Genomic DNA, 56,477 nt, shown 5'->3' with positions numbered 1-56,477 from the left:
CACGCGCATTGGCTCTGCTCATGGGTAAGATATGTGCGTATTTTTAACGAAGGTCGTCTTCGTCGCTTTAGGAATTTACTTAAGTCAATGTTCCTGCTGCAGAACCTTTAGTGCTGCCGATGCCAGAAAGCCGGAACGGCTTTTTTCTTCAGGATGATGCAACACGTATTCATCAATTCGATTCAGCAGGTAACCCGGCAGGGTGATATTGAGCTTCTGCGCTTTGCCCAGATATTTAGTGACATCAATATCAACCACGGCCCAAATGCAGCCGGCATATTCCGGGTTGGCCGCGTGCAGGGTGACTTTTTGAGCGGTGGGAATCGGCGCGCCATCCTCTGCAAGGATTTCAAAGTGCCCTTCGATCGCTTCGCGGGCCATGGCCATGGCGTCGTCCAGGTCGTCGCCGGCGGAGTAGCAGCCAGGAATATCCGGCACTTCCACACCCCAGGCGTGGTCCTCGTCACCGGTTGAAATTGCGATGGGGTAAAGCATGTCTATTGCTCTCCAGGGGCGCTCAGCTCAGCAGCGCCTGTTTCAAAATGCTCTTGGCGGTCTTGTCCAACAGGTCTTTCTTTGGATGAGGAATCGTCACCAGCCCCGGTTTGGTCGGGTGTTTGAAGTGGTGGTGACTGCCTCGGGTGCGTACCAGGTACCAGCCATCCGCAACAATGTGACCTATCAAATATCGGCTATCCACAGCACCTCCTTGTGGTGTGTGTTGGTGGTGACTATAACCACTGAAAATAAATTATCAACACTCTACCTACCGACGGCTGACGACCGGCGTTTCGGTAAGTGCTGAATGAAGTGTATGAGCCTTTGAAAACGGCGTCTTAGAGAGGTATTGCGGGGATTTTCGAAGTGTTACTCGTTGTTTAAGACATGGGCGAGAACGGCGAGAAATGCGTCAGCCAACAGGCTTTTTCTGGCCGCAGGCGTCAGCACCAACAGCTGCGCACAGGCATCCACCTCGACCATGGGCTTATAGGTGACACCCTTGTTCATCAAGCTCTGCGTGCATTCGGGCACCAATGCCACGCCTTGCCCGGCGGCCACCAACGCAATGATCGAAGTGATCTGCCGCCCGGTCGGCCCCGCACGCAGGGGCACGCCGTGATGTCGGTACAACTGCTCGATCGACTGGTTCAACCCCGACCCGTAATCGGGCGGAAACAGAATCAGCGGGTAAGCACTGAGCTGCGCCAGGCTCACCTGCGTTTGGCCGGCTAACGGACTTTCACTGGAAACCGCCGCCCACAAGCGCTCCTCACCCAGCGACAGCGCTCGCACGGCCTGGCTTTGCGGCAGCAGACGACTCAGGCCGACATCCAGGCGCCCATCTGCCACCTGTGCGCCCAGGCTGCCGGAAGCGCACTCCACCAAGGTCAACTGCACATCGGGAAAACCCTGGGCGAAGGCCTGGATCGCCTGGCTGAACAGGTCCGACAGCGCGATCGAACTGACGTAACCCAAGGTCAGTTGCCCGGCGGTCCCGGCGGCCAATTTACCGGCGATTACCTGTGCCAGCTCCACCTGTTCCAACACGCTACGCGCATAGGGCAAGAACGAACGGCCCTGGGCGGTGAGGGAAACCGTGCGGCTGGTGCGATCAAACAACTTGAAGCCCAACTCCGTTTCCAGCGCCGAGATCTGCCGGGTCAACGGCGGCTGGGCCAGGTGCAGGCGAAGGGCTGCGCGACCGAAGTGCAGTTCTTCGGCGACCGTCAGAAAGTAACGCAGCTTGCGTAGGTCGAGCATCCTGATCCCTGGGTATTGATCGGTTCGAATTCGGTATTGGTTTAAGACCCGCTGGCCATTCTATAAAGACCTCACAAAATAAAACGAGAGGTTTCATGAAACCGCGCCTGCATTGTGCCCGTCTTGCCCTGTTCCTGTGTGGCTGCGCGGCGTTTCTAAACCTGTATGCCACCCAGAGCATCCTGACCACGTTCGCCGAGCAGTTTCATATCAGCGCCAGGGCGGCGGGCTGGAGTATCACGGTCACCACCCTGGCGGTGGCAGTGACCGCGCCATTTGTCGGCCGGCTGACCGGGCGTTTCCAGCAGCGTACGGTCATCGCTGTGACCGCGCTGTTACTGGCCGTGCCCGCGCTGATGACCGCCTACGCCGGCAGCTTTGTCGAAGTGTTGGTGTGGCGCTTTGTGGAAGGCATGTTGATCCCGGTGGTGTTTGCCACCAGCGTGGCTTACATCGGCGACCGCTGGCACGGCGCCACGGTGACCGAAGTCACCAGCCTCTATGTGGCGGGCACCGTACTGGGCGGGTTCGCCGGGCGCTTCGTCACCGGCGTGATGACCGAATATGTCGGCTGGCGCGAGGCCTTTGAATTGTTGGCCGTATTGAGTCTGATGGTCGGTGGGTTCATTCAGTTTTTGCTGCCCGATAACCCGCCGCGAGTCGCACCGGTCAAGGCTGCTTCGTCAGGCGTTTTTCGCAAGCCATTGGTAGCTGCCTACGCCGTAGGGTTTTGTGTGTTGTTCTCCCAGGTTGCGGCATTTACCTACGCGGGACTCTACCTTGGCCTACCGCCTTTCAACCTCGGGCCTGCGGCCTTGGGCACGCTGTACATGGTGTTTCTGCTGGCCTTGATCGTGATCCCTATCGCCGGCCGCCTCAGCAAAGCGCGGCCCCACGCCGAGCTGCTGGCTGTGGCTGCCGTGCTGGGTATCAGTGGCTCGGCACTGACCCTGGCGCCGTCGCTGGGGTGCATCGTGGCGGGCCTGGCGCTCAGTTCGACCGGTGTCTTTCTCGCCCAGGCCGCCGCCAACGCGTTCATCAGTGCCACCGCGCAGGCCAACAAGGCAGGCGCCGTGGGCGTTTACCTCACCTGTTATTACCTGGGCGGCAGTTGTGGTGCCATCGTCCCCGCCTTGATGTGGGAGCGCTGGGGCTGGGCTGGGTGTGTAGCGCTGATTATCGGCTTTCAACTGCTGACGTTGCTGATCGCCCTGACGGGCTGGAAGCCCCTTAAACCTGAGTTGATCCAAGCATCATGACCGACACCAGCGCTGTGCCTGCCCGCGAAACCTCAAACCGCCGCCGCTCGCTGATCGCCGGGTGCGGCGCCCATGCCGTACACGATGGCCTCACGGATGTGATCTACGTGTTGCTGCCGATCTGGCAGGCACAGTTCGCTCTTTCCTACGCGCAGATCGGGCTGTTGCGCGGTGCCTATTCCGGGATGATGGCCGTGTTTCAGCTGATGGCCAGCCGCGCCGCCCGACGATGGGGGCGCATGCCGATGCTGGTGGGCGGCACGGCGCTTGCTGGCGTCGCTTATTTGTTGGTGGGGCAGGCCACTGGGCTGATCATGCTGCTATTGGCGTTGCTGTTAGGCGGTTTGGGCGCCAGCACCCAACACCCATTAGCCTCTTCGATGATTACTGATGCTTATGAGGACGGCGGCGGGGTCAAGCAAGCCTTGTCCCAATACAACTTTTCCGGCGATATCGGCAAAACCCTGATCCCGGGGTTGGTCGGCTTGCTGCTCACCGTCATCAGTTGGCGCGCCAGTGCCACACTGTTGGGCTTGCTCGGCGTGGCGGCGGCGGGGTTGTTGTGGTGGCTGGTGCCTGCGCAAATGTCCGAAACCGCTTCTGTAAAAAAAGCCAAACCCCTCAGCGGAACCGGTTCCATTACCGGCCTGCGCGCCCTGATGCTTACCGGCACGCTCGACAGCGCCGTGCGCATGGGCTTTCTCACCTTCCTGCCGTTTCTGCTGCAAGCCAAAGGCGCGGGAACTGCCGGCATCGGCCTGGCGTTGACGCTGCTGTTTATCGGTGGCGCGTTCGGCAAATTGCTCTGCGGCTACCTCGGTGCCCGCATCGGCATGATGAAAACCGTATGGCTGACGGAAACCAGCACGGCGCTGCTGATCATTGCCGCCGTGTACCTGCCGCTGAATGGGCTGATGGTGATGCTGCCGCTGCTAGGGTTGGTGCTCAATGGCACCTCCTCAGTGCTGTACGGCGCCGTGCCGGACCTGGCAGCGGCGGGAAAACGCGAGCAGGCGTTTGCTGTGTTCTACACCGGTACGATCGGCGGCGGCGCGCTGGCGCCGGTTCTGTTTGGTGGTGTGGGCGATGCACTGGGCGTGCCGGTGGCGGTGATGGTATTGGCGGGCATGTTGTTGGTGACGTTGCCGCTGGCGTGGGTGGTGCAGCGGGGGTGTGCGCCTCAAACAATCGAATAATTGCTGGTATGCCCAGGCCGAGCCAACAGATCAATGCCCAGTGAGTGAAGCACCTTCAGAACCGTTTCAAAACGAGGTTTTGCGCCCGGGGCAAATGCCTTGTACAAGCTCTCGCGCCCTACGCCCGCATCCGTGGCGATCTTTGTCATGCCACGGGCTTTGGCGACGTAGCCTACGGCGCGAAGGAACTCTTCGTTGTCACCGTCAGCCAGCACCTGAGAAAGGTATTCGCTGATGGCCTCATCACTGTCGAGCAGCTCGGCCATATCAAATGTCGTCAGTGTTTGAGTCATGATCAAACCTCCTTTGCTAATTTTTTTGCTCGCCGGATATCGGCCTCTTGTGAGGACTTGTCGCCACCTGCCAGCAAGATGACAACCTCCCTGCCGCGCAGGGTGAAATAAACGCGATAACCTGCACCTACGTCTATCCGCATCTCTGAAACACCGCCGCCCAGCACCTTGAAATCCCCCAGATTGCCCACACTGGCTCGCTCGATACGTCGAGCAATGGTGATTTTTGCTCGCAGATCGCGAATTGCCGAGCACCATTGAGTGAAGGCTTGGGTTTGCTGGATCGAATAACGCACGGGGCCTCACAGAATCTCACTGTATCTACTTGGATACGGGTTGGCAAGAGACACGTCAGTGTCGAAGGCTGGGGAGAGTGATGCGAGGGCGTGCCGGTTTCAAACGTTCTTCAGGGTTTTCCTATTGCCAGAATTTACAGTCTGAAAGAGAACGGTACAGCGGTCCCGAATGTTGCGTTATTGCCTACACAACACACAGAATCGTCTGAGTTGTACGCCTTGGACGAGCGCTTTAAGGTTCGTCTGCCGCTGCCCATCAGCGGTCGGGTTTAGTAGCCCGATTTGATCAACGGCGTATGGCTGTCCTATCAGTCAGGCATCTCGATGTCTGTCCTCAATGGTGGCTGTACGCAGGGCACTTTCGGGTGCGCCGGTTTCGTTGATCCGCCGGTCTACTAACCTGCATACAGCCGCCACCCATTGTTTAGTAGCTCTGGAAGGTGGTCCTTACCGAGGATCAACAGATGTGTACTGACTCCTGCAACCCAACCGCGACCCTGTTCAGCGTTCGCCCTGAAGCCAACACCGAAGCCTTGCTCGCCAACGCCTACGAAACCATTGCTGGCGCGGGTGCCATGACCAACGAGTTCGCCGAAAGCCTGCCTTCTCAACATCGCTACCTGGCCTTGGCCATTCAGCAAATGATCGAACTGGGGCTGATGCTGGTAGAAGCGGCGCAAGACCGCGTGGACCGCGCCGCGTAGGTTTTTCACGCCCTGCAACAGGCTTGCCTTCCCAGGCCGCACATACCAAGGGGAAGGGGAGCCATCAGAACTGCAGCTGGCCGAGGTCGGTGACCGCGACTGCTTCTTCAACCAGATCATGGGTGTCCGACTGTAAATTTTTTCATGATTTCAGTTTGGCGTTTCTGGGCGTAGGGGAGTATCAGGGCACGGCAAACAGATGAAACGCACTTGTATGAGTCCCATTGTGGGACTAGGATCATTCTATGAGAATCATCGCGATTAGCCAGCTCAAGACTTTTTGGCGGAAACACCCGGATTCAGAGCAACCCCTCCTTGCCTGGATTGACGAGGTCAAGAAAGCGAACTGGCAAACGCCCGCAGACATCAAGGGCCAATTTCGCCATGCGAGCGTTCTCAAGAGCCGTCGGGTCGTGTTCAACATCAAAGGCAATGACTACCGGCTAGTGGTCTCTGTGGCCTACCGCTACGGCGCGCTCTACATCAAATTTGTCGGCACACATAAGCAGTACGACGCCGTTGACGCAGATACTGTTGAAATGGAGTAACCCATGAACATTCGACCCATTCATACCGAACAGGATTACCAGGAAGCGTTGAAGGCTGTCTCGCCGCTGTTCGACAACGAACCAGAGCCAGGGACTTCTGAAGGGGATTACCTTGAGGTAATGATTACGCTGATAGAGGCTTATGAAACGAAACACTTTCCGGTTGACCTGCCCAATCCGGTAGATGCCATACGTTTCAGGATGGAGCAGTCTGGTTTGTCAGCAACAGACCTTGTGCCTGCCATCGGGCGCAAAAATCGGGTTTATGAGGTGCTGAACGGGAAACGAGCTCTCACGCTGCCGATGATTTGGAAACTGCATGAAATGTTTGGGATTCCGGCGGAGAGTTTGATTAAGCCGGTAAAAACTCTGTAGTACTCAGATGGTTTGGCTCGCTGAGAAATCCGGGCTACTTATTAGGGCACCGGATTTTTTTGCCTGCCGTTCCCGGCTGTCAGTCATCCTCGCCCAGCACCCCTTTGCCGGCAACGATGGAGTGCCTGCGCCGCTGGTAACGGCTTCAACGACGGCCAGTGCGGCGTTCATGGCGGGTTTATGGCTGATGGGGTCAATGCCGTCTGCACTCAGCTTCAGTGCTGCGCCTGATCCTTTACCTCTGGTCCCAATGCGGTCAACACCGTTTCGGCGAAGGGCTGGCGCTGGATAGGTGGGGAATGATGCGTAAAACGAGGGAAAAGCAGAAGTGGAGCGGGTAGAGGGAATCGAACCCTTATTGGATATTTCCGGCTTAAAGCGTGTATCCGTGTAGTGATCTCTCGTCCCCAAGCCCCCTCTTCATGGGGGGATAGCCGTTTTCTCCACCGTGCACCACGGTGCACCGTCATACCACAGTATCCCCGGAGCCGATTGCAACGCAACACTCGCCTAGGGTCGTCCGAACCGGAGCTCATGTCGCGTTTTTGGTCGGCGGCTCCAACTGTGAATTCGGCGTAAATTGTCCTTCCAATCAGAGGTGCCAGAGGCACCAAAAGCAGCGCGACGAGGAGATGGCTAATGGCTATAAATGGCGTCTGAATCTGTGGTAGCGTGAGCCCCTCCCGGCGGCTTTGGTATGGCGGCTAGTCTGTGTCCTTGCCTTCAACGTAGTCGAATCGATGTCATGAACTAGGATTTGGGTCAATGGATTTCAACACTCTGGAAGAGCGCCTGGCGGACTATGGATCGGGCGGATATCTTTTCTTAGAAGCATTCATTATCAAACTCCTTCAGGTCGAAGGACAGCAGTTAGGGCAGAAGGTTGAGGGTCAAGACAGCCATGTTTCAGCTTTTGACGCCATTGCTCCAAGTGGTATCGGTGAAATTTCTTCACCGCTGGTTGTGGAAATCGTATTTTCTGTTTCCCGGTCAAAGCTCGATGCTACCGTTGAAAAATTTAGAGGGCATTCTAGTCGCGGTTACAGTTTGCTGATCATTGCTCCAAAAATATCAGATCTGAAGAAAAGTATTTATATCAATGAAGAAAACCCACAAGTGGACAATCTTGTCTACCTATGGGGTGGGAAGGAAGTCAACGAGCTGATGCAGAAGCATAAGGAGGCTGTAGAAACGCTCACCTCTAATTTGTTTTCTCTGCGTTTAAAAATGGCTGCGGAGCGTACTGTCAGGTCGTGGAAGGAAGATCGTGATCAGTTAGTAAAAGCAGTTGCTGAAAAATACCGAGCAGGCAGGTTTTCTTTAATTCTTGGCGCTGGAGTATCCAGTAGCGCTGGATTACCTGATTGGAATACTCTGCTGAATTCCTTATTAGTTTCTATGCTATCGCAGGAAAATTTCGGCGGCCCCCACGGCGATCCGGTTAAGGTATCTGAAATCGTCGCCAGGCTAATGGAAGTAGATGGGCCGTCCACATTGATGTTAGCAAGGTATATCCGAAAAGGGCTTGCTGTGGGATCACCTGTAGAACAGCAAGGGTTTGTTGATGCCATCACCCATCAGCTTTATTCTTTGCGTGACAAAAAATTCGCAGTCGAATCAGAGCTGATTTCTTCCATCGCTAAGCTATGTACCCCGACTCGAACCGGTGCCAACGTAAAATCTATTTTGACCTATAACTTTGATGATTTCATTGAGAGGGCGCTGCTCTCGCGCTCGTTGGTACATAAAAGCGTGTTCGAAGAGTTTGAGACACCAAGCGCTGAAGAACTGCCTGTATACCATGTGCATGGTTTTTTACCGGAGGATAGGCAGCGCTACTCCAATCTGGATCGATGCACCTTAGTTTTCTCTGAGGAAGGCTATCATCAGATTTACCGTGACGCCTATCACTGGTCAAACTTGGTTCAGTTGAACAGCTTCAAGGAAAGCTCGTGCCTTATGATCGGTCTTTCACTGACCGATCCGAATCTGCGCCGGCTATTGGAGATCGCGTCCAAATCGATCGAGGAGCCCAAACACTTCGCTTTCATGCGGCGTTTGACTTCCAAGAAATTCATGGCAGGGGCGAGCGGCAAGCCTCTCAAAATCTCAAATGCTGTTGTTGAGCGCTTCCTTGAAAGACACCATGCCACCAACGAAGAGCTTATGCGTGAGCTAGGGGTGAGCGTCATCTGGTACGAGGAGTATGGCGACATCCCGGAAATTTTGAGCAAGATACACGCCGGGTGAGTGGCCCAAGCTTGTTTAAGACGAGTCGTTCAAAAGCTAGCAGGTGGATTGATCAGTTGCAGGCCTTGCACAGACCGTCCTTACCTCCGCCAGAGACAACCATTCGAGGGATCACTCAACCAACGGCGCAATCCGCTGCAAAGTCCCAGCGCCCGTAACCCTCGGAAACCCCTCAATCTCGTACATGCAGTGTTCAATTCACGCGAACCCCATGCGAATGCAGGTTCCTGACTAAAGCCACCGCGTTCATTTCCCCACCAGAACCATCTTCATCAGATGTGAGCACTAGCATTGGAGGGATGGCCAACCCGCATGCCTCATGAGGGCTAAGAGCGAACCCCGCAGCCCATAAGTAACCCGCGAACTCGTCGGCTTTGATCGTCCGATACATCTGCGAATGCAGCACAAAAAGCTCACCTGGCGTTACGTTCACAACCCGAATCAGGGCGTCATCCTGGCGCCGCACGCCACAAGGTGAGCGCCGGATCGGATCACCCATTTTTGGCACTTTCGTATCTGTTGGAACCGAGCTGTAACGCCGATGCCGTAGCGATACGATCATCGGCGCTGGCGTTATGATTTAGAAAGACATTCTGTGGAGTCGGTTGTCGAGGCGGATTGCCCAGTAGTCGCTGTTGCCCAGTGACAACGTTGTCTCGTGCTCTGTTTCGAAATCCTCATGGGTCTCGCTCGACGCGGTGTCGATAAACTTTTTCAGCACACGAAGAGGCTTAAACATCTTTTTGACTAATGGATGCGAGGAATTCAGCGTGCAGAATCCGCTGTCATCAATCTCGATTAATTGCTGGCCTGCTGCTCTCTCAAGGCCCTCAGCTAAATCCGCGTCTTTGAAGTTATCAATTTTCACGCGCTGTTGGAGACCGATTTCCTTGCAGGCCACGTAAGACACGTGCTTGGGCAGATTCTCCAGTTGGAGGCCAAGGTCAGTTTCGAGTTGATCAAGCTGATCCGCCTCAACCGCGTACGCACGCTTGATCGCGGCCACTTCGTTTTTGTCTTTGGCTTTCTCAAGTTTTGTAATCAGATCCTTCTTCTCCTCCAGATCCGCTTCCTGGTCGGCTATGTACTGCCTGGCGTCATCCAGGTCACTCACAACTTTCGCATGAGCGGCGGCGGACACCTGTTGATGGCTGGGCAGCTTTTTGAGGATTTTCGGGAGGCCTTTGAGGAATACATCGCGTTTGGACTCCCAGCGGGCAGTGTTCTTTCCAGTGAGCCCAAGCGTCGAGTTGAGCTGATCTCGAAGTTCGGAAAGTCGTGTAGCGCTATTGATCTCAGTGAGTTGCGCGCCGGTGAGCACACCTTTGACATCTTCGAAGGTCAGAGGCTTCACGAGCAAAGGGAATAGGCTGTGGGACATCGCCCAAGTCGCGCCCAGCTCACAGAGACAAAACTGGGAAGCAAGATAGTTGGGTGTGATAAGGGCCACAACAGCTTTTGGGGATTGGATCGCCGCTTTGATGTGGTCTACGAAATCGGCACCACTGGGGATGCCCATACCTTCCAGCGAGGAGCAAAAGATATCGTCCGCGCTGATGCCCATAGCCGTAACCATCAAATCCACGAAAGCATCCGCGAGGGCTTTATCCTTTACGGCGTGACTGATGAAAATTTCCTTCGACAATTGCTTCTCCTTGAACACCCATGGTGATGGTTTCGGCTCGATATGAGCGTCGGTATGGCGAATCTAGCAAAATCAAATCTACCGATGTAGCCGTCTTCGCAGGAAGTCGGCTATCTGAGCTCTCAACCACCTTTTTGATCGCGTTGATATAGGATTGATGTACCGATTTCGCTGGCTTCCTTAGCAGCCTTGTTCTATTGAACGATATTGTCGGCACTGGCACTGGCACTGGTACCTGAACGGGGGCCGGGCAGGTGTAATTGGGTATTTGGGTTGCCGGACACTCATCATTCACAGGGCCGGTGTGGTCGCTCGTGAGATCGAGTTTGAAGTGTTTTATTGGTGAGCCGGCTTTTTTGTACACGGAGAGCGCGTTCAAGGGGAGGGTGTCGACGAAGCGATCCATAGAAGTACACGGTACGGAGGTGTCGTTGCTTTGGTTCAAAACCGAGGATATTTCAGCTGCTATGCGCGCGCGTACTTTGGCCTCAGGGGGAGGCGTTTTAGGATGGCAGGTGAGGGATGTACTTCTGACTTGGTAGTAACTGAGATACCCCAACCCTTTGGACAGAATTTCGTTGACCAATGCTTGCTGGATTGGGAGATGGCCTGGCCATTTTTTTTGAGGACTTCGGCGAGCCTCTTGAAGGATCCACGGGGCTGCAAATCATTTGGATAGATCGGAACGCGCATGGCAATTCTCCAATACCTCAGGGCGTCGGCTTCCCGCTGACTATCGTCGAAGTGCATGCGAAAAGGGGGGGAAGCATCTGTGCGCAAGGGCTTTGCTGGCCGACCGCTCGATCCAGATAAATCGATGCGGTGAACCTATCGCGGGGCTTGCCCCTGGGCAACTGGTGGCTCCCGAGCTCGGAACAATGGGGAGGGCTCTAACGGGCTTGGCTGTAAAAATCTGAAAAGGTTGAGTAGGATGAGGGAGATCGGCGGATCATTCGTTGCAGGCTGACTGTCCACAGGCCGTGTAACTGTAGCGCGGCACTATGGTGCGAGAGCTGATCTCCTTGGAGATGGCGCGTGGTTTAGGGCTAAAGCCATTTGGGATGTTAAGAAAACGAACAGGTAAATATGGATATGATCCAGACGACCGCGCAGAGTATGTTTGACGTTTTTGATGATGAAATTGGTGTTGACGGATATTATGAAATGTTCCGCGCCAAACTTTTTCCGAATTCTTCGCCTAACAGTATTGATGTCGCCGCCTTTCGATTGGAAGGCAAGATTTTCAGAAAGGGAAGTTCTTTCTCCAGGGTGAGACGTGTTTCAGTCGAACAAGCTGAGAAGTTTGTCGCAGGGCAAATAACCCTCGATGATTTTTATCCTCCTAAACCACATAAGATGTCAATTCCGCAAGGGCGATTCAACGAAGGGAATCGTCGTGTGCTCTACGTAGCGCAGCACCCTCTGCTTGCTATGAAAGAATGTGAGTTACAGACGGGCGAGTATTTCCTTCTAAGCTACATTGAGTTGTCCATCGACATGTGTTTTTTCTACGCAGTTCCCGGTGTAGATGCTTTTACCGACATGGTGTATCAGCTTCTGATGTCTAAGGATAAGAAGTTTTATCCTGTTATTAATCGGGTCAGCAACGACATGCTCAGGTTTGAAGGTTTTCACGGGATTGCTTATGACTCGGTGAAAATGCCCAAAGGGTATATTGACGAGAAATGGGGAGCGATTGCCGAGCCGATGAATATAGCCGTGTCGGGAGAGTTTATTCGTAAAACAAAACTTGACGTCGCATGGCTTTCTTACTGTGGCGAGGGGTTTGTACCATTTCAACACGCAATGTTTAAGTCGCTAAGTAATAAAAAGAAAAACAAAATTACCCATATAAGCTATTGGGATGACAAGGCGCGCTTTATTGCCGAAGTCACGAAGGAACAAAGAAGGCAAAACTTAAACATTGGCAAAATTTCGCGATTGCTCGATCGAGGCTCTTACCAAGATTTTGGCCATCCGCCAGTCAAGATGCTGTTTAAGTGATTGAAATTGGCGGCTCTGGACAGTGCTAGCTTAGGAGCACAAGGCTCGCTCTTCCTCGGCGTCGTACAGGGTTTTCGTAACACTGTACTGGGGAGGGGCTTCTGCTATGACCGTAACCCTTGTGGTTGCATAGGGCACTGATATTGCTTAGTCGCTGCGACCTAGGCCTTGTTGATAGACGCCCGCGCTATCCTAGCTCCGGCATTGCACCCATGGTTTTCAGATGGCGGTAAGGTTCTGTCGAATGAGGTCAGGCGCGGATCTGTCGTCTTAAAACTGTCTTACAATAGCTTCTGCAAGACGGTCAGTTCTGCTTTAGAGTCAGAGGTAATGTCGGCCTTGCGAGTACCGCCGGAAACCTTGCGTTTGACCCCTCTGATTGGAGCTAACTGGCGTAGCATGCAGAGCGCAGGGGCATTTGCCACCGATTGATCCCGCGCGCAGCCCCCCGTCGGTTGTAAAGTACCCCGTTAACAAACCAACCGGTGTGCTGGTCGTTCCAGCCGTAAAAATTTTCTTCAACAACGTATGCCACGGCATGGCCCGACCAAAGATAAATAGACATCTCATTGCGTCGGAGATGTACGCTATTGGTCGACCCTTACCGTCGTATAGTGTTTCTTCCATATCACTCCCTACATATCATGTGTAGCGCTAATGGTTGTATTCGCTAAAGGTTCGGTAGAGGGAATTCCAGAATAGGCGTTTTACTAGAGATCGTGAGGGAGTGCCTTGCTCTGGAAATGGCAACGTAGAAGGACTTGGCAGCTGCAGATTTTTGCCTTGCGTAGTGGCTCGCGTCGGGAATCAACACGTGGTCGAACTCCAGCCCTTTGAGAAGCAGGGGCGTTGAAATTGTCCTGGCGACCGGTGCCCTTCCTGTCCTGCTTAGGCGCAGCCTTACTGCTTCCGACGCAGCGACAAGGCTCTGATGCCTGCCATCCATGATTTCACTTAATGCCCGCCTGGTGTCACCGATGAGCTCCCCTCGGAATGTCCTCGACAGGGGATGACTCCTTTCCAGTTTCAATACCTCCAGAGCACCTTCAGCTGAACCACTAATTGTAGTGGTCTAATGAAACCGGACACCCATTTAGGCGAGAATGCTCGCCAGATCGAGGTGTCAGATGACCAAACAACGCCGCTCCTTTACTCCTGAATTCAAGCGCGAGGCTGCCGACCTTGTGCTCAAACAAAACTACAGCTACATCGAAGCCAGCCGTTCACTCGGCATTGGTGAATCGGCATTGCGCCGCTGGGTTGACCAGATTCAGAAAGAACATAAAGGCGTTACCCCGCAGAGCAAGGCACTGACTCCGGAACAGCAAAAAATTCAGGAGCTGGAAGCCCGAATTGCTCGGCTTGAGCGAGAGAAATCAATACTAAAAAAGGCTACCGCGCTCTTGATGTCGGAAGATCACGAGCGTTCGCGCTGATTGACCAACTGAGTGCCCATGAGCCGGTTGATTGGCTGTGCAAGGTGTTTGACGTCACTCGCTCGTGTTACTACGCCCAGCGCCTGCGGCGCCGCTCACCCGATGTTGAACGGCTTCGATTGCGTAGTCGTGTCAGTGAGCTGTTCTCACAAAGTCGCAGTGCTGCGGGCAGTCGCAGCATTTTGTCGCTGATGCGTGAAGACGGTGAGCAGATCGGTCGATTCAAAGTGCGCAGCTTGATGCGCGAGCTAGATTTAGTCAGCAAACAACCCGGCTCCCATGCCTACAAACGAGCAACAGTAGAAAGACTGGATATCCCGAACACATTGAACCGCGAGTTCGACGTGCCAGCGCCCAATCAAGTCTGGTGCGGCGATATCACCTACATTTGGGCGCAAGGAAAGTGGCATTACCTGGCTGTCGTCCTGGATCTTTGTACGCGTCGGATCGTGGGCTGGGCGCTGTCGGAAAAGCCAGACGCTGAGCTGGTGATCAAAGCGCTGGATATGGCTTACGAGCAGCGTGGCAGGCCTTCGGATCTGCTATTCCACTCGGACCAGGGATCGCAATATGCAAGCCGACTCTTTCGCCAGCGGTTGTGGCGATACCGCATGCGCCAGAGCATGAGTCGACGAGGAAACTGCTGGGATAACGCACCGATGGAGCGCGTATTTCGCAGCTTGAAAACAGAATGGATACCGACCGTGGGCTATCGAACTGCACAGGAAGCACAGCGCGACATCAGCCATTTTTTGATGCATCGCTACAACTGGATTAGGCCTCATCAATTCAACGATGGGTTGGCTCCAGCGCGGGCCGAGGAAAAACTTAACGTCGTGTCCGGGATTAGTTGACCACTACATATTTCCATTCTTATCATTGGAGCTGTGTACATCGGAGTTGTCTTTGCAGGGCAGGTGAGATTCACTGGGCAGACTTGACCTAGTGTCGGGTCGAGCTTTAACGGCTTGGTGATTAGCGATGATGTGGCGCTTGAACCCGCCATTTTGAAGGCGGTCAAGGCTGTCAACGGAAGCGTTTCTACGAAAGCTTCCAGGCCGCTAAGAGTGACGGATTTCTCATTGGCGGATTGGAGAGCGGACGCAAGTGCAGCCACAATCCCAGCGCGCGCGTCGCTTTCAGAAGGTGTCGGCGTTTCAGGAGGGCAGTTTAGGGACGAACTTCTGAGCTCGTAATAGTCCAGATACCCCAAGCCTTTAGAAAGGATTTCGTTGGCTAGCGTTTGCTGGATCGAGGACTGAACTGGCCACCTGTTTTTGAGGCTTTTGGCTAGCTTCTTGAAGGCTGCATTGGGCAGCAAATCTTGGGCATAGATCGGAACGCGCATGGCAATTCTCCAATACGTCAGGGTGTCGGCTTTCCGCTGACTATCGTCGAAGTGCGTGCGAAAAGAAGGGAGAAACACCTGATGCGCAAAGGCTTTGCTGACCGACCGCTCGATTCAGATAGATCGAAGCTCGACGGTATCACGCTGCTAAAGCTTCATCAACCTCCCGAACTGACACTGCGCTGATGCTGTGGCAACGGGGAGGCATTTACTTGCAATAGTAGCTTTGGCGTGAGGCCAGGAAAGCGGTCTTTCCTCTGGGGCGTGTCAGTAATAGGATACGGACGTGTTAGTTTCTGGCAGCTAAGGACAGCGACGTGATCAAGAATCTCATACTGCGTGGCGTATCGAGCTACTCGCCCGAGCTCAACTCCCAGGTCGGCCCACTCACGAAAGTGAACATGTTCTATGGGCACAATGGCACGGGCAAAACCACCATTGGGAACTACCTCCAAGACCCTGCTGATTTGCTGTATCACCAATGCCAGACTCAGCCTGCTTCAGCGGAGCGTGAGGTGTTGGTGTACAACCATACCTTCATGGAGGCCAACTTCCAGGCCAGTTCGCAGGCCGGCATCTTCACGCTCAATGAAGGCAATATCGAGGCAGAGAAAGAGCTGGAGGCTGCCGAGCTGGCCCTCAAGCAGGTGTTGACTGAACATCAGGCCGAGGTGGCGGCAGGGAACGCGTTTGGCGACTCTCAGAAAGCCAACAAAGCGGACATGCTGGATCAGCTATGGGCCCTCAAAAAACCTTTCGAAACCGGCCCTCTCCGGTATTGCCTCGTTGGGCCCAATACCAAAGAGCGCCTCGGCGACAAACTACGTGATATTGCGCTTGTGACATCGAGTGAGGATTTCACCGCGTTGGCAACTGAGGCGGAGCAGTTGCAGTCTGCGGGAGATACCGAGCTCCCTGCGATACCTACTCTCAGATTTGCAGAAAGCGAGGTTGAAACCAGCCCCCTGCTTTCCGAAGTTATTTCCGGATCCGGCGACTCGTACCTTTCCGCATTGATTACTGATCTGGGTAACTCGGACTGGGTCAAGCATGCCCTTGAGTTTCACGAACGGGAGCAGTGTCCGTTTTGCCAGCAAACCCTGCCAGCTGGTTTCTACGATGAAATCCGGAAGGTGTTCGACAAAACGTACGAGCAGCGGGTCTCTCAGTTGAAAGCTCTGAAAAACCGATATGACGGCGGTGTCGCTCGATTGAAAAGCCAGTTCCAACGTGCGGAGTATCGAGCCCCTGAGTACCAGGCACTCCTGGCAAGGCTGGACGCATTATTCACCCAAAACATTCAAGGTTTGGCTGCCAAATTGGCGAGTCCATCCATGATCGTCGCGCTGGAGGCTACTGGAGCCGTTCTCGGCGAAATCAATGCGTTGATCGCGGAAGATCAGCTGAAAATTGATGCCTTCAATCTGAAGGTAAAAGACAAGAAAACCCATCTGGAGAACATCAAAACACGTTTCTGGAACTGCTTTCGGGCGAGCTGCGACCAGGTCATCACGTCCGCGAGAAAGGTACATAGCGAGCTTGGTGTCAAAAAGGAAGCGAAGCGGAAGCTGGCTGACGAGATCCGCATAAAGGCTCAGGTTCACCGGGATGCCATTGCTCTGAGCAAAGCCAAGATCACGAATATCGACCAGTCCATCGACAGCATCAACATGTCGTTGGCTGTGCTCGGGCTCAAGGGCTTTCTGGTTGTCAGGGAGGAGGGTGAGCTTCCTCGTTACAAGCTGCAAAGACCCGACCAGCAGGCTGACGTGTTCAAGACGCTCAGTGAGGGAGAGAAGACGCTGATCTCCTTCCTCTATTTCCTGGAAGTCTGTAACGGCGAGCTCGATGAAAAGGGTGGCAAGCTGAAAAGTGAGCGGATCATTGTCATCGACGATCCCATCTCAAGCCTTTCTCATAACTACATCTATGATATCGCCTCCATGATCCACCGGCGAGTCCTCAGCCCGAAAGAGCGTTTTAAGCAGGTCTTTATCCTCACCCACAACCTGTTCTTCTTTCACGAGATGCTTAATCACCTCAAAAAGTCTGACGAGTTCTCGTTATTCCGGATCACCAAGGCAGCACACAGCGTCATCACGCCCATGAAGGCCACTGACGTACAGAATGACTATCAATCATTTTGGCAGGCCATCAAAGATGCCCAAGCGGGGCGTACCTCCGCTACCGTCATTCCGAATATGATGCGAAACATCCTGGAATATTACTTCACGTTCGTACACCGCCTGGACAAACTTCAAGCGGCGCTGGCCACACTAGCGGATGAGGATGCTGATTTCAAAGCCCTGTATCGATACGTCAATCGTGAGTCACACGCCGATGCGGTCAACATTACTGATTTTGGTGAGATTGAGCCGGCGCATTACCTGGAGCGATTCAGGCAGGTATTCGTAAAAACAGGGTTTGAAGAGCACTATGAGAAGATGATGGGGGAGCAAACCTGAGTCGACTGTCGTGGTAAGATTTGCCGCAACAGTTAAGGCGTCAGCCATGGCAACTGCAAGCCTGTTTATTCTACAGCCTGTTACATTGAAATTAACCACGCAAGGAGGGGGTAGGGTTATGTACAATTTTCTAGTGACTTCTCGCGAGGGAGCTTGGGAAAGTCTCGGCTACGAGTATGATAAGAGTCGTTTTTTGGAGTATACGAACGATGATATTGCTGCAAGTTTCAAGGAGCTGAAAGAGCCTCAGCTAAAAGCATTGATGGAGCTCCCTTGTCTCTTTGCGTACGAGGGCACTCGCCACACTATGAGGGTGGGGATGCTTGAGGTGAAACTTCGCAACAACGGCAAAATTTTATTCGTTCGCCCCATCATGGATGATCGGATTGCACCCATTGATTTTGAACAAATCAAACCCCTGCAAGCCGCTCTTGATATCCGCGATTGGGAAATCAACCGCACGCACTGGGCAGTTAAAGACGAGGATCTGCTCGATGTTCTCTGCCAAGTAGGTCTCATACCAGACGGGGTGGTGGGCTCGAAAGTAACTAAGGAGGATCTCCCGGCCACCTTGCCTCCGGAAACTAACGCTGACAGCGTTGGAGCTTTCATTGAGCATGTTTTTCGACTAGACCATGGCCGTCGCGAGGTTTTTTATCGGGGGCACTCCAATAGCAAAAAGTATCGGTTGGAACCCTCAATTTTTCGCAGGGATCAGGATGGTAACTTCGTCTACCGAGATGCTGAGGATAGGATGTATCGGGAGCTTCTGGTTTCCAATTCCCTGGATTTCAGTGGCGACATTTATACCCTGGATCGCTTGGTGCGGATGCAACATTATTCGTTACCGACACGATTGCTTGATATCACATCGAACCCACTGATCGGTTTGTATTTCTGCTGCAAGAGCCACTTAGATGATCCTGGAGAGGTCATCGTGCTCTCCATGGATTCTGAGTATATAAAGTACTTCGATTCAGATACGGCAAGTTGTATTGCTAACCTGTCTCGTTTGTCAAAAGGCGTCAGGGACTCAATCACATTCGATTCTGAAGACGTCGGTGGTTTTAACGATCAGCGAGCACTGAAGCAGTTGCTTCATTTCATTAAGGAAGAAAAACCATTCTTTGAGCCCCGCCTGGAGCCTGGGCATCTTCGCTCCGTGTTGTGCGTCAAAGGTAAACACACCAATAGCAGGATCTCATTTCAGTCAGGAGCTTTCCTTTTGTTCGGTGATGAGGCGGTCTTAGATGAGGAAGGAACTCCAGATATTACTCTTCATCGTATAGCGGTGACGAATAAACGAAATATTTTGAGAGAGCTTGATCGGTTGAATATAAACGAGAGCACCGTGTTTCCTTATATAGAAAGCTCAGCGAAGTACATTGCCCAAAAGTTTGCCTTCCAAGCCAGTGAATGAAGAGACAAGTGCACTTCTTCTATGCGCTTGATGCCGTTGCTGGCGGGGGAGAGCTGGTGCTCGCCACCTGGTTGCAATCGGTTAGGGGAGGCGATCGATCGCTGCACCGTAATCAAATTTTACGGTTGATCCGGACACGAGGACTGCTTCGAGTTGAAGCTTGGATGCGTCCTTGACGATGCGAAATTCGCTCACTTCCCCTGCTTGGCGGGTGAGTTTCCAGATCAACCTGAGCTTCTCGGTGGCCATGCGCACCTCTATCGCGCCTTGGGAGGACTTGGACAAGAAAGCATTGAGCTTGCTCTTCAGCTCAAACCTAGAGTCGTATGGGTAAGGGCCAAGGGTGAAGGGGCCGTCCCCGATAATTCGATCAAACTCGATTTTTGGCTTCATATGTAATGCTTGGATTTCGCGATGCTCCCGCCAGCGGTTCCAAACCTTGATACCCCTGGCAGTGCAGTGTTCGATCCAGCGTGTCTCTGCCTCCAATGAGGCTTGTTCAGACTCGCAGTTTTCCACGACTTTGAATGCTGGGGTCATCCCGTCATCGAGTATCTGGGCGATTTTGGCTGCCGCACGCTTGCAGTCGTGTTTGGCTTTCCCAAGATGGCCACGCTGTCGGCCTTCGAAGTCGCCTGTCTGCCCCACGTAGAAGGGCTCCTCCGTCACGGGATCAATGATCAGGTAGACGACATAATGCTTGGCAACCACGCCTTCCAAGATCGACTGTTGAGGGACGACGGTCGGCTGTTGCTCCGACGCTTGCGTGCTGAAGTGAAGAACCGGTGAGTGGTTCGAACCTGGCGTGGGGGTGTTCTGGCGGTACCACTCCTCAGCGAGCGCGAGCGTTGCGAATGACTGGTGTCTCGCGTCCGGAAAGCGGTCAATCGACAAGCGAGCTCCACCTTCCCAGCTATTGAAAATCCCGATTTTCCGTCCGTGGACGACAGCGTAGAACTTCGGTTTCTTGGCCATCCTGTGCAACCTCCCTGAATGACTTACTCGACCTGAGGATCAGATCTGTAAACCTTGTAAGCCATTCAGGCACTAACCCCATGTTCGATAGCGCAAGAAGCGTCAAGGCGTCGTCGATAGGGACATCCCTGGGCGTTTGGGGCTCTAGGCCTGTCTTTCCATCCAGAAAATGGTCGCTTCAATTGCTTCCATCACGCGTAGCTTCAGTCCGCCGGTCATCTTAACGATTTCAAATTGATGAGCTGCCTGAGCCTCAAGCCAAGCTGGGTCGAGACGCTCCTGCAAACTCGCTATGCCGCCAGGACTATTCACGAAAGGGCTGATCGGCCAGGTATTGAGTTCCTCGGCCAGCAGGCGGATCTTGTCCGTTAACACCAGCCAGTCCAAGGCGTGTCCAGGAGAGATTGAAGCGGCCATGCTCAGTGCGTGATGAAAGTCCGGAAGCCTGGAGTGAGCAGTTTCCATCGCAGATTTGAGACTAATGATGTTCTTCTGCTCAAGCATCCCGCTTTTCAATAGCTTCAGGTTCTCTACGTCCAGCACCGCACTGTCGACGGAAGTGATGGGCGTCTCATGACCGAAAACACTGGATCTCTCGTAAGCATGGATGACTGAAGCGGCGATGAGATTAAGCGGATGGAGTGTCAGCGTCTCTCTGCGATTCTTGGGCACAAGCTCAACGATTACGTAGAAAATATACGCTGAGAAAAGCCCTACAAGCAGGTCGCTGGAAACGCTTGCTGTGGCATCAGCACGCAAAAAGGCAGGAACCCGACCGCCCTCCAGGAAAGGCCACAAGTCCAGCTTAAGGTTAATCAGGACGATGAGCGCCAACACCATCAGTGCCGCGCCAAGCAACCATTTCTCCCGCGTTTCCCGCCAAATCCACATACACTTACCTCCGTGAATGCCCGCTAGCTTAGCCGCAGGGAGGCGCTTTGACATCAAATGAGCTTGGCGTGTCAATCAACTGCTGAGCTTACCGCTGAAACTCTGGATCCGTCGTTGCGTTCTGTCTGTTCCAGCCGCATTCCTTGGTGCTCGTAAAGGAAGGCTGGAAGGCCGATGCCGAAAGCGCCGATAGCGTTCTGATCAAGGATCGCGTTTGTTACGAATTCGAGCATGGCAGCATCAGTTCGCTGGCCTGCGTCCATCGCGGCGGCGAATGCGTCGTTGGCCTCTTTCTCAAAGAATTCACGCATGCCGATGACTGCGACCTTGCCCTCAGGTATCTCCGCCATCTGAGCAACAGCTGGTATGGAGTCAGCATTGCTCCCGTCTCCATCGTCAGGCCCTGGCACGATGTCGTATTGATAGATGTGGTACTTGCTCGTAAGCGGGCAGCGCACGCTCAGGACGAATTCGGCTTGATAAGCGGTGAAGTTCTTTTTCATTCCCTTGTGCTCGCTAGCGCGGTCAAGTACAGCTTGAATCGAGTGCTGAACTACGCCAGCAATGAACGCGGCGCTCAGCAAATAATTGGGCCCATAGTCGCTGCGCTTGAACATATCGCCGTCGCAGTGCTGACCGATGAATTTATGCCTCTCGCATGGCATGGCCAGCTGGTATTTGTCGTCACGATAGGTCGGTTTCAACTCTCCCAGGTGGTTACGGATCGAGTTCATGATGTGCTGGGAAACAAGAGTGCTTCCTGCAAACGCGATAGCACAGCCGTCTTCATAGATGAACCCGTGATAGCCGTTGAACCAATTGCCAAGCAGGTTTACACCGTTCACGCGAATGGGAATCTCGTAGACTTTCTTGTAACCATTGACTAGCACCTCGCCTTTCTGAGTGATGCTACTGTCAGAGGCAAAGAACGTTCCTCGGCCATGAACGCTCTTGATACCTTCAAAGTCCAATTGTTCCAGCGTGTGACCAGCCACAATCAGCGTCATGCATGTGCTCCCGGAAATTGATCAGCATACCGAGAGCATGGGGGCTTTGACATCAAATCAAGCGGCGACGTACTCAGTTGCCAGCCTGTCAGCGTCCTCCTGGGAGAAGTCATTCTGGAGCACGCCACGGCGTTTCAGCTCGGCCAGGTACTCGAACTGTGACAGATCGCCGTTCGCACGAGTCGTGGCTAGGGCCTTGCATCGAGTATGTCCCTGACAGCCTTATCTGCCACGGGATCCGGCAGGTGAAGTACGACACGGATGGCCAGGCGCTACCGGAGGACAAACGGTCATTGCAGGACTATATGCGTCCGCTGTCGACAAGCATGCAGGCAATGCGGATGGAAGGGGGCTTCTGATCCAACTGCGGTCTTTGGTCTCGCCTGGTCTTGTTTGGTTTGGTTTGCATTCGGATTCGGGGTTAGAGAGAGCCCTCAGCCTCTCGGGCTCAGTCTTGTTGTTGCGGCATCTCAGTGTCGAAGCAACCGTAGGTGGCTGGCTGCATTCATATTGGTTACCTGTAGCAGAATAGGTTTAGTGTTACTGAAAGAGCTGCAATACGCCACCCATGTTTTATCTAATTAACTTGACTGGGGTGTAAAGTAAAGCTGCTTTGGTTGTGCGGGTGGTGAGTAGGTTTAGTTGCTGTTGGAATATTTGAACATTTGCGTGAGGTTGGTTTATTAGGTCGCGCTGATGGGGATAAGGAAAGTTGTTTGGTTTTTTGAAATATCGGGATTGGCCTTTGCTCTGATCATGTCTTTTTTTTGAGCCGGCTTGTCGATGATTCCGGGTCGTGATTGTCTGTGGTTATGGGATCGTGTTGGCCGGCCAGCTCAAAGGGGGTGTAGTTGGATGGGTACCCGAAGAAGGCAGAGTTTTTTTCAGATAGGTACCGACGTCTTCCGGTTGAGGAATTATCATCGGTTTATTCTTTAATTGGGGTTTTGAAAATGGATGCTAACACTCGTGCTGCTGTCGAACTGTGTGAAGACGTACTGCGTGGAGACTATCAATACAACGCTGAGCACAGGATCTTGGGCAGTACCAATCGTCTCATCGAAAGCCTGCTGGGGCGTAGCCATGAGCTTGCCGATGCTTACGTCGAGCTTCGTGATGGATTGTCTGCTGATTCGGAGGCTTTAAAGTATTTCTTTGAGATGTACACCACGGCAGTCACCTCCTGGAGTCCTCAGAAAATAAAAAAGGCACGGGAGGATAAGGAGGAGCTGACTGAACTGAATGTGCGCATTGCAAAGGTTTCAGAAATGCTATCTGAGTTGCTTTCGCGCCGGACGGAAGTTAAAGAGAGATCGAGTTTTACTTGTGATACCTACTACCACATTGTCGACGTGGTGGAAGGGGCTTCTGAGGAGAATGGGCTTTTTAGCTCTTATTTGAAGGGGAAATTAGAAGGCCTGGCCTATCAGTATGACCTGAAATACTGGCCGGCCATTAGTGCGGTGGTGGCGCAAATCGGTTTTGACGCGGCTAATGCGGTCACAGTCGCACGCGACTCTACGGCAATTGCGGCTACTGAAGCTCGTCGCCCTGGATTGGCTGACTTTCTGAAAGCCTTTGAGGCGACGCTTGATAAAAATAGAGTGGAGAATAACGGACTTATCCCCGATGAGTTTTCACTGTCGGATAGTTCCATGGCCTCATTGGTCAACTGTGGGATCGGGTTGCGAGTTGAGGACTTAGTTGATGCTAGCTTTGTGAAACGCTACCGCCAACGTGAGCGTGATCGCACGAAGAGGGAGAGGCCGGTGTCGGGCGACTGAGCTTCTAATTGGCTACTGCGTGCTTGCGGGGGGGAGAGGGTTTTCTGGATCAGGAGGGGTGTCCGCTAACTCCCTTTCTGAATTTAGTTTTTGGCTCGGCTCGGCTTGGCTTGGTTCGATTTGGGTTGGCCTGAGGGTAGCGAGGGATGGCTCTAAGACATGGCGTCGGAGCGAGTCTTTGAGGATGTATTGAAGGGGAGCTGGCCAGGTAGCTAGCGATAAAGTCATCCTTGTGGACAGCGTCGACGGTGCACCAGATTTTGGTAACTCTTGGTGACTCTCGGGTAGGATTTGAAGGCTAGACGGAGATGCTTTGATAGCTCTTCAGGGCTTGGTGGGATCGTCTGGAATGCCCGGATTTACTGGCTTTGAGGTGGAGCGGGTAGAGGGAATCGAACCCTCAACTAAAGCTTGGGAAGCTTTCATTTTACCACTAAACTATACCCGCATTACGCGTTTTTACCATGCACCAAAGAGGGGTGTCCAATAAGAACCCTCGTCGGAAGCTTGGGAAGCTACTGTTCTACCATTAAACTATACCCGCTCAGAGCGGCTGACTTTGTACCAGATGTTCGCCGGGATTTGAAGTTTTTCTTCGAAAAATGTGTGAGTTGGGTTCATCAAGCTTGTGTGGGAGCTGGCTTGCCTGCGATTGCATCACCTGAGTGTGACTGGCACACCGCGGCGCCTGCATCGCGGGCAAGCCCGGCTCCCACATAAGCCTCGGCTTCAGACAGCAAACGCATGCTGCGTCTGGCCCTGGTGATAACGCAACCGACTCACCTGGCGTTCTGGTTTCAAAAAGCCCACCACCGCATCCCGGCTGTCCCTGCAGGCCGCCTTGTGCTCCATGTCCAGAAAATGCCCGGTCGCCTGGATGGTGCTGAAGCTGCTGTTGGCCACGTGCTGGCCAAACAGCTTGGCATCCTCGGCGCTGGTGTACTCATCCCATTCGCCATTCAAAAACAGCACCGGAATGTCGATCTGCCTGGCGGCTTTTAGGTAGCACAGCCGGTCACTGTTGAGCACATGGCTGATGTGGAAGTGCATCTGCCCGTATTCATGCTCGGCCAGGCCGCTCACATGCTTGTAGTTGAAGCGCTTGAACAGTGACGGCAGGTGTTTGCCGATGGTGCTGTTGACCAGGTGGCCGACGTTGTGGCGATCGAGGTTGCCGAGGTAGTCGACACCGCGTTCGAGGTAGTCGCGCATGGGGGTGTTGATCACCGGCGAGAACGAGCTGATCACGGCCTTTTCCACCCGGCGCGGCCGGTGGGCCAGGGCGACCAGGGCAGCGGCGCCGCCCCAGGAGAACGACAGCACGTGTTCGGCGCCGAAGTGCTCGATGAGTTCCAGCAGGATCTGGCCTTCGACTTCCTTGGTCAGCATGTGCTCATGACGGTTATGGATTTTGGAGCGGCCAGCGTAGGGCTGGTCGTACAAAACCACATTGAATTGCGGGTACAGGCTTTTCACGGTTTGAGCGAAGGATGCCGTGGTGGCCATGGAGCCGTTGACCAGGATGATGGTCTTTGCAGCAACGTCCGCGCGATAGAACTCCGTGTAAACCCGATACTGACCCTGTATATCCAACACAGCGATTTCTGGCCTCATGTCGTAAGACTCCTGGCAAGCGGGTAGGGCGCGCAGATCACTCTGCACGAGCTTTATGACAGGTAGGCATACGCCTGGAAGATGAGGCCCATGTCGGTCCGATAACGGCTGGCCGACGGGTGTTGTTATGGCGGGCTGTTTGCCTGGAACGCCCATAGATCAAGCGCGGGCGGGGCAAGGTGTTTCTTGGAGGTTATGGGGCGACTCGCCAGTCATAATTTGGCTGACGTCTTGATTCAAGCAGCACAGGCGCCAGCTCGCAAGGCGCCAAGCTGGTTTTTTGCCATCACCGGCTGAACGGTCGTCAGACCTGTCGGATTTCTTCGTCGGTCAGTTCCCGATATTCGCCCGGCGCAAGGGTGGCATCCAGCACCAAAGGCCCCATACGCTCACGGTGCAGGCAGATCACCTTGTTATCAAAGTGCCCGAACATGCGCTTCACCTGGTGATAACGGCCTTCGATGATGCTCAGGCGTGCGGTCCTTGGGCCGAGTAGCTCAAGCTCAGCGGGTTGAGTGGTGAGATCTTCAAAGGCGAAATACAGGCCCGCGGCAAAGGTCGCTGCATACTCAGGACCAATGTCCTGCTCGGTATGCACGAGGTAAACCTTGGGCAGTTTGGTCTGGGGTTGGGTCAGGCGCCGCGACCATTGGCCATCATTGGTGATCAGCATCAGCCCGGTGGTGTTGAAGTCCAGACGGCCGGCGATGTGCAGCTCATGCGTGTCCGGTTCACTCAGCCAATCAAGCACGGTGGGATGCACCGGGTCGGCGGTAGCGCTCACGCAGCCTTGGGGTTTGTGCAGCATGAAATAACGCGCCGGTTTGCCGGCTTGCAGTACCTCATCATCGACACAGACGCGGCTGAATGCTCGCACTTCATGGTGTGGGTCGCTGACGGCCACGCCATCAACTGTCACCCGTCGCTCAACCAGCAGCACACGCACTTGTTGGCGATTGAAACGCGGCAGGTTGCTGAGGAAACGATCAACGCGCATTACGGCTGTTCAGCCCCACGCAATTGCGCATCTACCTGCGCACAGCGTGGGCACAGGCAGGCCTTATTGCGCAGTTCATCGGGCAGCGCTTCGAGTACCGCCGGGTCGATGGTGACGCTGTAGCACCAACAGGCTTGGTCGGCGGTGCGTGGGTCGGCCAGGGCGCAGTCGTTGCGGGCACCGCAGGCAGGGCAAAGGGTGGGTGTGGTCATGTCGGTTCGGGCTGTATCGCGCAGTTCCCTGCACGATACAGCGCCGCCCCGCTATTGCAAGCTGCGCAGGTAGCCGCGCCAGCCGCCGAAGTGGCTGATGTCCACGGCGCCGGTCAAGCCATAGGGCTCGCAGATGAAGCCGGTTTCCCAACGCCCGTCGGCCAGTTGCACCTTGCCCAGGCCCAACGGTGCGGGGATACCGGTGAGGAAGGAGCCCAATTCGCGGCTCGGCAGTTCCCACACTTCCACCTCAATAGCCACGCCGCCTTCGCTCACCCGCAGCATGCCGGGGCGATAGGGTGGCCCACCGGCCAGCGCGAACAACTGATAGTCGGCCGAGCTGTGGGTGCGCTCCAGCAGGCGCGCGCCACGCCGCACTAATTGGCCGTTAAGCGCCAGCCCCTGCAGATGCGCGCCGCACACCACCAGCCGGGTGAAGTCATGACCTGCGCTGCCGACAGGCACAGGCAGCGACGTATCGTGCTGGCGCTGCAACGCATCTGCCACGCCCAACAGGTATTGGTCGGTGAAAGCTCGGCCAAACAGCGTCACACCCCAAGGCAAACCGTTGTGCATAAAGCCGCTGGGCACGGCGACGGCGGCGTAATCCAGCAGGTTCATGAAGTTGGTGTAGTAGCCCAGCTCGGCGTTGCGCAGCACCGGTTCGGCGCGCAGTTCTTCCAGCGTCACCGGGCGGCCGATGGTCGGCGTCAGTACGCAGTCGAGGCCTTCAAGCAAGCCATCGCACTGCGCTTTCAAGGCTTGCAGGCGGTACTGCGCACGGAAGGTCTGCACGCCGTTTACCGCAGGCGCCTTGGCCAGCACCGCACGAATTACCGGCAGCACGGCCTCGGGGTTCTGCTCCATCAGTTCACCGGCCACGCTGTAGCGTTCAGCCACCCACGGCCCTTCGTAGAGCAGGCGCGCGGCTTCCAGGAAGGGCGACAGGTCCAGCGTCACCGGCTCGCCACCCAGTGCAATCAAGCGGTCGATGGCCTGCGCAAACAACTGCGGGCCTTGCTTGCAGCCGAAGTACTCCAGGTCCTGCTCGCGCGGCACGCCAAAACGAAACGCTCGGGGTGCGCCAAACGCCGATGCATCATTCCACGCCGGGTTCGCTCGGCTGTACGCATCCAAGGGATCGAGTTTGGCAGTCAGCGCCAGTAACTGGCTGGCCTCGCGCGCGGTGCGGGTAAAGGTGGTGACGCAATCCAGCGTGCGGCACGCCGGCACCACGCCGGCTGTGGAGATCAAGCCTTTGCTCGCCTTGAGCCCCACCAGGTTATTCAGCGCCGCCGGCACCCGCCCGGAACCGGCCGTGTCGGTGCCCAGGGCAAAACTCGCGACACCCAACGCGACGGCCAGTGACGACCCGGCGCTGGAGCCGCCCGACGGATACTCCGGCAACACGCTGTTGGGGCACGCGCCATACGGCGAGCGGCTGCCATTGAGCCCGGTGGCGAACTGGTCGAGGTTGGTCTTGCCCACTGGCACCGCGCCCAAGGCGATCAACTGCTCGACAATGCTCGCGTTGCGCTGCGGCACATAGGCGAACGCCGGGCACGCGGCGGTGGTGGGAATGCCAGCCAAGTCGATGTTGTCTTTGATCGCAAACGGTACGCCGAATAACGGCAACTCAGCCGGTTCGCGCGCGTCCAATGCGGCCAGGTACGGCTCCAACTCCGCTTCGGTAAGCAAGTGGATAAACAGGTGATAATCGGGGTTCAAGTGCGCGGCTTTCTCGCGCAGGTGCAGCAGCACTTCACGGGGCGTGGTGTCGCCACTCAGGTAGGCATTGCGCAGGTTGTCCAGTTGCATGTTCATGGCTTGTCCGCCTGTAGAAATAGAAGAGTCAGTCACGTTCGAGCACCACCACCCGTTGCCCGGCGCCGATGCCGCTGCCGGGTTGCACGGGGATCTCGCGCACGGTGCCGGCGAACGGCGCCACTACCGGGATTTCCATTTTCATTGACTCCAGAATCACCAGCACATCGCCAGCCGACACGCGCTCGCCGTTAGCCACCTGGACTTGCCAGAGGTTGCCGGCGATCGGGCTGTCGACACTGATTTGGTTGGCCTGCAACGGCGTGTCTGCACCTTGTGGTGCCGCGAGTTCTTCACTGTCGAAATGCGCCTGGCCACTGGCAATCCAGCGTTCACGCTCGGCATTGAAGGCGTGCTGCTGATGCTCACGAAACGCGCCAATGCTTGCGGCTTCGCGCGCGAGGAAATCCTGATACTCCGCGAGGTTCAACTGGCTGTGCTCGATGCTCAATTCAAAGCGCCCCAGCGGAAAGTCGCGCCGGATCTGCACCAGCTCATCAGCCGTCACCGGGTAAAAACGGATCTGGTCAAAGAACCGCAATAACCACGGCTTGCCATCAAACGCCGAGACCTCCCGGTAGCGGTTCCACATCTGCAAGGTGCGGCCCACAAACTGATAACCGCCTGGGCCTTCCATGCCGTACACGCACAAATAAGCGCCGCCAATGCCCACCGAATTCTCGGCGGTCCAGGTGCGCGCCGGGTTGTATTTGGTGGTCACCAGACGGTGACGCGGGTCCAGCGGTGTGGCCACCGGGGCACCGAGGTAAACGTCACCCAGGCCCATTACCAGGTAGCTGGCATCGAACACGGTGTGGCGCACTTCATCGAGGTTGGCGAGGTCGTTGATGCGACGGATGAACTCCAGGTTGCTCGGGCACCACGGCGCGTCCTTGCGCACGGTGGTCATGTATTTTTCGATCGCCAGCTGGCACGCCGGGTCGTCCCACGACAGCGGCAAGTGCACGATGCGCGAGGGCACTTGCAGGTTGGGGGTGGCGCACACAGCGGCCCATTGCGTGGTGATCAACGCCAGTAAACCGGCCAGCGGCAGTTGTTCGGGCTGGTAGTGGATTTGCAGGGAACGGATGCCTGGGGTCAGGTCGATGACACCTGGCAGGGCGAGAGTTTCCAGGGCTTGCATGAGTGCATGAGCACGAAAGCGCAGCACCAGGTCCAGCTCGGGGGCGCCGATTTCCAGCAGCAGGTGAGTGTCGCCGGCGAGGCGGGCGACGAGGCGGGTGTCGCTTTCACCCAACTCCAGCACCACAGGCGATCCGATCGTAAGTGGGCCACGGTCGATGTGGGAGCCGGGCTTGCCCGCGATGGCATCAATGTGGTCTGCCTGAGGTACCGAGTTGTCTGGATCGCAGGCAAGCCAGCTCCCACATTGATCCCATTTCAGGGCGAGGTCGCGGGCGGTTTTGAGGTTCACCGGTTCGAACCGAAGCTTGTCACCCGCCTTGAGTTGCCCCAACTGCCAAAGGTCCGCCTCGATCACTGTCACCGGGCACACAAACCCACCCAGGCTTGGCCCATCCGGCCCCAGGATCACCGGCATGTCCCCGGTGAAATCCACCGCGCCGATGGCATAGGGGTTGTCATGGATATTCGACGGATGCAGCCCCGCTTCGCCACCGTCCGTGCGCGCCCATAAAGGTTTTGGCCCGATCAGTCGCATGCCGGTGCGGCTGGAGTTGAAGTGCACTTCCCATTGGGTGGCGAAGAAGGTGTCGATGTATTCAGGCTTGAAGTATTCCGGCGCGCCGTGCGGGCCATAAATCACCCGCAGCGTGCGCACCGCAGGCAGGGGTTCAGCGATCAATTGCTGGCCGGCGTCGGCGTCTGTCAGTGGCAGCAAATGCAACACATCGCCAGCCCGTAAAGCGCGCCCGGCGTGCCCGCCGAACTGGCCGAGGGTGAAGGTGCTTTTGCTGCCCAGGTAATCTGGCACTTGCAACCCGCCGCGCAGGCACAGATAGCTGCGCGCACCGACACCTATGATGCTGCCAAGGCTCAACACCGCGCCTGCTTCAATCCGCAACGCGGTGTTCATCGGCACTGGTTGGTCATTCAGCAACAGCGTGATGGCTGCGCCGGTAACAGCGACGACCGCCGTGCAATTAAAGCGCAACAGCGGCCCATTCATGGTGATTTCCAGCGCCGCCGCGCCGTCGTCATTGCCCAGCAGGCGATTGCCCAGGCGCAGTGCGCGGCTGTCCATCGGCCCGGAGGGCGGCACACCGACGGCCCAGTAGCCGAGGCGGCCGGGGTAGTCCTGCACACTGGTTTGGGTGCCGGCGCTGAGCACTTCGAAGGTGCTGGCGCTGTAGACCAGGCCTTCCAGGCAACGCGTCCACGGGCGGCCGCTGGCAAACGGCGTGGCCAGCAGGATTTGGCGCAGGTAGTCGCGGTTGGTTTCCACGCCGTAGAGCTGGCTGTCGCTCAATGCCTGATGCAGACTCAGACGCGCCTGTTCGCGGGTCGGCGCCCACGTGATGAGCTTGGCGATCATTGGGTCGAAGTAGGGCGGGATTTCGCAACCGGCTTGCACCCAGGTGTCGATCCGCAAACCTTCACCCGTCGGGAAATCCACACGGGTTAACAGGCCTGGGCTCGGCTGGAAATCCTTGCCTGGATCTTCCGCATACAGCCGCGCCTGAATCGCGTGGCCCTGAGGGTGCAGCTTCAATTCTCTCAACGCAGGTAGTTCACCCGCCGCCAATTGCACCATCCAGCGAACCAGGTCGACGCCCCAGACTTGTTCGGTGACGCCGTGTTCTACCTGCAGGCGCGTGTTCACTTCGAGGAAGTAGAAGCGGCCGTCAGCGCTGTCAAAGATGAACTCCACGGTGCCGGCGCTGCGGTAATTGACCGCCCTGGCCAGGGTGATGGCCGCCGTGCACAAGGCTTCGGCCATGCCGTCGGGCAGGTTCGGCGCGGGTGTTTCTTCGAGGACTTTCTGGTTGCGCCGTTGCACGGAACAGTCGCGCACGCCAAGGGCGATGACGTCGCCCAAACCGTCGCCGAACACCTGCACTTCCAGGTGGCGGGCGTGCTCGATGTATTTCTCGATAAACACACCGGCATCGCTGAAGTTGTTTTGCCCCAGGCGTTTGACCGCTTCAAAGGACTCACTCAGCTCTGTCGCATTGCGGCACACACGCATGCCGATGCCACCGCCGCCTGCGGTGCTTTTGAGCATGACTGGATAGCTCACGGTTTCGGCCGCCAGCAACGCTGTATCGAGGCTGTCGAGCAGCTCGGTGCCTTCCAATAATGGAATTTGATGGTGTTTGGCCAAGGCCCGCGCGGTGTGCTTGAGGCCGAATACGCGCAGCTGTTCGGGTGTCGGACCGACGAAGGCTATCCCCGCATTTTCGCAGGCTTGGGCAAAGGCGGCGTTCTCTGAGAGAAAACCGTAGCCAGGATGAATCGCCTTGGCACCACAGGCCTTGGCGGTGGCGAGGATTTTTTCCACTGCCAGGTAGGTGGCCGCCGCCGCGCCTTCGCCGAGGCTGTAGGCCTCGTCGGCTTGCTGGATATGCAGGCTGGCTGCGTCGGCTTCGGCGTAGACGGCGATGCCTTTGACCTGCAGCTCGCGCAAGGTGCGCAGGATGCGGCAGGCGATGGCGCCACGGTTGGCGATCAAGAGTTTTTCGAACATGGCAAAACCCTGCGGGCCGTCCCGCAAAGTGAGGGAGCACTGCGGTCGTCCGCAGTGCCTGTGGTCAGTGTGGGAGCCGGGCTTGCCCGCGATGGCGGTAGGGCAGTCAGCTTATCGGTTGGCTGATGGACCGCTATCGCAGGCAAGCCAGCTCCCACAGTTGATCGCTAGTGTTTTCGGATGCATTGCCCGGCTCGGGACTGGCACAGGGCGAATAACCACTTACGCAGGCGTTTTATTTTCAGTTCCATACCAGTAACTCCGCAGGGGTCGGGTTGTAGCCGTTGCATGGGTTGTTCAGTTGCGGGCAGTTGGAGATCAGCACGATCACGTCCATCTGCGCACGCAGGTCGACGTACTTGCCGGGCGCGGAAATGCCGTCTTCAAAGGTCAGCCCGCCGTCGGCGGTGACCGGCACATTCATGAAGAAATTGATGTTCGGCCCGATGTCACCTTTACCCAGCCGGCCGTCGTGGGCGCAGGCGCGCAGGTAGTTGTCGCGGCAGCTGTGCATGTAGCGTTTTTCCAGAGCGTAGCGCACGGTGTTGCTCTCTTGGGCACAGGCACCGCCGAGGGTGTCGTGGCGCCCACAGGTGTCATCGACGATGGTCAGCATCGGCTGGCCAAGGTTGGAATACAGCACGCTGCCGGTGCTCAGGTACACGCGGTTTTGCCGGCGTAATGTGCGCTGTACGTCGTAGCGTTCCTTGGGGTTTTTGCGGCTGTAGAACAGCGTGTCGACAGCCTGGTTGCCCTCCATGTCTAGGATGCGCAGGGTCTGCCCGGCCTTGACCTCCATCAGCCAGGGCTCGCCAGCAGGAATGGTGGCGCGGTACACGGCTGCCTCGGGTTGTTTCAGTGCGATAGACATGGCAGTTCCTCAGGCGAACAGGCGGTCGGTGTTGATAAAGCCGCGCTCGTTTTCCGGGCGCGAAGTACGGCAGTGTTCGGCGACGCTGGAATCGGCGTTCATCCAGCTGAGTTTCAGCGGTTGCGGCGCGTAGTTCGGGTTGGGGTCCATCGGGTGTTGCAGCGCGGTCAGCACCACCAGTGTGTCCATCGGCGCGTAGAGTTCGATGTAGTCGCCGGCTTTGGAATTGCCCGGTACAAAGTGCAGGCCGCCGCCTTCGTCAACGCTGACCCGGCTGAACAGGTTGAGGGTCATCAACAGGTCGCTAAGCCCCAACCCCCACTTGCCCAATTCCACCAACAGGTTGTCGGTGCCGTTGCGAAAGAAGCCGTTGCGCAGCTCCTGATAACGGCCCTGGCCGTACTTCTCGGCCACTTCGGCGGCGCACAGCACGCCGCCGATGCTGTCACTCCAGCCGCAGGTGTCGGCGGTGATGGCGGCCAGCACGCGGCCCATGTCCGAGTACAGGCAATGGCCGCGGGTGAGCTTGGCGGTGTGTTGGCATTTGAGGCTGTCGGGCAGGTTCAGACGCTCGGTTTTTTCATTGGCATTGAGCAGGGTCAGGCTGACGTTGGCGCCACCGCGAATATCCGTGAGGCGCAGCAGTTGGCCGCGCTTGAGCACAAAGGAGCGGTGGCCGCCGCCGGGCAGCATTTCTTCGGCGAAGGGTGGGAACAGTTGAATGGAATCGGTCATTTGCAAGTCGCTCCAAGTTCGGCGGCCAGCGCTTTACGGCGCTCGCTGTTCAAAGGGATGTCGTAGGTGATGCGCGCGCCATAGGCGCCGGGGGCGTGGGGGTCGACACGAACTTTGTCGAACACCAGCAAGCGCGTGCCGAGGCTGAAACCTTCGCTGAGGTCGTGGGTGACCATGAACACCGTCAGCCGGGTTTCGCGCCATAGCGCCAGCAACAGCTGATGCATGTCTTTGCGAATGCCCGGGTCGAGGGCGCCGAAGGGTTCGTCCAGCAGCAACACGCGGGGTTTCATGATCAGGGCTTGGGCGATGGCCAGGCGTTGCTGCATGCCGCCGGAGAGCTGCGCCGGGTATTTGTCCAGTGCGTGGCCGAGGCCGACTTTTTGCAGCAGGGCGGCGGCCTGTTCCCGTGCTTCTTGTTTGGCTTTGCCGAACAGCCGTCCCAGCAGCGGCGAGCGCGGTAGCTCAAGGCCAAGCGCAACGTTGTCCAGCACCGTCAAATGCGGGAACACCGAGTAACGCTGGAACACCACGCCACGGCTGGCATCCGGTTCGCCGGCAAGTGGTTGGCCGTCCAGCAGGATCTGGCCTTTGCTCGCGGTTTCCTGGCCCAGCAACAAGCGCAGGAAGGTCGATTTGCCGCAGCCGGACGTGCCGACCAGGGTGCAAAACTCACCCTCATCGACATGCAGGTTGAGCCCTTCCAGCACCACCTGTTCGCCATAGCGCTGCCACACATTGTTGACGCTGATAAAACTCATGGCCGCGCTCCTTCGTACCAGGGGAACGCACGCCGTGTGAGGGTTTTGAGGCCCCAGTCCATCAGCCAGGCGAGCAGGGTGATCCACACCACGTAGGGCAAGATCACGTCCATCGCCAGGTAGCGGCGCACCAGGAAGATCCGGTAGCCGAGGCCGTCGGTGGAGGCGATGGCTTCGGCGGCGATCAGGAACAACCACGCCGAGCCGAGCATCAGCCGCAGCGAGATCAGCAGACGTGGCAGCAGTTGCGGTAGCACCACACGCAGCATCAGGGTCCAGGTGGAGGCGCCGAGGGTCTGTGCCTTGACCAGCAACTCGACGGGTATTTCCCGGGCGCGCTGTTCCAGGTCGCGCGCCAGGCACGGTGTTACACCGATGACGATCAGCATGACTTTGGACAACTCTCCCAGCCCAAACACGATGAACAGAATCGGCAGGATCGCCAGTGGCGGCACCATTGACAGCACCGTGAGCAGTGGCGACAACGGCGCGCCAAACAACGGCAGTGTGCCGGCGGCGATGCCCAGGCACAGGCCGGCGAGGGCGCTGATGCCCAAGCCGATCGCCAGGCGGCGCAGGCTGGAGGCGCTGTCTTGCCACAGCACATATTCACCGGTGCGCGTATCGGCGCTGAACGCCAGGCGTTTCACCGCGTCGCCCATTTGCGCGGCGCTGGGCAGCAGTTTGTCGTTGGGGTTATCCGCCAGGCGCTCGGCCGAGCCTACAAAGTAGGCGAACAGCAGCAGGGCGAACGGCAGCAGCACCAACAGCAGGCGGCTGGAGCGTTCCGGGTGACGGTTGATCAGGCGCATGGCCGGGTCCTCTTACAGCGTGCCGTCGGCGGCCATCTGCACGTAGCTGGGGTCGAAATGCAGCTTGAGGTTGGCGGTGTCGCCGCTGGTGATGCCATTGGCGAAGCTCATGCCCACGGCGCTGGCGTCCCTGGCCCCTTCGCCGAGCAGGCCGTGTTCAAACGAGAACTCGGCGACCTTGCGCAGGGTGGCGGGCAGTTGCGCGCTGGTGGCGAACGCCAGCGCTTCCTTGGGCGTGGCGAACAGCTTGGTGGTGTCCAGTTGCGCCTGGAAACCCTTGAGGTCGGTGCCGGAGGCCTTGGCCATATGTTCAAGCGCCGCGGTGCTGGCAGCGTTTTTGGCGTTCATCAGCGCGACCACTTCAAACCAGGCGCCGGTCAGCGCTTTGCCCAGGGCCGGGTTGTCTTTGAGGGTTTGGGTGTTGACCACCATCATGTCCATGATTTCGCCGGGCACTTTGCTGGAGTCGAACACTTGGGTGACGCCCGGTTTAGCCTTGATCTCGGAGAGCATCGGGTTCCAGGTGGTCACGGCTTGCACCTGGTCGGTGTTGAAGGCCGCGGCGATGTCGGCGTCGGAGGTGTTGACGACTTTGAGGTCTTTTTCGGTGAGATCAGCGGATTCCAGGGCGCGGGCGAGCAGGTAGTGAGACACCGAGAGTTCCACCAGGTTGACGTTCATGCCCTTGAGGTCGGCCACGGTCTTGCCGGTGCCCTTGATCACCACGCCATCATTGCCGTTGGAAAAGTCGCTGACCACCAGCGCGGTGCTGTCCACACCACCGGCGGCGGGAATGGTCAGGGCGTCCATGTTGGTCATGGTGCAGCCGTCGAACTGGCCAGCGGTGTATTGGTTGATGGACTCGACATAGTCATTGAGCTGCACCATGTCGATCTTGATGCCGTACTTCTTGGCCCACTTGTCGAGGATGCCTTGGCTGCCGGCGTATTCCCACGGCATCCAGCCGGCATAGATAGTCCAGCACACACTGAAGTGGTCTTTGGTCGCGGCTTGGGTTTGAAAGCTCAGCACGGCGGCGAAGGCGGCGGCGAGCAGGGCGGGTAAACGGATTGTGGGCATGGGGCTTCTCCAGTTGAACATGGGCGAGCAGGAGCAACGCGGCACCGTGAACGGTGGCTTGTCTCCCGGGCTTTTATCCCGCCGTGTAACCTCAACTGGAGGTCGCCAACTCTCGGACCAGCCACTCGCTTTTCAAGCGAGCCGGAACCCTAGTCGGCCATTGCAAATTGTGGTGCCGCGAACCTGTGATGAATCCTGCACAGGCTTGCTAAAGCGAGAGTCGTGCCAAGTGGTGGGTGGGCCTCTAGGGCGCGGGGTTGCAGCGAGGTGGTGGTTGGCTGGTGCGCTGACGTGCGTTGTGCTGGTGCGCCGTCGCACTGCAATGAGGCGTTCAGTTCGTCCGAAACAGGTATTTCAAACTGTGTCAAAAACGCACCAGATTCGGTTTTTGATGTCAGATATTTCGTCATTCATTGAAAGACGAATGCCGCCCTTCAGCGTCGCTGAAGGTGCTCCCCAGCGGTCCAGGAGGCCGCCATGTATCGACGACTGCTGCTTAGCGCTTTATTTGGCCTGACCCTCTCCGCGTGTGTGCCCTATTACGACGGTGGCGCCACTTACTACCGCTCCGAGGTCTACACCGCACCGGCGCCCGCTTATTACTACGGCGGCCCTGCTTACTACCAATACGGACGCAGCTATTACGCGCCGCCGCCGCGCTATTATTCGGCGCCGCGTTATTACCAGCCGGCGCCGCGCTACTACCCACGGCCCGGTTACCGGCCGTATCCGAACCAGGGTTGGGGCGGTGGTAACCGTTGGGGCAATGGTGGTGGGCATACCCAGGGCGGCAACCGAGGCGGTGGGCATGGTGGGGGGCACCGTTAGATGTCGGATAAATCCGCCAGCGGGTGCCGTCCTTCCCAAGCCTTGTGAAAGTGCGCTTCGACCACGGCGTCGGGAATGGTATTGATATCCGGCCAGTGCCAATGGGGCGTCTGGTCCTTGTCGATCAAGCGCGCCCGCACGCCTTCGGCAAACTCCGGGTAACGGCAGCAATTGAGGCTCAGTGTGTATTCCATCTGGAACACCTCGGCCAACGACAGGTGCCGCGCCCGCTGGATCTGCTCCCACACCAGGTGCGCGGTCAGCGGGCAGCCTTCACTCAGGTTTTTGCCGGCGCGGCTGAACAGCGGGTCGGCGTGCTCACGTAACGGGCTCAAGGCGCGCCAGGCACAGCGCACATCAGCCACATCCAGCCATTCGTCGATCTGCGCACGGCGCGGCAGCCATTGCGCTTCGGGTTGCTGGTCGACGGCTTCCTGGGCGAGCGCCTTGAGCAGGCTGTTGAGCTGCATCGCGGTTTGTTCCTGCCAGTTCAATTGCAGCAGGCCATCTATCAACGCTTCCTGCTGGTCATCGCGCAGGAAACGGTCGGCCAGGCCCAGGTCCAACGCATCGCGGCCGTTGATATGGGCGCCGGTGAGGCCAAGGAATAACCCCAGCTTGCCCGGTAACCGCGACAGGAACCAACTGGCCCCCACATCCGGGTACAAGCCGATGCTGATCTCGGGCATGGCCAGGCGGCTGCTCGGCGTGACGATACGCACCGAAGCGCTCTGCAGCAGGCCCATACCACCGCCGAGCACATAACCGTGCCCCCAGCAGATCAGCGGTTTGGGGTAGGTGTGCAGGCGGTAGTCGAGGCGGTATTCAGCGGCGAAGAACTGCGCGGCCAGGGCGGGCACTTCGCCGGGGAGTTCACGGCAGGCCTGGGCCAGGCTGCGGACTTCGCCACCGGCGCAAAAGGCTTTGGGGCCATTGCCGCACAGCAGTACACACACGATATTCGGGTCTTTGGCCCAGGCCTCCAGGCGTTCGTCCAAGGCCAGGATCATGGGCAGGGACAGCGCGTTGAGGGATTTTTCCGCGTCCAGGCTGGCGATGCCGAGGCGGGCACCGTCGCTGCCGGTCAGCTCTTCGAAGTGCAGGTTCATCGTGACCTCAATCGAGAAAGTGAAGGTTCAGTATGAACGCTTCAAAGGAAAGTGCCGATGATGTGTCAGATCAATTGACAAGCGGGGTCGGCTTTCCTAGGGTTCGCCCATTCTTTTTTACACGATGAACACACCATGACCGAAGGCGACCGCATCAAACTCGAACCCAGCTGGAAACACGCCCTGCGGGATGAGTTCGACAAGCCCTACATGGCCGAACTACGCGAGTTCCTGCGCCAGGAACATGCCGCCGGCAAAGAGATCTACCCGCCTGGCCCGCTGATCTTCAATGCGCTCAACTCCACGCCGTTGGACAAGGTCAAGGTGGTGATCCTCGGCCAGGACCCATACCACGGCCCCGGCCAGGCCCATGGCCTGTGCTTCTCGGTACAACCGGGCGTGCCAACGCCGCCGTCGCTGGTCAATATCTACAAAGAACTCAAGCGCGACCTGAACATCGACATTCCCAACCACGGCTGCCTGCAAAGCTGGGCCGAACAGGGCGTGCTGATGCTCAACACCACCATGACCGTGGAGCGCGCGAATGCCAATGCCCACGCGGGCAAGGGCTGGCAGTTCTTTACCGATCGTGTGATCGAAGTGGTCAGCGAGCACCAGCCGCACCTGGTGTTCCTGTTGTGGGGCGCCCATGCGCAAGGCAAGCAAAAGCTGGTGGATGCGACCAAGCACCTGGTGCTGACCTCGGTGCACCCGTCGCCGCTGTCGGCGTATCGCGGGTTTTTGGGGTGTGGGCACTTCGGTCGTACCAACAAGTTTCTTGAGCAGAATGGCGAGACGCCGATTGAGTGGCGGTTGCCGCCACTCTAAAGGTTAGTCACAACCTAATGTGGGAGCTGGCTTGCCTGCGATGACGGTCTGTCAGCCGATACATTTATTGACTGAACCACCGCTATCGCAGGCAAGCCAGCTCCCACATTGGAATTTTTTGAAGGCTTAGATTTTTTCCGGCTGACGATTCCAGTGCCTGAACAACGGCTCAGCCAAAAACAGCACAAACAACAAGCGCATTACCTGCATTGCCGTTACCAAAGGCACCGACAGCTGCAAAGTCTCTGCCGTGAGGCTCATTTCGGCAATGCCGCCCGGCATCATGCCCAGGGTGAGTGAGCGCAAATCCAGCTGCGTCAGCGCGCTCAAGCCCACCGCCGCCAACGTCGCAAGCGCCATGGTCAAGGCGGTGCCGATCAAGGTACGGCCCATGAACGACGGCGCACGACGGAAGAACTGACGGTTGAAGTGGCAGCCCAGGCCGCTGCCGATCAGCCACTGGCCGATCTGGCTGCCGCCGTCCGGCAGGCCGTAATGCAAGTCCCAGACAACACTGGCAGTCGCGCTGACTAACAGTGGCCCGAACAACCACGGGTTTGGCTGACGTAAACGCTGCCAGCCCCAGGCCACCAGCGCGCCCAGCGGGAACAGCAGCGCCAGCCAACCCCAACTCACTGGCGCCGGGTGAAACTGCGGCGTGCCGCCTTCGAGCAAGTACTTGAAGATCGCCGGCACACACAGCACCACCACCAGCACACGCAAACTTTGCCCCGCTGCGACACGGCTGAGCACTGCGCCATTACGGGCGCCGAGGTTGACCATTTCACCGGAACCGCCCGGCATGCTGGAGAAAAACGCGGTGGCGCGGTCTTCGCCGCTGCGGCGCATCAACCACACGCCGACCACGCTCGACAGGCTGGTGATCAGCGCACCGAAGAAAATCAGCCCGAAGTGGCTCATTACCTGTTCGATCACCACCGGTGTGAAGTGCAGCCCGATGCCGATGCCTACCACCCATTGGCCACATTTGCGCCCGCCGGGAATCTCCGCCAACTGCCACGGCGTGAGGCAACGCACCAGGATAATCGCCAGCAACGAGCCGACCATATAGGGCAAAGGCCAGCCGACGAGGCTGGCCAGGTAACCGCCGGCCAGGCCGACCAGCGGTGTTGCCCACCATTGATTAAAGGTGACCTCAGACATCGGCCAGGGCGCGACGCTGTTGGGCACGTTTACGCCAGATACGCAGCAGCGGCACGAACAACATGATCGCCGTCAGCACCCACACGCCAAAGGTGATCGGGCTGGACCAGAGGATTTCCAGCGCACCGTTGGAGATCGACAGCGCGCGGCGCAGGTTCTGCTCCATCAGGCCACCGAGGATAAAGCCCAGCAGTACCGGCGACAGCGGGAAGTCCAGCTTGCGCAGGATGTAACCGAAGATGCCGATGCCGACCATCAGGAACAGGTCGAAGGTGGTGGCGTGAACCGCGTACACACCGATGGCGGTGATGATGGCGATTACCGGCACCAGCGCCCAGTTCGGTACGGCGAGGATGCGTGTGAAGATGCGGATCATCGGGATGTTAAGGATCACCAGCATGATGTTAGCTACAAACAACGAAGCGATCAGGCCCCAGACGATGTCCGGCTGTTGTTGGAACAGCAGCGGGCCGGGGGTGATGTTGTACAGCGACAGGGCGCCGATCATCACTGCGGTGGTGCCAGAACCTGGCACGCCGAGAGTCAACATGGGGACCAGAGCGCCACAAGCGGCCGCGCCGATCGCAGTTTCCGGTGCAGCCAGACCGCGTTTGTCACCTTTACCGAATTCGCCCGAGGCGCCGGCGATGCGCTTCTCGGTCATGTAGGCCACGGCACTGGCCAAAGTCGCGCCGGCACCCGGCAAGACACCCATGATAAAGCCGAGCACGCCGCAACGAATGTTCACGACAAACACTGATGCGGCTTCCTTGACATTGAACATCATGCGCCCAGTGGCTTTCACGGCTTCCTGGCCACGGTGGGTTTTTTCCAGCAGCAACAGGATTTCGCTGATGGAGAACAGGCCCAGTACCAACACCACAAACTGGATGCCGTCGGTGAGGTGGATGTTGTCGCCGGTAAAACGGTACACGCCGCTGTTGGCATCGATGCCCACGGCCGAGAGGAACAGGCCGATCAGCGCTGCAACAAACGTCTTCAGCGGTTTGTCACCGGCCATGCCGCCCAGGCAGACAATCGCGAACACCATCAGTACGAAATATTCCGCCGGGCCGAAGGCAATCGCCCATTTGGCCAGCAGCGGCGCAAACAGCACCATGCCGCAGGTGGCGATAAACGCGCCGATGAACGAACTCCATGCCGACAGCGACAACGCCACACCGGCCAGGCCTTTGCGGGCCATCGGGTAGCCGTCGAGGGTGGTCATTACGGTAGAAGCTTCGCCCGGGATGTTGAGCAGGATCGAGCTGATACGGCCGCCGTATTCGCAGCCCAGGTACACAGCCGCGAGCAGGATCAGCGCCGATTCCGGCGGCAGGCCCAACGCGAACGCGATGGGGATCAACAAGGCCACGCCATTGATCGGGCCCAGGCCTGGCAACAGGCCGACCACGGTGCCGATCAAGGTGCCACACAGCGCGGTCACCAGATTGTAAGGGGTCAGTGCAACGCCGAAGCCCTGGCCCAAATAGCTGAACGTATCCATATCAGTTCTCCAGAACTTCAAGCAGGCCGAGGGGCAGCGGTACATCCATGGCCTTGTCGAACAGCAGGTACAGGCCGATAGCCATGAGGGTGACGATCACTACGCTGGGCAACCAGCGGCCGCCATACAGGCGTGCCATTGGAATGCCGATCAACATGCTGCTGAGGATGAAGCCCAAGGGCTCGAAAGTGCCGGCAAACACGATCAGCAGCGCGACGCAAAGGCTGATCTTGATCAGGGTTTCGCGGTCCAGCGCGGGTTCTTCTTCGGTGTGCTTGATTGGCTGCGGGCGAAAGATCATGTAGATCAGGCCCAGGCTCATCAGGCCGAGCATCAGCAGCGGAAAGGCACGTGGGCCGACCGGCTCGTAGGAAAACGCCGCCTGATACGGCCAGGCCATCAGTGCCAGGCCGGCGCAGACCAGCAGCATCACCGAGGCGAAAATGCGTTGTAAGAGCATGTGGAACTCCTGGGCCGCGCCGCCCGTTAAAGAGGGCGCAGCCGTGCAAAAGAGGGGCGATTACTGGATCAGGCCGAACTCTTTGGCCAGCACTTTGTAGTCAGCCACCTGTTTCTTCACGTAGGTGTCGAGCTCCGGGCCGGTCATGGCAAACGGGAACAGCTCGCGCTGGTCACGCAGCTTGGCGAACTCTTCGGAGGCCAGCAGTTTGTCGAACGCTTCTTTCCACCAGGCGTAGTCGGCATCGCTGACTTTTGGCCCGAGGTAGAAACCGCGGACCACTGGCCAGACGATGTCGTAGCCTTGCTCTTTGGCGGTCGGAATGTTCTTCATTTCCGGCTCGTCCAGGCGCTCTTCGGCGAACACCGCTAGCAGGCGCATGTCACCGCTGAGGATGTGCGGCATGGAGTCGGAGATGTCGGTGCTGCCCACCTGGATGTGGCCGCCGAGCAGGGCGGTGGCGATTTCACCGCCGCCTTCGAGGGCGACATAACGCAGTTCGCGCGGGTTGATGCCGGCGGCCTTGGCGATCAGGGCGGTTTGCATCCAGTCCTGACTGCCTACGGTGCCGCCGGAACCGATCACCACGCTGCCCGGATCTTTCTTCAAGGCTTTGACGAGATCGTCGAGGGTCTTGTAGGGCGAATCGCTTTTCACTGCGATGGCACCGTAGCTGGTGCCGACCGCTGCCAACCAACGCACGGCGCTTTCATCAAAACGGCCGAACTTGCCCTGGGCCAGGTTCAACAGCGAACCGCTGGACCAGGCCACCAGTGTGCCGCCGTCCGCTGGGCGCTGTGCTACCACCGCGTTATAGGCCACCGCGCCCACGCCGCCGGGCATGTAGGTCACACGCATCGGTTTACTCAGCAGCTTCTCATTGACCAACGCGCTTTGCGCCAGTTTGCAGGTCAGGTCAAAACCACCGCCGGGGGAGGCTGGGGCGATGCATTCCGGGCGTTTGGGTTCGTCGGCGGCCAGTAGTTGGCCGGCGAACAACATGCAGCCGGCGGCGAGGGCCAATTTACGCAGTGAATAGGTCATTTGAATCTCCGTCTTGTTGTTATTTAGGGGCTACTACCAAAGTGCGACGCTATAGCTGACCAGCACGCGTACTTCATCCGCATCACGGGCCGAGTAGTTGGAGCGGTACGTGGCATTACGCAGGCGAAACGCGACATCCTTGAACGTGCCACTTTGTACGATGTAGCGGATCTCGCTGTTGCGTTCCCACTCCTTGCCGGTCTCGCCGTTCTTGAGCTTGATGTTGTCACCCGACAGGTAACGGCTCATGAAGCTCAAGCCGGGAATGCCCAGCTTGGCGAAGTCGTAGTCGTAGCGCGCTTGCCAGGAGCGTTCTTCGGCGCCGGCAAAGTCGTTGATCTGTACGAAGTTGACCAGGTACGGGTCGGCCCCATCCACATACGGAAAGGCGCTGTCGCCGGACATGTGCTGGTAGCCGGCGCTGAGCTTATGGCCATTGAGGGCATAGCTGAACAGGCCGTTGAGGGATCTGTTGTCGATCTTGCCGCCATGGGCCGCGCCCGTGTCATCACTGATGGCCAGGCGCAGGTCGGTGCCGAAGGTGCCGGGGCCGAGCGGGCGCGAGGCAACCAGGCCGAGGAAGTGCTGGCGGTACACGTCATCGAGTTGGGCGAAGTGGTAACTGCCGGTGATCTTGTCGGCGAACTTGTAGTCCACGCCGCCGAAGTTGAAGTGCTTGCCGGTAGCGCCGCTGACGAAACGGCTGTTCTTGTTGTTGAGGGCGATTTCTTCGTAGTCGGTGGAATCGCGGTCTTTGGCTTTGTCCAGGCGGCCGCCGGTAAACACCATGTTTTTGAATTCTTTGGAGGTCAGCAAGCCACCGTTGAAGGTCTGCGGCAGGATGCGGCCGTCGTTGGGCTTGAGGGTCGGCAGTTCGGGGATCAGCGCACCGATCTTGAGTTCGGTGGCGGAGATCTTCACTTTGCCGGTCAGGCCGAGTTTGGCGTAGTCGTCGACAGCGCGGCCGTTGTCAGTGGGCAGCAAGCCAGAACCTGTGCGGTCGGGGCTGGAGTCGAGCTTGACCCCGAGCATGCCCAGCGCGTCCACACCAAAGCCGACGGTGCCGTCGGTGTAGCCCGATTGCAGGTTGAGCATGAAGCCCTGAGCCCATTCGTCGCGCTTGGATTGCTGCGCGCTGGTGCCGTCGCGAAAGTCGCGGTTGAAGTACATATTGCGGGTTTCCAGGGTCGCGCTACTGTCTTCAAAGAAGGCAGCCTGGGCAAGCGGCGAAAAGCCGGCAAGGGCGGTGGCACTGGCAAGGGCGGTCTTGGCAAGACGGGAAAAACGCACAGGCGGGCAAGCCTGGGGCTGGGTCGACAGCATCGTGGTGTACTCCGTTATTGTTCTTATTTTGGCGAAAACGCTTCGAGGCGTTTTTCGATCGCTACTGATCAGGTAGCTCGGCGGGCATTACCCACCGTTGCTGGATGCTAAAGGGCGAAGCTTTCACTAACCTTTCAGCTGCCTTTCAATGTTTTCGGGCTTCACAGGGCAGGCGGCGCCTGTAAACTGCCCGCCAAAGCGTGGCGTCGACCATGCCCGAACGAGGTGAAAATCCATGCGTGTCCTCTTGGTTGAAGACCATCTGCAACTCGCCGAAAGTGTTGCCCAAGCGCTCAAGAGCACGGGTTTGACCGTCGACGTACTGCACGACGGCGTGGCCGCGGACCTGGCCTTGAGCAGCGAGGAATATGCGGTGGTGATCCTCGATGTGGGGCTGCCGCGCATGGATGGTTTTGAGGTGTTGGCGCGTCTGCGGGCGCGTGGGAAAAATCTGCCAGTGTTGATGTTGACGGCGCGCAGTGATGTAAAAGACCGTGTGCATGGCCTGAACCTGGGCGCTGATGACTACCTGGCCAAGCCCTTCGAGTTGACCGAGCTGGAAGCGCGGGTCAAGGCGCTGTTGCGCCGCAGTGTGCTGGGCGGTGAACGTCAGCAGGCGTGCGGCGTGCTGGTCTACGACCTGGATACCCGGCGTTTCACCGTGGGCGGCGAGCTGATGACGTTGACCTCTCGCGAGCAGGCGGTGCTTGAGGCGCTGATCGCGCGGCCCGGCCGCGTGATGAGCAAGGAGCAACTGGCTTCCCAGGTGTTCGGCCTGGACGAGGAAGCCAGCCCCGACGCGATTGAAATCTACGTGCACCGCCTGCGCAAGAAGCTCGACGGCCAGCCCATCGCCATCGTGACCTTCCGTGGCCTTGGCTACTTGCTGGAAGCCCGTGATGCATAAGCCCAGCAGCCTGCGCTGGCGGCTGCTGTGGAACCTGGCGCTGCTGCTGGTGGTGCTGATGCTCGCCAGCGGCATGAGTGCTTACTGGAATGGCCGCGAAGCTGCCGACACCGCCTATGACCGCACTTTGCTGGCTTCTGCGCGCACCATCGCCGCCGGGTTGACCCAGGTGGACGGCACCCTGAGTGCCAATGTGCCGTATGTGGCGCTGGATACCTTCGCCTACGACAGTGCCGGGCGGATCTATTATCAGGTCAATGACATCGACCGAAAATTGATCTCCGGCTACGAAAACCTCCCTGGCCCACCGCCGGGCACGCCGCGCACCGATGATTACCCGGCGTTGGCGCGGTTCTACAACGCCATGTACCAGGGCCAGCATGTGCGGGTGGTCAGCCTGCTCAAGGCGGTGTCAGAGCCGAACATGAACGGCATGGCGGAAATTCGCGTGGCCGAAACTGACGAAGCTCGCGAGAGCATGGCTCGCAGCCTGATGGCCGACACTTTGCTGCGCCTGGGCATGCTGGCGGTCGGTGCGTTATTGCTGGTGTGGTTTGCCGTGAGTGCGGCACTGCGCCCGCTGGAACGCCTGCGCACCGCCGTGGAAGAACGCCAGCCCGACGACTTGCGCCCGCTGCCGCTGGTGGAGGTGCAGCATGAGTTCGGCCCGTTAGTGCGCTCGCTTAATCATTTCACCGAGCGCTTGCGCGGCCAGTTCGAGCGCCAGGCGCAGTTTATCGCCGACGCCGCCCACGAATTGCGCACCCCGCTGGCGGCGCTCAAGGCCCGGCTTGAGCTGGGCCTGCGCAGCAGCGACCCGGCGACGTGGCGCAGTACCTTGGAAACCGCAGCCCAAGGCACCGACCGTCTGACCCACTTGGCCAACCAATTGCTGTCCCTGGCACGCATCGAAAACGGCGCGCGGGCGATTGCCGAGGGCGGTGCGCAATTGCTTGACCTCAGCCAGCTGGCGCGGGAACTCGGCATGGCCATGGCGCCGCTGGCCCACGCGCGGGGCGTTGCCCTGGCATTGGAGGCGGACGAACCGGTGTGGCTGCGCGGTGAGCCGACCTTGCTGAATGAACTGCTGAGCAACCTGGTGGATAACGCCCTGGCCCACACCCCATCGGGCGGGAACGTGATTCTGCGGGTGACCGCGCCGGCGATCCTGGAAGTTGAAGATGACGGCCCAGGCATCCCGCTGGATGAGCGGGACCGGGTCTTCGAACGTTTCTACCGCCGCAGCCAGCAGGGCATGGGCTCGGGCTTGGGGCTGGCGATTGTCGGCGAGATCTGCCGGGCGCATTTGGCGCAGATCAGCCTGCATGATGGTGAATTGGCGGGGTTGAAGGTGCGGGTGAGTTTTATCGCGGGGTAGTCAATAGAACATCGAGCGCGCTTCATCCAGCTCGGCACGCAGTGTCTCGCTGTAGGGGTCGATGCGCAGCTTCTTGAGCGCCGGCAGGCTGGTAACGTCTACGTTGGCCAAGGGATGCGCGGTGCCTCGGTGGCAATACAGTACGGCGATTTGCACCACGTCGATGTAGTCCAGGCTTGGGGAGTCACGCTCCAAATCCAGGTACTGCCCCGGCAGCTTGGCCAGCATTTCCGGGAAATCCCACACACCCAGCAGTTTGTCACCCAGCAACGGGTGAATACTGTCGATGACATGGTTGAGGCTGACCGGGTCGGCCAACAGCTCGTAACGGTCTTCGGCGTAGGTGAGGATCGGCAGCACACCAATCTGATGCACCAGCCCGCCGAGGGCGGCCTGGTCCGGCTTGAGGTGGCTGTGGTTGCGGCACAAGGCATAACTCACGCCCGCCACTTCCAGGCTGCGGCGCCACACTTCGCGCATTTTTAGTTCGACGACTTCGGAGCGGGCGTGGAAGATCTGTTCCATGACCAGACCGATGGCCAGGTTGCTGCTGTAGTTGGTGCCCAGCCGCGTGATGGCGGTATGCAGATCAGTGACTTCCTGGGTTGCGCGTAGCAGCGGGCTGTTCACCACTTTGATCAGGCGCGCCGACAGCGCGGTATCGCGACCGATCACTTTGCTCAAGTGGCTGATGCTGATCTCCGGGTCTTCCGCGGCCTGACGAATGTTCAAGGCCACTTCCGGTAATGTCGGCAGAACCAGGTCATCGTTGTCGATGGCCGTTACCAAAGCCTGTTGGACTTTTTCCGCCAGCTTGTTCATTCATGCTCTCTAGGGTGTTGCAAAAAGGTGCGGCGATTAACGCTGGATCTCTTTATCTCGATCCAATAGGTACGGCAGATCGAGCAGGTTGAGGCCTGGGCCTTCCAGGGTGCCTACGTGCACATCGCCGCTGTCGGCAGCTTCGGCTTGCAGCACGGCCAGAAGTTCAATGGAATGGTCAGCTTTTGCCGCGATGACGACTTCGCCGATCGCGCTGTTATGGTTGGGCGAGAACAGCGGAGTGCCTGGCTCGGGCAATTGCGCCGCATTGAGGCTCAGGCGATACAGGCGACGCTTGAGTTTGCCCAGGTACTGCATGCGCGCGACGATTTCCTGGCCGGTGTAGCAGCCTTTTTTGAAGCTGACGCCGCCTACGGCCTGCAGGTTAAGCATCTGCGGGATAAACAGTTCGCGGGTCTGCGGCATGACCTGGCCGATGCCGGCGCGGATCTGGCCGAGCAACCAGTCATTCAAGTCAGCTTGTTGCAGTTGGCTGGCCAATTGCTGGCGTACGCCTTCGGCGTGTTCGGCAGGCACCCAGAGTTCGGCGCGGTTCTGGGAGACACGAATGGCAATCAATGTGTCGGTGCGCACCACGCTGTCGGTTTCAGTTGGCAGCTCAAGCCCAAGGGTGGCCAGGGTTTGATCCGCATTCGAGAGACCAAAGCGTGCCCAGGCGGCGCTTTCGTCGGTGAGTTTGGATTTGGAGAACACCGCGTATTTCTTCAGGTCTGCCAGTTGCGGTTCGAGCAGCTCAGTGGCCATGGCCAGCAACACGCCGTCACCTTGCAGCAGGATGCGAAAACTCGACTGCATGCGGCCTTTTTGCGTACAACGCGCACCAAGGCTGGCCTGGGTGTCGCTCAGGTAATTGAGGTTGCAGGTCAGTTGCCCTTGCAGGAACTTGGCGGCGTCGGAGCCGCGGACGGCAAGGACGCCTTCGTGTGTCAGGGGGCAGAAAAATGCAGAGTCGGCCATGGGTCTTCGCAGGTCAAAAAGTCATGCGTGCATCATAGAGGGGCGCCCGGCAAATGGATAGTTTCCGTATGGGGCGACCAAAGCCGAGTGTTCCGCTGCCGTTGGGCCTGTATACTTGCGCGCTATTTGAGGAGCAGTCCATGGTCGAAGATGTAGAAATCAACCGCCTCTACTGGCACAGCCGCCGTGGCATGCTGGAGTTGGATGTGTTGCTGGTGCCGTTCACTAAAGAAGTGTACGCGACGCTGGATAAGGTAGACCGCGATCTCTATGTGCGGCTGCTGACGTGCGAAGACCAGGACATGTTCGGTTGGTTCATGGAACGCGCCGAATCTGAAGACCCGGAGTTGCAGCGCATGGTTCGGATGATCCTGGATCGTGTCCAGCCCAAGTAATCGCTTCGAATGCCGCTGGCAGGCCTCACGGCTGTTGCTGGCGGCGTACCTGCTTGCCCAGTTGTTCGCGCTGGGTGCCTTGTTGTTTATCGATTTGCCCTTCGCAAGCCTTGTCATTCTGCTGTGCCTGGCCCATGCCGCCTGGGTGTTGCCGCGTCATATCCTGCTGACTCACCGTTCGTCGATTCGTGGCCTGCGCCGTGACGAAGATGGCTGGCAATTGTTCAGTGCCGAGCGCGGCTGGCACAGCGTACAGCTGCGTCCGGACAGCCTGGCGTTGCCGCTGATCGTGGTGCTGCGCTATCGGGTGCAGGGCGAGTGGTGGGTGCGTTCGGTCTGTGTACCTATGGATTCGCAGGTCGCCGATGTGCACCGGCGCCTGCGGGTGCGCTTGAAGTTCAGTCGCCGTAGGTGGCTGGCACCAGAATAGTGTCGCGGGCTTCGGGCAGCATCTGCGGGTAGTCGAGGGTGTAATGCAGGCCGCGGCTTTCCTTGCGTTCCATGGCTGAGCGGATCATCAACTCGGCAACCTGGGCCAGGTTGCGCAACTCGATCAGATCGCGGCTGACTTTGTAGTTGCTGTAGAACTCGTCGATTTCGTCCAGTAGCAAACGCACGCGGTGTTGAGCCCGTGCCAGGCGCTTATTGGTGCGCACAATGCCTACGTAGTCCCACATGAAGCGCCGCAGTTCGTCCCAGTTGTGGGCGATGATCACGTCTTCGTCGGAGTCGGTCACCTGGCTGGCGTCCCAGCGCGGCAGGGCAGCGGGCACCGGGATGCGGGGTAGCTGTTCAAGGATGTCGGTGGCCGCCGAGCGTGCGTAGACGAAACATTCGAGCAGCGAGTTGCTGGCCATGCGATTGGCGCCGTGCAGGCCGGTGAAGCTGGTTTCGCCGATCGCATACAGGCCGGGCACGTCGGTGCGACCGTGTTGGTCGACCATCACGCCACCGCAAGTGTAGTGCGCGGCCGGGACCACCGGGATCGGGCCTTTGGTGATATCGATGTTGAACGCCAGGCAGCGCTCATAGACGGTGGGAAAGTGCGTCTTGATGAAGGCTTCGGGCTTGTGGCTGATGTCGAGGTAGACGCAGTCGATGCCCAGGCGCTTCATTTCGTGGTCGATGGCGCGGGCCACGATATCCCGTGGCGCCAGTTCGGCGCGGGGGTCGAAGCGCTGCATGAAGCGCTCGCCGTTGGGAAGTTTCAGGTGCGCACCTTCACCGCGCAGGGCTTCGGTGATGAGGAAGCTCTTGGCTTGCGGGTGATACAGGCAGGTGGGGTGGAACTGGTTGAATTCCAGATTGGCCACCCGACAGCCTGAACGCCAGGCCATGGCGATACCGTCACCGCAGGCGCCGTCGGGGTTGCTGGTATAGAGGTAGACCTTGGCGGCACCGCCTGAGGCGAGAATGGTGAAGCGTGCGCCGTAGGTGTCCACTTCGCCACTGGCGCGGTTGAGCACGTAGGCGCCGAGGCAGCGTTCGCCGTCCAGGCCCAGACGCTTTTCGGTGATCAGGTCGACGGCGACGCGTTGCTCCAGCAATTCGATGTTGGGGCGTTGGCGGGCTTGCTCGAGCAGGGTCTTGAAGATGGCGGCGCCAGTAGCATCGGCGGCGTGGATGATGCGGCGATGGCTGTGGCCACCTTCGCGGGTCAGGTGGAACTCGAATCCGCCGTCATCGCTGCCCGCGTGTTCGTCGCGGGTGAACGGCACGCCCTGGTCGATCAGCCATTGGATGGCTTCGCGGCTATGCTCGACGGTGAAGCGCACCGCGTCTTCGTTGCACAGGCCGCCGCCGGCGTTAAGGGTGTCTTCGACGTGGGATTGCACGGTATCGGTGTCGTCCAGCACGGCTGCGACACCGCCCTGGGCCCAGAAAGTCGAGCCATTGGCCAGGTCGCCCTTGCTCAGGACCGCAATGCGCAGGTGGCTGGGGAGGGTGAGTGCCAGGCTCAAGCCGGCCGCACCGCTACCGATCACCAGAACATCGTGTTGAAACTGTTGGCTCATTTGAAGGATTCCGCAAAAAGCGATCCAAAGGGCTGGCGCAAACAGGACGCCTGGATCGGCGAATCAAAGGGTCACACGGGCCACTAGTATATAGAGGGGGGGAGCGGCACAATAGCCGGGCATTCGTGGCAATGTGAAATTACGGTGCACAGCTGGGGTCATATGGGCCGGCTATTGGGATGGGAACTTTTTGCATGAGCCCCGACTCAATAGCAGGTTGCCCGAAAGCTGGGAAAACGTTGAGTTTATTGGCCCGTCGGGAGCATTGGACGCGTCAGAAAACCGGCGACAAGATTATTCGCGCAGCCGGCCTAGCCCGTGCTGCGTTTTTCGTGTGTGCCAAATCAGTGCATGCCGGAAACTTGCTTGGAGGGGGAGAACTTTTGCGAGAAGTCCTAGTCTATGTTTGCAAGCCTGATCGTTTAGTTATGCAAGCCTCCTGCGAGTACAACGAGGAGTGTTCATGCTAACCCAGGAAGAGGATCAGCAGCTGGTCGAGCGCGTTCAACGTGGCGACAAGCGAGCATTTGATCTGCTAGTGCTGAAATACCAGCACAAAATTCTCGGGTTGATCGTGCGGTTTGTGCACGACACCCATGAAGCGCAGGACGTTGCACAGGAAGCCTTTATCAAGGCGTACCGTGCACTTGGCAATTTTCGCGGTGACAGTGCGTTTTACACGTGGCTGTACCGCATCGCCATTAACACGGCGAAGAACTATCTGGTGTCTCGCGGCCGCCGCCCACCGGACAGTGATGTAAGTTCAGAAGATGCAGAATTTTACGATGGTGATCACGGCCTCAAAGATCTCGAGTCGCCGGAACGTGCTTTGCTGCGCGACGAGATCGAAGGCACCGTTCATCGCACTATTCAGCAACTGCCAGAAGATTTGCGTACGGCGTTAACTTTACGTGAATTCGATGGTCTCAGTTACGAAGACATTGCGAGCGTCATGCAGTGTCCGGTGGGGACTGTAAGGTCACGGATTTTCCGGGCCCGGGAAGCCATCGACAAAGCCTTGCAACCGTTGTTGCAGGAAAACTAAAGACAGCGGCGACAGCCAAGAGAGGAACCGCCATGAGTCGTGATGCCCTGCAGGAATCGCTGTCCGCAGTGATGGATAACGAAGCGGATGAACTGGAACTTCGTCGAGTGCTCAACGCATTTGATGATGCCGAAACCCGTGATACCTGGTCTCGTTACCAAGTCGCTCGGGCGGTGATGCACAAGGATCTTTTAATCCCTCGTCTGGATATTGCTGCGGCCGTTTCTGCCGCGTTGGCCGATGAAGCCGTTCCGGCAAAAGCTGCTCGTGGTCCATGGCGTAGCCTGGGTCGCCTGGCAGTAGCTGCCTCGGTGACTGTTGCCGTGTTGGCCGGTGTTCGCCTGTACAACCAGGACGAAATTGCCGGTGCCGAACTGGCCCAGCAGACTCAGCAACCGGTCATGGCCGGTCCGCAAGTCAAAGGCCCAGCGGTACTGGCCGGCTACAAGGAAAGCTCTGATGCCACCGGCCCTATGGCCAACGGCGTACTTCAAGGGCAATCCGGCTGGCAGGACCAGCGTCTTCCAGGCTACCTGCGCCAACACGCACAGGAATCGGCCTTGAAAGGCACTGAAAGCGCTCTGCCATACGCTCGTGCAGCCAGCCTGGAAAACCGCTAAACCGCTAAGGGGCCCTATGCGCGCCATACCGCTCCTTACGCTTTTGCTCAGTGGTTGTTTTGCACTATCCGCCCATGCCGACGAAGCCCAAGACTGGCTGACTCGACTTGGGCGTGCAGAACAGCAGCAAAGCTTTGCAGGTACGTTCGTCTACGAGCGTAACGGCAGTTTCTCTACCCATGACATCTGGCATCGCGTCCAAGACGGTCACGTCCGCGAGCGGCTGTTGCAACTCGACGGCTCTGCCCAGGAACTGGTGCGCGTAGATGGACGCACGCAGTGTGTCAGTGGCACCTTGGTTGCCGGCCTTGGCAACTCGCCTGATGCGCCCTCGCGCGCTCTGGATCCGCAAAAACTAACTCAATTCTACGAACTGGCCGTCATTGGCAAATCTCGCGTGGCCGGTCGGAATGCGGTGATTGTGTCGATTACTCCCCGTGATCAATACCGATATGGCTTTGAGTTGCACCTGGATCGTGAAACCGCGCTGCCGCTAAAGTCCCTGTTACTCAATGAGCAGGGTCAGTTGTTGGAGCGCTTCCAGTTCACTCGACTGAACACTTCGGCTGCGCCATCAGATCGTGACTTACTGCCCAGCAGCGAATGCTCACCTGTGGCTGTTTCCAGCACCAAAGCACTCGAGGTGCCCGCCACTCACGCATGGCATCTGGACTGGTTGCCTCCAGGTTTTCAGCTCACCAACAGCGTCTCGCGAAAAGATACTCAGACCCACGCCACTGTCGACAGTCTGATGTACGACGACGGGCTTGCACGTTTCTCAGTGTTTCTTGAGTCCACCGACGGTGCGAGTGTGAGCGAAACACGCACGCAGCTTGGCCCAACTGTGGCCGTGTCGCGCCGTCTGAACACGGTCGATGGCGAAGTCATGGTGACGGTTGTAGGCGAAATCCCCATCGGCACCGCCGAACGCATCGCGCTGTCGGTGCGCGGCGAAAAGACCGCCGCCAAGCCATGAGTCGTTAATCCTATGTTCATCCTGACCTTTCAATGTGAGCCTTTGCGCGGTTGGGGGCTGAGAGCATGAAATTTCTGGATCAGTATTTTCACTTGCAAAACATCCCCATGTTTTTTATAGGTCAGAGCTTGTCGGCTCTGACCTTATTTTGTTCGCGGAACAAAAATGCCGGTCGAAGTTTTCGGCGTTTCTTGAACCCTGTCGCTCAACCCTGCTCGTCGTAACGGGAGCTGTATGTCGATACCACGTTTGAAGTCTTACTTAACCATAGTCGCCACGGTATTGGTGCTGGGTCAGGCAGTGTCCGCGCAAGCGGCCGAGCTGCCTGACTTCACCCAATTGGTGGAGCAGGCTTCGCCTGCCGTGGTGAATATCAGTACCACGCAGAAGCTGCCGGATCGCAAAGTCTCGAACCAGCAGATGCCTGACCTGGAAGGCTTGCCGCCCATGCTGCGCGAGTTCTTTGAGCGCGGTATGCCGCAACAACGCTCCCCGCGTGGCGGCGGTGGCGGGCAGCGTGAGGCGCAGTCCCTGGGCTCGGGCTTCATTATTTCGCCAGACGGCTACATCCTCACCAATAACCATGTGATTGCCGACGCTGACGAAATTCTCGTGCGCCTGGCCGACCGCAGTGAGTTGAAAGCCAAGCTGGTGGGCACCGATCCGCGTTCCGACGTGGCTTTGCTGAAAATCGAAGGTAAAGACCTGCCCGTACTGAAACTGGGTAAATCCCAGGACCTTAAAGCCGGGCAATGGGTGGTTGCGATCGGTTCACCGTTTGGCTTCGACCATACCGTGACCCAGGGTATCGTCAGCGCCATCGGTCGCAGCCTGCCAAATGAAAACTACGTACCGTTCATCCAGACCGACGTGCCGATCAACCCGGGTAACTCCGGTGGTCCGCTGTTCAACCTGGCGGGCGAAGTGGTGGGGATCAACTCGCAGATCTACACCCGTTCCGGTGGTTTCATGGGCGTGTCCTTCGCCATCCCGATCGACGTGGCCATGGACGTTTCCAACCAGCTCAAAAGCGGCGGCAAAGTCAGCCGTGGCTGGTTGGGTGTGGTGATCCAGGAAGTGAACAAAGACCTGGCTGAATCGTTCGGCCTCGACAAGCCGGCCGGTGCCTTGGTCGCGCAGATTCAGGACGACGGCCCGGCTGCCAAGGGCGGCCTGCAAGTGGGCGACGTGATCCTGAGCATGAATGGCCAGCCGATCGTCATGTCCGCCGACCTGCCGCATCTGGTAGGCGCTCTGAAAGCCGGCAGCAAAGCTAAGCTGGAAGTGATTCGTGATGGCAAGCGCCAGACCGTTGAGCTGACCGTCGGCGCGATCCCGGAAGAGGGTGCAACCCTGGACGCACTGGGCAACGCCAAGCCAGGCGTTGAGCGCAGCAGCAATCGCTTGGGCATTGCCGTGGTTGAGTTGACCGACGAGCAGAAGAAGAGCTTCGACCTCAAGAGCGGTGTTGTGATTAAAGAAGTCCAGGACGGCCCAGCCGCCTTGATCGGCCTGCAGCCGGGCGACGTGATCACCCACCTGAACAACCAGGCGATCAACTCCACCAAGGAATTCACCGACATCGCCAAAGCGTTGCCGAAGAATCGCTCGGTGTCGATGCGCGTGCTGCGTCAGGGCCGTGCAAGCTTCATCACCTTCAAGCTGGCCGAGTAATCCGCTAGCTCAATAAAAAGCCCCGCTTTCGGTTACCGAAAGCGGGGCTTTTTTGTGGGCGATGGTTTTAGCTCATCATCCCTTTCACCAAGCGTTCCTGTTCGATCAGCTCACGCTGGCGCGCGTCGATACGCGAGGACAGTGGGAAGTTGTTGCCGGCCCGGCGTTTGGCAAAGTCCAATTGCTGAATGGCCTGCTTGAAGTCACCCACCAAAGCAAAGTACTCGGCGCGTGCCTGATGCAGACCAATGATATTGCCGGACAGGCCGCGAGTCTCTGCCACCTGGTACCACACATCCGGATCATCGGGGCGCGACTTGAGCAGCCCGTCCAATGCCTTTTCAGCATCGGCCGTACGGTTCTGCTTGAGCAGCACATCTATGCGAATCTGATTAAGCGGATAGCTGCCGGGGTACTGGGCCAGCATCCGGTCAGTACGTTGCTGGGCATCCGGCAGACGGTTGCTGTCGATATCCAACTCGATCTGCGCCAGGTTATAGGTAATGTCGTTGGGCGCCTTGGCCAGCAGCGGCTGCAAGCTTTCCCGTGCCTCTTTGAACTGGGTACCCTTGATCTGCGCGATGGCCAGGCCATAACGCGCTATATCGTTTTTCGGGTTCTCGTCCAATTGCGCCTGGAAGCGCTTGGCGGCCAGCCCCGGCGTGTCTTCGTATTGCAACTGCACCCGTGCGCGAATCAGTTGGTAGCGCAAGCTGTCTTCCTTGCCGCCCTGCTTGGCTTGTTCGGCACGGTTGCGGGTGTCGGCGATCCGCGACTCGGTCACCGGGTGAGTCAGCAAAAACTCCGGTGGCTTGGCATCGAAACGGTATTGGCGCATCAGGCGTTCGAACATCGTCGGCATGGAGCGTGGGTCGTAACCGGCTTTTTCCAGGTTGAGGATGCCGATACGGTCAGCCTCTTGTTCGTTCTGGCGCGAAAACCTGCGCTGTTCCTGGATAGCTGCCGCCTGGCTGCCCGCAATCGCGGCAATGCCAGCATCACCTGCACCCGCTGCCGCCGCGATAATGCCGCCGAGCAGGGCGGCCATCATCGGAATCTGCATGCGCGACTGCGCTTCCACACCTCGCGCGAAGTGACGTTGGGACAGGTGAGCCAATTCGTGAGCGAGTACCGAGGCATATTCGCCTTCAGTCTGAGCATTCAGGAACAAGCC

53 protein-coding genes, 1 tRNA gene and 1 riboswitch (2 of these 55 cut by a window edge) are annotated in these 56,477 nt (G+C 57.9%); of the genes, 21 read left to right on the top strand and 33 right to left on the bottom strand.

What is annotated here, in order from left to right; translation table 11 throughout:
• The 4 genes from HBO23_RS28485 to HBO23_RS28470 all read right to left on the bottom strand — a co-directional run.
• Positions 1-9: the 5' end (the start) of a hypothetical protein gene (locus HBO23_RS28485; protein WP_017137294.1), read on the bottom strand. 315 nt of this gene lie to the left of the window's left edge; the window shows 9 of its 324 coding nt (coding positions 1-9); it begins with the start codon at positions 7-9; the stop codon falls past the left edge of the window.
• A 75-nt stretch (positions 10-84) separates the two neighbouring features.
• Positions 85-495 (bottom strand): type II toxin-antitoxin system HicB family antitoxin, encoded by a 411-nt coding sequence (locus tag HBO23_RS28480; RefSeq protein WP_017137295.1) that lies wholly within the window; start codon positions 493-495, stop codon positions 85-87.
• A 22-nt stretch (positions 496-517) separates the two neighbouring features.
• Positions 518-700, bottom strand: a complete 183-nt coding sequence (locus HBO23_RS28475; RefSeq protein ID WP_017736377.1) for a type II toxin-antitoxin system HicA family toxin — start codon at positions 698-700, stop codon at positions 518-520.
• Between the two features lie 167 nt (positions 701-867).
• Entirely contained in the window at positions 868-1,761 is an 894-nt protein-coding gene (locus HBO23_RS28470; protein WP_099548620.1) for a LysR family transcriptional regulator, read from the bottom strand.
• A 95-nt stretch (positions 1,762-1,856) separates the two neighbouring features.
• Here HBO23_RS28470 and HBO23_RS28465 point away from each other — a divergent pair, with 95 nt between their 5' ends.
• Together HBO23_RS28465 and HBO23_RS28460 are read left to right on the top strand one after the other, a co-directional pair.
• Positions 1,857-3,020, top strand: a complete 1,164-nt coding sequence (locus tag HBO23_RS28465; protein WP_017137298.1) for an MFS transporter — start codon at positions 1,857-1,859, stop codon at positions 3,018-3,020.
• Complete coding sequence (locus tag HBO23_RS28460) at positions 3,017-4,216, top strand: MFS transporter (RefSeq protein ID WP_170040592.1); 1,200 nt, start codon at positions 3,017-3,019, stop codon at positions 4,214-4,216. The genes HBO23_RS28465 and HBO23_RS28460 overlap by 4 nt, the downstream gene beginning before the upstream one ends.
• Here HBO23_RS28460 and HBO23_RS28455 read toward each other — a convergent pair.
• Together HBO23_RS28455 and HBO23_RS28450 are read right to left on the bottom strand one after the other, a co-directional pair.
• Positions 4,201-4,509: an addiction module antidote protein gene (locus tag HBO23_RS28455; protein WP_017137300.1), complete on the bottom strand. Its 309-nt coding sequence runs from the start codon at positions 4,507-4,509 to the stop codon at positions 4,201-4,203. The genes HBO23_RS28460 and HBO23_RS28455 overlap by 16 nt on opposite strands.
• Positions 4,510-4,511: 2 nt before the next feature.
• The gene (locus HBO23_RS28450; protein ID WP_026013719.1) at positions 4,512-4,805 is read right to left on the bottom strand and encodes a type II toxin-antitoxin system RelE/ParE family toxin; all 294 of its coding nucleotides are present in this window, start codon (positions 4,803-4,805) and stop codon (positions 4,512-4,514) included.
• 464 nt (positions 4,806-5,269) lie between these two features.
• Between HBO23_RS28450 and HBO23_RS28445 the strand changes: the two genes are divergently transcribed.
• The 4 genes from HBO23_RS28445 to HBO23_RS28430 all read left to right on the top strand — a co-directional run bounded on the left by HBO23_RS28445 (position 5,270) and on the right by HBO23_RS28430 (position 8,682).
• Positions 5,270-5,509, top strand: a complete 240-nt coding sequence (locus HBO23_RS28445) for a DUF6124 family protein (protein ID WP_017137302.1) — start codon at positions 5,270-5,272, stop codon at positions 5,507-5,509.
• Between the two features lie 245 nt (positions 5,510-5,754).
• Positions 5,755-6,057 carry a type II toxin-antitoxin system HigB family toxin gene (locus HBO23_RS28440; RefSeq protein ID WP_138451921.1) on the top strand — a complete coding sequence of 101 codons (303 nt, stop codon included), beginning with the start codon at positions 5,755-5,757 and terminating at the stop codon, positions 6,055-6,057.
• 3 nt (positions 6,058-6,060) lie between these two features.
• Positions 6,061-6,432, top strand: a complete 372-nt coding sequence (locus HBO23_RS28435; RefSeq protein ID WP_170040591.1) for a transcriptional regulator — start codon at positions 6,061-6,063, stop codon at positions 6,430-6,432.
• 765 nt (positions 6,433-7,197) lie between these two features.
• Entirely contained in the window at positions 7,198-8,682 is a 1,485-nt protein-coding gene (locus tag HBO23_RS28430; protein WP_169867457.1) for an SIR2 family protein, read from the top strand.
• Positions 8,683-9,262: 580 nt separating this feature from the next.
• Here HBO23_RS28430 and HBO23_RS28425 read toward each other — a convergent pair.
• Complete coding sequence (locus HBO23_RS28425; RefSeq protein ID WP_170040590.1) at positions 9,263-10,327, bottom strand: toll/interleukin-1 receptor domain-containing protein; 1,065 nt, start codon at positions 10,325-10,327, stop codon at positions 9,263-9,265.
• A gap of 1,086 nt (positions 10,328-11,413) precedes the next feature.
• On the opposite strand from HBO23_RS28425, the gene HBO23_RS28420 reads away from it, so the two are divergent.
• Positions 11,414-12,331: an RES family NAD+ phosphorylase gene (locus tag HBO23_RS28420; RefSeq protein WP_169867460.1), complete on the top strand. Its 918-nt coding sequence runs from the start codon at positions 11,414-11,416 to the stop codon at positions 12,329-12,331.
• A 670-nt stretch (positions 12,332-13,001) separates the two neighbouring features.
• Here the strand turns inward: HBO23_RS28420 and HBO23_RS28415 are convergent.
• The gene (locus HBO23_RS28415; RefSeq protein WP_262378248.1) at positions 13,002-13,277 is read right to left on the bottom strand and encodes an ATP-binding domain-containing protein; all 276 of its coding nucleotides are present in this window, start codon (positions 13,275-13,277) and stop codon (positions 13,002-13,004) included.
• 181 nt (positions 13,278-13,458) lie between these two features.
• On the opposite strand from HBO23_RS28415, the gene HBO23_RS28410 reads away from it, so the two are divergent.
• Positions 13,459-14,621 (top strand): IS3 family transposase gene (locus tag HBO23_RS28410; RefSeq protein WP_170040589.1). Its coding sequence is split into 2 segments (ribosomal slippage): positions 13,459-13,714 and positions 13,714-14,621, totalling 1,164 coding nucleotides; the frame shifts between segments, so codons are not numbered across the junction.
• On the opposite strand, the gene HBO23_RS28405 is transcribed toward HBO23_RS28410, so the two are convergent.
• The gene (locus HBO23_RS28405) at positions 14,552-15,115 is read right to left on the bottom strand and encodes a hypothetical protein (protein WP_170040588.1); all 564 of its coding nucleotides are present in this window, start codon (positions 15,113-15,115) and stop codon (positions 14,552-14,554) included. The genes HBO23_RS28410 and HBO23_RS28405 overlap by 70 nt on opposite strands.
• Positions 15,116-15,432: 317 nt before the next feature.
• Here HBO23_RS28405 and HBO23_RS28400 point away from each other — a divergent pair, with 317 nt between their 5' ends.
• Positions 15,433-17,580: an AAA family ATPase gene (locus HBO23_RS28400; RefSeq protein ID WP_170040587.1), complete on the top strand. Its 2,148-nt coding sequence runs from the start codon at positions 15,433-15,435 to the stop codon at positions 17,578-17,580.
• Between the two features lie 46 nt (positions 17,581-17,626).
• Complete coding sequence (locus tag HBO23_RS28395; protein ID WP_225933038.1) at positions 17,627-19,000, top strand: FRG domain-containing protein; 1,374 nt, start codon at positions 17,627-17,629, stop codon at positions 18,998-19,000.
• A gap of 81 nt (positions 19,001-19,081) precedes the next feature.
• Here the strand turns inward: HBO23_RS28395 and HBO23_RS28390 are convergent, their stop codons facing one another.
• The 3 genes from HBO23_RS28390 to HBO23_RS28380 form a co-directional block, all read right to left on the bottom strand.
• Positions 19,082-19,975 carry a viroplasmin family protein gene (locus HBO23_RS28390; protein WP_170040586.1) on the bottom strand — a complete coding sequence of 298 codons (894 nt, stop codon included), beginning with the start codon at positions 19,973-19,975 and terminating at the stop codon, positions 19,082-19,084.
• A gap of 144 nt (positions 19,976-20,119) precedes the next feature.
• Positions 20,120-20,866 (bottom strand): hypothetical protein, encoded by a 747-nt coding sequence (locus HBO23_RS28385; protein ID WP_169867462.1) that lies wholly within the window; start codon positions 20,864-20,866, stop codon positions 20,120-20,122.
• Between the two features lie 71 nt (positions 20,867-20,937).
• Complete coding sequence (locus HBO23_RS28380) at positions 20,938-21,873, bottom strand: hypothetical protein (RefSeq protein WP_169867463.1); 936 nt, start codon at positions 21,871-21,873, stop codon at positions 20,938-20,940.
• A 953-nt stretch (positions 21,874-22,826) separates the two neighbouring features.
• Between HBO23_RS28380 and HBO23_RS28375 the strand changes: the two genes are divergently transcribed.
• Positions 22,827-23,657 carry a hypothetical protein gene (locus HBO23_RS28375; protein ID WP_169867464.1) on the top strand — a complete coding sequence of 277 codons (831 nt, stop codon included), beginning with the start codon at positions 22,827-22,829 and terminating at the stop codon, positions 23,655-23,657.
• 374 nt (positions 23,658-24,031) lie between these two features.
• Here the strand turns inward: HBO23_RS28375 and HBO23_RS28370 are convergent.
• The 11 genes from HBO23_RS28370 to HBO23_RS28320 all read right to left on the bottom strand — a co-directional run bounded on the left by HBO23_RS28370 (position 24,032) and on the right by HBO23_RS28320 (position 36,230).
• Positions 24,032-24,105 (bottom strand) — tRNA-Gly (locus HBO23_RS28370).
• Positions 24,106-24,386: 281 nt separating this feature from the next.
• On the bottom strand, positions 24,387-25,271 hold the full coding sequence (locus HBO23_RS28365; protein ID WP_170040585.1) for an alpha/beta hydrolase: 885 nt from the start codon (positions 25,269-25,271) through the stop codon (positions 24,387-24,389).
• 304 nt (positions 25,272-25,575) lie between these two features.
• Positions 25,576-26,268 (bottom strand): pseudouridine synthase, encoded by a 693-nt coding sequence (locus HBO23_RS28360; protein ID WP_170040584.1) that lies wholly within the window; start codon positions 26,266-26,268, stop codon positions 25,576-25,578.
• Entirely contained in the window at positions 26,268-26,480 is a 213-nt protein-coding gene (locus HBO23_RS28355) for a cysteine-rich CWC family protein (protein WP_138451929.1), read from the bottom strand. Before HBO23_RS28355 ends, HBO23_RS28360 begins: the two co-directional genes overlap by 1 nt.
• Before the next feature lie 51 nt (positions 26,481-26,531).
• The gene (gene atzF / locus HBO23_RS28350; protein WP_170040583.1) at positions 26,532-28,304 is read right to left on the bottom strand and encodes an allophanate hydrolase; all 1,773 of its coding nucleotides are present in this window, start codon (positions 28,302-28,304) and stop codon (positions 26,532-26,534) included.
• A 28-nt stretch (positions 28,305-28,332) separates the two neighbouring features.
• Positions 28,333-31,971, bottom strand: coding sequence for an urea carboxylase (gene uca, locus HBO23_RS28345; RefSeq protein ID WP_170040582.1), 3,639 nt, complete (start codon positions 31,969-31,971; stop codon positions 28,333-28,335).
• 241 nt (positions 31,972-32,212) lie between these two features.
• Entirely contained in the window at positions 32,213-32,842 is a 630-nt protein-coding gene (locus HBO23_RS28340) for an urea amidolyase associated protein UAAP2 (RefSeq protein ID WP_170040581.1), read from the bottom strand.
• Between the two features lie 9 nt (positions 32,843-32,851).
• Entirely contained in the window at positions 32,852-33,577 is a 726-nt protein-coding gene (locus tag HBO23_RS28335; protein ID WP_138453786.1) for an urea amidolyase associated protein UAAP1, read from the bottom strand.
• Positions 33,574-34,338, bottom strand: coding sequence for an ABC transporter ATP-binding protein (locus HBO23_RS28330; RefSeq protein WP_170040580.1), 765 nt, complete (start codon positions 34,336-34,338; stop codon positions 33,574-33,576). The genes HBO23_RS28335 and HBO23_RS28330 overlap by 4 nt, the downstream gene beginning before the upstream one ends.
• Positions 34,335-35,150: an ABC transporter permease gene (locus HBO23_RS28325; protein ID WP_017137311.1), complete on the bottom strand. Its 816-nt coding sequence runs from the start codon at positions 35,148-35,150 to the stop codon at positions 34,335-34,337. Before HBO23_RS28325 ends, HBO23_RS28330 begins: the two co-directional genes overlap by 4 nt.
• 12 nt (positions 35,151-35,162) lie before the next feature.
• A complete protein-coding gene (locus HBO23_RS28320; RefSeq protein ID WP_017137312.1) occupies positions 35,163-36,230 on the bottom strand; it encodes a putative urea ABC transporter substrate-binding protein in 1,068 nt (355 codons plus the stop codon).
• A 60-nt stretch (positions 36,231-36,290) separates the two neighbouring features.
• Positions 36,291-36,394: riboswitch (guanidine-I (ykkC/yxkD leader) on the bottom strand.
• A 313-nt stretch (positions 36,395-36,707) separates the two neighbouring features.
• On the opposite strand from HBO23_RS28320, the gene HBO23_RS28315 reads away from it, so the two are divergent.
• A complete protein-coding gene (locus HBO23_RS28315; protein WP_170040579.1) occupies positions 36,708-37,058 on the top strand; it encodes a hypothetical protein in 351 nt (116 codons plus the stop codon).
• On the opposite strand, the gene HBO23_RS28310 is transcribed toward HBO23_RS28315, so the two are convergent.
• Positions 37,055-38,167 (bottom strand): enoyl-CoA hydratase/isomerase family protein, encoded by a 1,113-nt coding sequence (locus HBO23_RS28310; protein ID WP_170040578.1) that lies wholly within the window; start codon positions 38,165-38,167, stop codon positions 37,055-37,057. The genes HBO23_RS28315 and HBO23_RS28310 overlap by 4 nt on opposite strands.
• Before the next feature lie 135 nt (positions 38,168-38,302).
• Here HBO23_RS28310 and ung point away from each other — a divergent pair, with 135 nt between their 5' ends.
• Positions 38,303-38,995 carry a uracil-DNA glycosylase gene (gene ung / locus HBO23_RS28305; RefSeq protein ID WP_169985500.1) on the top strand — a complete coding sequence of 231 codons (693 nt, stop codon included), beginning with the start codon at positions 38,303-38,305 and terminating at the stop codon, positions 38,993-38,995.
• 126 nt (positions 38,996-39,121) lie between these two features.
• On the opposite strand, the gene HBO23_RS28300 is transcribed toward ung, so the two are convergent.
• Genes HBO23_RS28300 through HBO23_RS28280 form a run of 5 tightly spaced genes read right to left on the bottom strand, consistent with a single transcriptional unit; the run spans position 39,122 to position 44,493 of the window.
• Entirely contained in the window at positions 39,122-40,159 is a 1,038-nt protein-coding gene (locus tag HBO23_RS28300) for an AbrB family transcriptional regulator (protein ID WP_170040577.1), read from the bottom strand.
• The gene (locus tag HBO23_RS28295) at positions 40,152-41,666 is read right to left on the bottom strand and encodes a tripartite tricarboxylate transporter permease (protein ID WP_017137318.1); all 1,515 of its coding nucleotides are present in this window, start codon (positions 41,664-41,666) and stop codon (positions 40,152-40,154) included. The genes HBO23_RS28300 and HBO23_RS28295 overlap by 8 nt, the downstream gene beginning before the upstream one ends.
• A 1-nt stretch (position 41,667) precedes the next feature.
• Positions 41,668-42,126 carry a tripartite tricarboxylate transporter TctB family protein gene (locus tag HBO23_RS28290; protein WP_170040576.1) on the bottom strand — a complete coding sequence of 153 codons (459 nt, stop codon included), beginning with the start codon at positions 42,124-42,126 and terminating at the stop codon, positions 41,668-41,670.
• Positions 42,127-42,186: 60 nt separating this feature from the next.
• Positions 42,187-43,176: a tripartite tricarboxylate transporter substrate binding protein gene (locus tag HBO23_RS28285; RefSeq protein WP_169985851.1), complete on the bottom strand. Its 990-nt coding sequence runs from the start codon at positions 43,174-43,176 to the stop codon at positions 42,187-42,189.
• Between the two features lie 27 nt (positions 43,177-43,203).
• Positions 43,204-44,493 (bottom strand): OprD family porin, encoded by a 1,290-nt coding sequence (locus HBO23_RS28280; RefSeq protein WP_170040575.1) that lies wholly within the window; start codon positions 44,491-44,493, stop codon positions 43,204-43,206.
• Between the two features lie 235 nt (positions 44,494-44,728).
• Between HBO23_RS28280 and HBO23_RS28275 the strand changes: the two genes are divergently transcribed.
• The gene (locus HBO23_RS28275) at positions 44,729-45,400 is read left to right on the top strand and encodes a response regulator (protein WP_017137322.1); all 672 of its coding nucleotides are present in this window, start codon (positions 44,729-44,731) and stop codon (positions 45,398-45,400) included.
• On the top strand, positions 45,393-46,778 hold the full coding sequence (locus HBO23_RS28270; RefSeq protein WP_017137323.1) for a sensor histidine kinase: 1,386 nt from the start codon (positions 45,393-45,395) through the stop codon (positions 46,776-46,778). The genes HBO23_RS28275 and HBO23_RS28270 overlap by 8 nt, the downstream gene beginning before the upstream one ends.
• Here the strand turns inward: HBO23_RS28270 and HBO23_RS28265 are convergent, their stop codons facing one another.
• Together HBO23_RS28265 and HBO23_RS28260 are read right to left on the bottom strand one after the other, a co-directional pair.
• The gene (locus HBO23_RS28265) at positions 46,779-47,600 is read right to left on the bottom strand and encodes an HDOD domain-containing protein (RefSeq protein WP_017137324.1); all 822 of its coding nucleotides are present in this window, start codon (positions 47,598-47,600) and stop codon (positions 46,779-46,781) included.
• 36 nt (positions 47,601-47,636) lie between these two features.
• Positions 47,637-48,578, bottom strand: a complete 942-nt coding sequence (locus tag HBO23_RS28260) for a folate-binding protein YgfZ (protein WP_170040574.1) — start codon at positions 48,576-48,578, stop codon at positions 47,637-47,639.
• Positions 48,579-48,718: 140 nt separating this feature from the next.
• Between HBO23_RS28260 and HBO23_RS28255 the strand changes: the two genes are divergently transcribed.
• Together HBO23_RS28255 and HBO23_RS28250 are read left to right on the top strand one after the other, a co-directional pair.
• Positions 48,719-48,973 (top strand): succinate dehydrogenase assembly factor 2, encoded by a 255-nt coding sequence (locus HBO23_RS28255; protein WP_017736358.1) that lies wholly within the window; start codon positions 48,719-48,721, stop codon positions 48,971-48,973.
• Entirely contained in the window at positions 48,957-49,403 is a 447-nt protein-coding gene (locus HBO23_RS28250; RefSeq protein ID WP_170040573.1) for a protein YgfX, read from the top strand. The genes HBO23_RS28255 and HBO23_RS28250 overlap by 17 nt, the downstream gene beginning before the upstream one ends.
• Here the strand turns inward: HBO23_RS28250 and nadB are convergent.
• Positions 49,372-50,988 carry an L-aspartate oxidase gene (nadB, locus tag HBO23_RS28245; protein WP_017137328.1) on the bottom strand — a complete coding sequence of 539 codons (1,617 nt, stop codon included), beginning with the start codon at positions 50,986-50,988 and terminating at the stop codon, positions 49,372-49,374. The two genes, HBO23_RS28250 and nadB, sit on opposite strands and share 32 nt — an antisense overlap.
• A gap of 463 nt (positions 50,989-51,451) precedes the next feature.
• Between nadB and rpoE the strand changes: the two genes are divergently transcribed.
• The 4 genes from rpoE to HBO23_RS28225 all read left to right on the top strand — a co-directional run bounded on the left by rpoE (position 51,452) and on the right by HBO23_RS28225 (position 55,303).
• Entirely contained in the window at positions 51,452-52,033 is a 582-nt protein-coding gene (rpoE, locus tag HBO23_RS28240) for an RNA polymerase sigma factor RpoE (protein WP_003172477.1), read from the top strand.
• Between the two features lie 32 nt (positions 52,034-52,065).
• A complete protein-coding gene (locus HBO23_RS28235; RefSeq protein ID WP_034096393.1) occupies positions 52,066-52,653 on the top strand; it encodes an RseA family anti-sigma factor in 588 nt (195 codons plus the stop codon).
• Positions 52,654-52,669: 16 nt separating this feature from the next.
• Entirely contained in the window at positions 52,670-53,629 is a 960-nt protein-coding gene (locus HBO23_RS28230; RefSeq protein ID WP_170040572.1) for a MucB/RseB C-terminal domain-containing protein, read from the top strand.
• A gap of 234 nt (positions 53,630-53,863) precedes the next feature.
• Positions 53,864-55,303 carry a DegQ family serine endoprotease gene (locus tag HBO23_RS28225; RefSeq protein ID WP_017137331.1) on the top strand — a complete coding sequence of 480 codons (1,440 nt, stop codon included), beginning with the start codon at positions 53,864-53,866 and terminating at the stop codon, positions 55,301-55,303.
• A 67-nt stretch (positions 55,304-55,370) separates the two neighbouring features.
• Here HBO23_RS28225 and HBO23_RS28220 read toward each other — a convergent pair whose 3' ends face one another.
• On the bottom strand, positions 55,371-56,477 hold the 3' portion of the coding sequence (locus HBO23_RS28220; RefSeq protein WP_017137332.1) for a M48 family metalloprotease. It continues 327 nt past the right edge of the window; only the last 1,107 of its 1,434 coding nucleotides appear in the window; its start codon lies beyond the right edge, outside the window — the gene reads right to left on this strand; its stop codon occupies positions 55,371-55,373.

It is taken from the genome of Pseudomonas sp. WS 5532, assembly GCF_012985445.1.
GTDB classification, from domain to species: Bacteria; Pseudomonadota; Gammaproteobacteria; order Pseudomonadales; family Pseudomonadaceae; genus Aquipseudomonas; species Aquipseudomonas edaphica.
Note: the sequence above shows the minus strand (reverse complement) of the source record. Positions and strands in the feature narration are given on the sequence as shown.

Bases quoted from the DNA above. Each gene is read 5' to 3' on its own strand.
- HBO23_RS28255 (WP_017736358.1), top strand. From the start codon at position 48,719: ATGGTCGAAGATGTAGAAATCAACCGCCTCTACTGGCACAGCCGCCGT.
- HBO23_RS28320 (WP_017137312.1), bottom strand. From the start codon at position 36,230: ATGCCCACAATCCGTTTACCCGCCCTGCTCGCCGCCGCCTTCGCCGCC.
- HBO23_RS28390 (WP_170040586.1), bottom strand. From the start codon at position 19,975: ATGGCCAAGAAACCGAAGTTCTACGCTGTCGTCCACGGACGGAAAATC.
- HBO23_RS28360 (WP_170040584.1), bottom strand. From the start codon at position 26,268: ATGCGCGTTGATCGTTTCCTCAGCAACCTGCCGCGTTTCAATCGCCAA.
- HBO23_RS28465 (WP_017137298.1), top strand. From the start codon at position 1,857: ATGAAACCGCGCCTGCATTGTGCCCGTCTTGCCCTGTTCCTGTGTGGC.
- HBO23_RS28440 (WP_138451921.1), top strand. From the start codon at position 5,755: ATGAGAATCATCGCGATTAGCCAGCTCAAGACTTTTTGGCGGAAACAC.
- HBO23_RS28415 (WP_262378248.1), bottom strand. From the start codon at position 13,277: ATGGATGGCAGGCATCAGAGCCTTGTCGCTGCGTCGGAAGCAGTAAGG.
- HBO23_RS28235 (WP_034096393.1), top strand. From the start codon at position 52,066: ATGAGTCGTGATGCCCTGCAGGAATCGCTGTCCGCAGTGATGGATAAC.
- HBO23_RS28265 (WP_017137324.1), bottom strand. From the start codon at position 47,600: ATGAACAAGCTGGCGGAAAAAGTCCAACAGGCTTTGGTAACGGCCATC.
- HBO23_RS28355 (WP_138451929.1), bottom strand. From the start codon at position 26,480: ATGACCACACCCACCCTTTGCCCTGCCTGCGGTGCCCGCAACGACTGC.
- rpoE (WP_003172477.1), top strand. From the start codon at position 51,452: ATGCTAACCCAGGAAGAGGATCAGCAGCTGGTCGAGCGCGTTCAACGT.
- HBO23_RS28340 (WP_170040581.1), bottom strand. From the start codon at position 32,842: ATGTCTATCGCACTGAAACAACCCGAGGCAGCCGTGTACCGCGCCACC.
- HBO23_RS28420 (WP_169867460.1), top strand. From the start codon at position 11,414: ATGGATATGATCCAGACGACCGCGCAGAGTATGTTTGACGTTTTTGAT.
- HBO23_RS28375 (WP_169867464.1), top strand. From the start codon at position 22,827: ATGGATGCTAACACTCGTGCTGCTGTCGAACTGTGTGAAGACGTACTG.
- HBO23_RS28225 (WP_017137331.1), top strand. From the start codon at position 53,864: ATGTCGATACCACGTTTGAAGTCTTACTTAACCATAGTCGCCACGGTA.
- HBO23_RS28335 (WP_138453786.1), bottom strand. From the start codon at position 33,577: ATGACCGATTCCATTCAACTGTTCCCACCCTTCGCCGAAGAAATGCTG.
- HBO23_RS28380 (WP_169867463.1), bottom strand. From the start codon at position 21,873: ATGACGCTGATTGTGGCTGGTCACACGCTGGAACAATTGGACTTTGAA.
- atzF (WP_170040583.1), bottom strand. From the start codon at position 28,304: ATGAACATGCAACTGGACAACCTGCGCAATGCCTACCTGAGTGGCGAC.
- HBO23_RS28330 (WP_170040580.1), bottom strand. From the start codon at position 34,338: ATGAGTTTTATCAGCGTCAACAATGTGTGGCAGCGCTATGGCGAACAG.
- HBO23_RS28435 (WP_170040591.1), top strand. From the start codon at position 6,061: ATGAACATTCGACCCATTCATACCGAACAGGATTACCAGGAAGCGTTG.
- HBO23_RS28455 (WP_017137300.1), bottom strand. From the start codon at position 4,509: ATGACTCAAACACTGACGACATTTGATATGGCCGAGCTGCTCGACAGT.
- uca (WP_170040582.1), bottom strand. From the start codon at position 31,971: ATGTTCGAAAAACTCTTGATCGCCAACCGTGGCGCCATCGCCTGCCGC.
- HBO23_RS28470 (WP_099548620.1), bottom strand. From the start codon at position 1,761: ATGCTCGACCTACGCAAGCTGCGTTACTTTCTGACGGTCGCCGAAGAA.
- HBO23_RS28300 (WP_170040577.1), bottom strand. From the start codon at position 40,159: ATGTCTGAGGTCACCTTTAATCAATGGTGGGCAACACCGCTGGTCGGC.
- HBO23_RS28365 (WP_170040585.1), bottom strand. From the start codon at position 25,271: ATGAGGCCAGAAATCGCTGTGTTGGATATACAGGGTCAGTATCGGGTT.
- HBO23_RS28395 (WP_225933038.1), top strand. From the start codon at position 17,627: ATGGCAACTGCAAGCCTGTTTATTCTACAGCCTGTTACATTGAAATTA.
- HBO23_RS28430 (WP_169867457.1), top strand. From the start codon at position 7,198: ATGGATTTCAACACTCTGGAAGAGCGCCTGGCGGACTATGGATCGGGC.
- HBO23_RS28445 (WP_017137302.1), top strand. From the start codon at position 5,270: ATGTGTACTGACTCCTGCAACCCAACCGCGACCCTGTTCAGCGTTCGC.
- HBO23_RS28405 (WP_170040588.1), bottom strand. From the start codon at position 15,115: ATGCGCGTTCCGATCTATGCCCAAGATTTGCTGCCCAATGCAGCCTTC.
- HBO23_RS28295 (WP_017137318.1), bottom strand. From the start codon at position 41,666: ATGGATACGTTCAGCTATTTGGGCCAGGGCTTCGGCGTTGCACTGACC.
- HBO23_RS28270 (WP_017137323.1), top strand. From the start codon at position 45,393: ATGCATAAGCCCAGCAGCCTGCGCTGGCGGCTGCTGTGGAACCTGGCG.
- HBO23_RS28325 (WP_017137311.1), bottom strand. From the start codon at position 35,150: ATGCGCCTGATCAACCGTCACCCGGAACGCTCCAGCCGCCTGCTGTTG.
- HBO23_RS28280 (WP_170040575.1), bottom strand. From the start codon at position 44,493: ATGCTGTCGACCCAGCCCCAGGCTTGCCCGCCTGTGCGTTTTTCCCGT.
- HBO23_RS28260 (WP_170040574.1), bottom strand. From the start codon at position 48,578: ATGGCCGACTCTGCATTTTTCTGCCCCCTGACACACGAAGGCGTCCTT.
- ung (WP_169985500.1), top strand. From the start codon at position 38,303: ATGACCGAAGGCGACCGCATCAAACTCGAACCCAGCTGGAAACACGCC.
- HBO23_RS28385 (WP_169867462.1), bottom strand. From the start codon at position 20,866: ATGTGGATTTGGCGGGAAACGCGGGAGAAATGGTTGCTTGGCGCGGCA.
- HBO23_RS28275 (WP_017137322.1), top strand. From the start codon at position 44,729: ATGCGTGTCCTCTTGGTTGAAGACCATCTGCAACTCGCCGAAAGTGTT.
- HBO23_RS28460 (WP_170040592.1), top strand. From the start codon at position 3,017: ATGACCGACACCAGCGCTGTGCCTGCCCGCGAAACCTCAAACCGCCGC.
- HBO23_RS28480 (WP_017137295.1), bottom strand. From the start codon at position 495: ATGCTTTACCCCATCGCAATTTCAACCGGTGACGAGGACCACGCCTGG.
- nadB (WP_017137328.1), bottom strand. From the start codon at position 50,988: ATGAGCCAACAGTTTCAACACGATGTTCTGGTGATCGGTAGCGGTGCG.
- HBO23_RS28310 (WP_170040578.1), bottom strand. From the start codon at position 38,167: ATGAACCTGCACTTCGAAGAGCTGACCGGCAGCGACGGTGCCCGCCTC.
- HBO23_RS28315 (WP_170040579.1), top strand. From the start codon at position 36,708: ATGTATCGACGACTGCTGCTTAGCGCTTTATTTGGCCTGACCCTCTCC.
- HBO23_RS28230 (WP_170040572.1), top strand. From the start codon at position 52,670: ATGCGCGCCATACCGCTCCTTACGCTTTTGCTCAGTGGTTGTTTTGCA.
- HBO23_RS28290 (WP_170040576.1), bottom strand. From the start codon at position 42,126: ATGCTCTTACAACGCATTTTCGCCTCGGTGATGCTGCTGGTCTGCGCC.